The sequence below is a fragment of the Mesorhizobium sp. NPDC059025 genome (genome assembly GCF_042739655.1).
Classification (GTDB): Bacteria; Pseudomonadota; Alphaproteobacteria; order Rhizobiales; family Rhizobiaceae; genus Mesorhizobium.
Genome location: NZ_JBHYIM010000010.1, coordinates 1 through 55,991 on the forward strand (window position 1 = coordinate 1; position 55,991 = coordinate 55,991).

Sequence of the window (55,991 nt, forward strand, 5' to 3'; positions counted from 1 at the left end):
CCGCAGGCGACGCTCGGCATCTCCTACCATGGCCAGGCCGGATCGAAGACCAGCGACCACGGCGTGCGGGCCGATCTCAACGTCAAGTTCTGACGGCAGGACATCATCGCCCGCCCCGGCTCGCCGGGGCGGGCGATGCGAGCGAACGGTTGGGATAACTCCGGAGCGCCTCAGGCTTCGATCACCAACAGGAAACGAAGTTGCCTGAATTTGACGCATCGGATATTCGAATTGCGGGCACCCCGCCCGCAAATCCAATTGGGAGAGGTTCACGGTGACACGCAGCACACTTATCAAGTTCGGCAAGGTGGAGAACGCCGATTCCAGTGACCTGCCGGGCTGGGTGGTGGTCGAAGGAAAGCCGACGATGAAGACCGCCGTCCAGCACACCACCCAGGATGGCAAGGTTCTGTCGGGCACATGGCAAGCGACCCCAGGCACCTATCATGCAACCTACACCGATTATGAATTCGTCCACATGATCGCCGGCCGCATCATCATCACTCCGGACGGCGGCGATCCGGTCGAAGTCGGTCCGGGCGATGCGTTTGTCGTGGAAGCCGACTTCAAGGGGACCTGGAAGATCATCGAGCCGGTGACGAAGCACTTCGTGGTCACCGTCGGATCGTAGTGACGCAAGCCGTCCCGACCCGGACGAGCCGACAGGTTCAATCGTGTGTCATGGCCTGGACCTGATCGTAGGAAACCAGGCTGCCGCCTGCGCCGAAGCTTCCGCGCTGCAACGGATGGAAGGTGCACCAGACAGTGCGGCCGTCACTGCCCTCGGCGCGGAATGCCTCTGTGATCTGGTCCACAAGTTCGACCCGACGCTGGTGGGTCAGGGCTTCCGCGAAGGCCCGCACCTGGACGTCGAAACGTGGGTGGTCGGAAGGTTTTCCCCCGACAAAAACACGGTCCGCCGCGTGCCAGGCAATGACGGCGATGCCGCGTGATCGCGCATTGTCCGGAAGACCCTCGGCGGCAATGGCAGCAGCGGTGATCCTTTCGGAGATGCGTTCCTGCTGCTCTTCGGTAACCGAGCCGGACGGGTGAACGATATCGACGAGCGGCAACGGCTCCTCCTGGAGAGCTGGAGCGAACGGAAACGCTCCAGCGATCCATGCCCCGCGAAGATTACCGCATTCTGTCGTCCCGGCGGCGAGATGAAGGTCTTGCCGGGCCATCCGTCCTGAAACGCAAATTTCAGAAAAATATCAGAATCCGGGCCTTGCCTCGTCGAGACATTAGCCTGAAGAAATATATGGGCCGCTGGTGTAGTAGCTTTTGGCGGTCCGATGTCACATTCCGGCTCCAACGGCCGCCCGCTCAGCCTCGGCTGGGCGGGCTTTTTAGAGCATTTTGTAGCCAAGTGGAATCACTTGGCGTTACAAAAATGCGACGAAAACAAAAACTTAGAGCGTTTCCGCGTTTCCGTGAAAAACGGAAACACTCTGGTGGATGCGGCGCGCGCCTCCTACCCCTGGCTTGCCTCGAACAGCGGACGGTGTTTCGTCAGCGCCTGGCCGGCGAATTCGGTGAAGGCGCTGACGCGGGCGGTGCGGCGCAGGTCCTCATGGGTGAGGATCCACAGCGCCGTTGCCATCTCGGCAACGGGAGAGCCGATGCGCACAAGGCCGGGCGTCCTTTCGCCGAGATAACATGGCAGGCCGACAAGGCCGAGGCCGGCAGCTGCTGCCTCGCGAGCCGCGACCAGCGAGTCGCAACGCAGCACCGAAGCCGCCCCAGGCAGCGTGGCGCGCATCCATCGGGCGACGCTCGAGCCAGCCAGCGCATCGCTGAGGCCGATCCAGCGTTCATCGGTTACCGCCAGATCGTCCCTGGGTTCGAGACCACGTTCCCGGAGGTAGGCGGGCGCGGCGTAGATGGCAAAGGCTATGCCCGAGATACGGCGGCCGACCAGGGTCTCCGGCGGGTCCATGGCCGGGCGCACGGCGACATCGGCGTCACGATGGGTAAGGTTGGCGAAGGCATTGGCCGTGGCCACTTCAAGCAGCACGCCGGGGTGGCGCTGGCGAAAAGCCGCCAGGATCGATGGCAGCACCGACGCCATCAGCGTGTCGGTGGTGGTGATACGCAGGCTGCCTTCGAGGCGCAGGTCCTGTCCGGTCAGGCGGCGCTCGAGCTCGGTGACGGTTTCCGCCATCTGCCTTGACACGGCCAGCAGTTCCTCGCCGCCAGCCGTCAGCGTGTAGCCGGTCGGCAGACGGTCGAACAGGCGCACGCCGAGCTTCTGCTCGAAGGCGCCGACCCGCCGCAGCACGGTGGTGTGGTTGACGCCGAGCGAACGGGCCGCGGCGGCGAGCGAACTCGTCTCCGCCACCGCCAGCACGAAGCGCAGATCTTCCCAGTCGATGCGGTAATTGCTGTGCATGATTGCACGAGCCTAACGCAGGATCGCGCATCAGGCGAGCACCGTTGCAGTGCCCTTGCCCGTGATTTCAAAGCCGGTCGCCAGCCCACACTCCAAATCCAGGTCTTTTCCTGGACGAACCGCGCCGTCATCGATCTATGTGCATTTTTGCAGATCGTGACGGCAAACTGACAGATCGTACTGCAAAGCAGCACAGTCTACCTACAATCCAACGATCGGGACGGGCCGGTCGAAGGAGACTAAGAGATGACCCCCATCCAGCTCTACACCTACCAGACGCCGAACGGCCACAAGGCCTCGATCATGCTCGAGGAAACCGGATTGCCCTACGAGGTCCAGATCGTTGACATCGAGGCTGGCGAGCAGAGAACACCGGAGTTCCTGGCACTCAATCCCAACAACAAGATCCCGGTCATCGTCGACCCGGACAGGGGCCGCACCGTCTTCGAATCCGGCGCGATCCTGCATTATCTGGCCGACCGTTCCGGCGTGCTGGTGCCAGGCTCCGATGCCGAACGCACCGAGGTACAGAGCTGGACCCTGTTCCAGGCCGCGCATGTCGGGCCGACACTCGGCCAGCTCTGGAACTACAAGATCTTCGCACCGGAGAAGATCCCCTATGTCATCGGCCGCTTCGAGGCCGAGGCAAACCGCGTCTTCCGCGTCCTGGAAAGCCAGCTGTCGCGCCACGCCCACATCGTCGGCGACGCCTATGGCATCGCCGATGTGATGACCTGGCCCTGGATCCATGCCGGCCTGACCAAGCTCGGGCTCTCGCTCGACGCCACGCCCAGCCTCGCCCGCTGGTACATGGCAATCGGCGCCCGGCCCGCTGTGCTGCGCGGCCTTGTCGTGCCCCGGCTGCCCAGCCACGCCTGACCCCCAACATCATTCGCATTTTCTGCAAGAAGGAGGCTCCCATGGAGACCCTGTTCGTACCTTTGTCCCTGTTCGCCGGCGGCCTACTCGCCGTCCAGGCCGGCGCCAATGCGCAACTCTCGAAAGCCATCGGCTCGCCTTTCGCAGCGACCACGCTGCAGCTGACCGTCGGCACCGCACTGCTGTTTCTGATTGCCCTGTTCACTGGCACCCTGGCCGCGCTTGGCGCCTTGCCCCGGGCCGAATGGTGGCATCTGGTCGGGGGAACCGCCTCGGCGATCTATGTCGTCTCGACCATCCTGCTGTTTCCCCGCCTCGGCGCCGTCGTCTCGGTCGGGCTGTTCATCGCCGGCCAGATGCTCGCCTCGCTCGCCCTCGACAGCTTCGGCCTGCTCGGCGTGACGCGGACCGGCCTGCACGCCGGAGCCGCCATCGGTACAGTTGTCGTGCTCGCCGGCGTCGCCATGATCGTCTTCGGCCAGGGCGGCAAGGACAATCTGAAAGCCGACAAGCTGGGCTGGATCGCACTGGCGCTGATCGCCGGTGCAGTGCTTCCGGTCCAGGGTGCGGTCAACGCACTGCTGCGGCATGATCTCGGCGGCGCGCCTTTCGCGGTCGGCGCCATCTCGTTCTTCGTCGCCACGCTGGCGATGGCGGCGGTGATGCTGGTGGTGCTGGCTCTGCGCAAGACGCCGAGCCCCAACATCGCCGGCGTGCAGACCATGCCCTGGTGGGGCTGGCTCGGCGGCGTTGCCGGGGCAACCTACGTCACCACCGTGTTCACCGCCATCCCGGTGATCGGCGCGGCCGCCGCAGTCGGCTTCACCGTCGCCGGACAGCAGGTCGCCAGCGTATTCGTCGACCGTTATGGCTGGTTCCGCCTGCCGCAGCGTCCGGTGTCGGGCCTGCGCCTGGCAGGTGTAATCCTGCTCCTCACCGGCGTCGCCGTCATCAAGCTGGCCTGAACCCGATCGGTGATCCGGCTAACCGGCCAGATACAGGCGGATCATCCTGACCAGTTCGTCGCGGATCTGCGTTTCACGCAGCGTGCCGCGACGCGCTGCGTTGTGGATGACGCCGTCGATGGCATCCGACAGCACAAGGCCGACGACGGCTGGATCCCTGTCCTGCGGCCGATAGACCGCCGCTGCCTCCGTGTAGAACGCGAGGTATTGCCGTTCGATCTGGCTGTTCTGGTCGCGATAGGCTTCGAGCCCAGGCGCTTCGTCCAGCAGCACCCGGTGCAGGCCGGGATGGACGCTGTGTGCCTCGACGATGTTGGCCACCAGCGTCCCGGCGAAATCGGCGAGAGGCTGGCGCCGCGCCAGCGCGGTTCTTACTGCGGCGAGGCTGTCATCCAGATGATGGCGGCGGATCGCCCCCACCAGCGAGATCTTGTCGGGGAAATACTGGTAGAGCGAACCGACGCTGACGCCCGCCGCCTCCGCGACCTTGTTGGTGGTGAAACCGGCCCATCCCTGCTCGCTGAGAATGCGAGCCCCGGCCTCGACGATCGCATCGACCGTCGCTCGCGACCGCGCCTGTCGCGGTTCCTTGCGCATCGGTGGCTGCCGCTTTGCAATGCGAGTAGACAATTTCGCGCCCTCGCCAAAATATAGAGACATTACTCACATTTTCGCGGCAGGGACAGGTTTCGGCAATGCAGGAAATGCTTAGCACCCTTTATGGCTACCAGGCCTGGGCAAACAATGAGCTGTTCGACAGGCTGGCGCTGATTGACCCGCAGGCACACGCGGCGGAACTGCATACCGCATTGCGGCTGGTCAGCCACCATCACGTGGTTGCCGAGATCTTCGCCGCGCATCTCAGCGGCACCAAACACCACCACACGTCGGACAACACGGTGGAGACGCCGGCGCTGGATGCGCTGCGTGCAGCGATGGCAGCGACGGACGGATGGTACCAGCAATATGTCCTCGACGTCCCGGACGACCGGCTCGACGAGGCGATCGCCTTCACCTTCACCGATGGCGACAAGGGCACCATGACACGGCATGAAATGCTGCAACACGTCGCCCTGCATTCGGCGATCCATCGCGGCGAGGTCAGCCGTATCCTGGTACAGCTTTCGATCACGCCACCCTGGGACACGCTGGCGGTCTACCTGCATCGGACGCAGCCGGCGCGCCGCGAGCAGGAGTTGCGACCGACCGGGTGAAGCCCGCTTCCCATATGTAGCCCCGGCAGCGGTCAAGCCGGCATACCTTCCAGCCAGCCGGTTCTTGCCAGAACGATCCTGGCCAGTTCAACCGGCGTCCTGCCGTCCGTTGCCACCACGATCAGGCCCTCGGCATTTTCGTCGGCCATGCGCCGTGCCTGCCGCAACGAGCGTTCGGCCTGCGCGTCCGCACCAGGGCCGATCTCGCGCTGCGCCAGCCGGGCGAGCAGCGCCGGCTCGCCCGCGGTGAGGCGCACGACGGTGATCCGGGCATCGGGTATGGCGGCCAGGATCCAGCGCCTGTCGAAGGCAAGGTGCTGCATCACGCCCGACATGATCAGGCGCGTGTGCCCCAGCGCCCGGTAGGTCGACCAGATCGCCGCCAGGTTGATGCTGCTGACGTCGATGGTGCCCGGCCACAGTCGAGCGAGTTCCTCGGTCGTCGGCTTCGGGAACACCCTGTCGAGTTCGTCGGTTTCGACAACCGCATGCGTGATCTGCGCGGCGGCAAGCTCGGCGCTCAGCTCCCAGCAGAGCGTGGATTTGCCGACACCCGCCGGCCCGGTAACCAGCAAAAGCTGCATTCTGCCTCTTTCAATTCCGCGCCGGCCGACCCGCCGACATTGACAATCCTCCAAACCATACCCATAGCTTCAGCCATGAGACAGATGTTTGCCTCCGTCACGACCACGACGACCATCGCTTTGCGGTGGCCGGTCGTCTGATGCGCTGAACAAACAGCTTCTCGACCCCCAGCCCCGCCGGATCGTGCGGGGTTTTTTGTTCCTTTCGCTGTCCGGCATTTTTTCAAGGACAGAACCATGGAACAAGACGATCACCGTATCCTGGCCAACCGGCTCGACCTCTTCCATTTCGAAGAGGACGCCCCCGGCATGGTCTATTGGCACCCGGCGGGCTGGCATCTGTTTCGCCAGCTCGAGGACTATGTCCGAAGTCGCATGCGCCAATCCGGTTATGAGGAGGTGCATTCGCCGCAGCTGCTGCCGCGCAGCCTGTGGGAGCGCTCCGGACATTGGGAGAAGTTCCGCGACAACATGTTCGTGATGCCGCGCGAGGGCGGTCGCGACATGGCGCTGAAGCCGATGAGCTGCCCGTGTCATATCCAGATCTTCAACGCCTCGCTGCGTTCCTGGCGCGACCTGCCGATGCGGCTTTGCGAATTCGGAGCATGCCACCGCGACGAGCCCTCCGGTTCGATGCATGGCCTGATGCGGACACGCGGCTTCGTCCAGGACGATGCGCATGTGCTTTGCCAGTCGGAGCAGGTCGAGGCGGAAGTCGCCCGCTTCGTCGTGCTGCTTTCGTCGATCTATGCCGACCTCGGCTTCGATGACTACGAGGTCGCGCTCTCGTTGCGCCCCGAAAAGCGGGCAGGATCGGAGGCGGACTGGGATGTGGCGGAAGCGCAATTGCTGGCCGCGGCACGGGCTGCCGGTCTCGAGCCCGTCCTGCAGCCCGGTGAAGGCGCGTTCTACGGGCCGAAACTGGAGTTCGCGCTGCGCGACCGGCAGGGGCGCTCGTGGCAGTGCGGCACCATCCAGCTCGACTTCGTGCTGCCGGCGCGGCTCGACGCGTCCTATATCGACGCCGGCGGCAACCGCGCGGTACCGGTGATGCTGCATCATGCCGTGTTCGGCTCGATGGGCCGCATGATCGGCATCCTGCTCGAACATCACCAGGGCAAGCTGCCGTTCTGGCTGGCACCGGTCCAGGTCGCCATCCTGCCCGTGGCCGAAGATCAGCACGGCGCCGCGCGGGACTTCCAGCAGCGTCTCGTCGCGGCCGGGCTGCGGCCGCGGCTTTTCGATCAGGCGGAGACACTGTCGCGGCGCATCGTCAGCAGTCACGAGTTGCTTATCCCGGTCGTCGCGGTTCTCGGCAAGCGAGAGGCGCAGGAAGGGTCCGTCACCCTCAAATCGAGGCAGGGACAATGGACGATTGCTCTGGACGAGGCTGTTGCGCGGCTGCTTGCGGCATCCAGCCAGAAAGCGGAAACGCTGCAGAGCAATTCCAGGAAAAGTGCGTAGCGGTTTTCCGTTCGGAATTGCACAAAAACAAAGAGTTAGAGCGTTTCCGTGAAAAACGGAAACGCTCAAGTGACGCGCCGTCTCTCACTGCAGCGCGTCGAGTGCCTGGCGCTGCCGGTGCATTTCGAGGAACACGCGATAGTCGCGGTCGAACCGGCCGAGTGCGGCCGGATTCGGCCGCCGCTCGCGGCCCGGCTGCCGCATGGCGGCGCAGGCCTCGGCCAGGCTGGGATGAAGTCCGGCCGCCGCCGCCGCCGCCATCGCCGTACCGAGCAGCACGGCATCGCCGCTGTCTGATTCCAGCACCGTGCAGCCGGTGACATCGGCGTAGAGTTCCATCAGCAGCGGGTTGCGGGTGTGGCCGCCGGTGACATGCAGCGTGTCGATGACATAGCCGTTGGCGTTGAGGGCTTCCAGCACATGGCGCACGCCGAGCGCGATGGCGACGGCGGTGCGCCAGTAGAGCCGTGCCAGGCTGTCGAAGGAGGAGTCCAGCGTCAGCCCGCTGATGACACCCAGCGCGTGCGGGTCGGCCAGCGGCGTGCGGTTGCCGTGGAAATCCGGCAGCACATGCAGCCGCGCGGCAAGATCCAGCCCTTCTTCGGCGCGCAGCGTGATGACGCGTTCGACGATGCGGCGGTGGGTGGCGGCATCGGGCTCGCGGCCATGCCAGCGGATGATGTGGTCAAGCAGCGCGCCAGTGGCCGACTGCCCACCTTCGCTCAGCCAGAGACCCGGCAAGGGGGCGCCGAAATAGGGACCCCACATGCCGGCGAAGGCACGCGGCTCTGCCGACATCGCCATGACGCAGCTCGACGTGCCGGCGATCAGCGCCAGATGCCGGTCGACATCACTCAGGCCACCGATGACGCCGAGCGCACCGGCGAAGGCATCGATGAGGCCGGCGCCGACACGGCAGGCCGTGGTAAGGCCGAGCGCGGCGGCAGCCTCTTCAGTCAACGGACCGAGATCGCTGCCGACCGGGCTGGGTCGATCCGGCAGCGAGCCGTGCTCGAAGATGTCGGCCAGGCCCACGGCCTCGAAGAAATCCGGCCGCCAGCCGGTCTGCTCATGGGCAAGGAAGGTCCATTTGGCGGTGAGCGTGCATTGCGAGCGGGCAAACGAACCGCAGGCCCTGTAGGTGAGGAAATCGGCAAGGTCGAAAAGCTGGCCGGTACGCGCCCAGGCGTCCGGCAGATGCCGCTTCACCCACATCAGCTTCGGCGTCGCCATCTCCGGCGACATCACCCCGCCGACATGACCGAGCACGCGGTGGCCGGTGGCCGTGCATTCGTCGGCCTCGGCCAAAGCGCGATGATCCATCCAGACGATGGTGTCCCAGCGCTCGCCGCCCGCCTTTGAAACGCCGACCTGCTCGCCGTTTTTGCCACGAAATACGTTGGAGCAGGTGGCGTCGAAGGAAATGCCGGTGACGTCTTCCGCCGCCACGCCGGCAGCCTCGCGAGCAGTGCGCATCGCCTCGCAGGCGGCAGCCCAGATGTTCTCCGAATCCTGCTCGTAGTGGCCGGCATTGGCCTGGTTCATGGCGATCGGCCGCTCGGCGCGGGCAAGCAGCCGGCCGTTGCGGTCGAACAGGCCGGCGCGCGCGCTGCCGGTACCGACATCGATGGCGGCTAGCACCGGTGCCATCAGTATGGCTTGACCTGTGAAGCGGCCGTCGGGGCCGATGTTCCGGACGACCCGCAGGCCCGTTCCGGCTGTGGCAAGAGGATCGAAAGGGAAGCATCAGGGCGCGGCATGGGGCGCACTCTATATGGGCATTTTGCCCGGCGCTACCGCCTGCATGACGTCGATGGCTGGGGCAGAGCGGAATGCGATTCCGGTGAATTGCTGTTCCGCTCCATGTCTTTGTTTTGTCGCATGATCCCTATCCGAAAACTCTGCAGCTTTTCGGGATCATGTTCAGAGTTTCCCCGCCAGATAACGTGTCAGCGTCTCGCGCGCGCCGACATCCCAGACCGTGTTCAAGGCGTGGGAGAAGGCGACGGCGAAGGCCGGCGAGCGACCGACTTCGCCATAGATGTCCTCCATGGAAAGCCAGGCCGACGGGTCGGTCCTGGCAGCCCGCGCGGTTGCCTGCATGCGGTCCCAGTTGGGATCGTTGGGTTCGATCACCGCGCCGGAATCGGTGGTGCCGAAGCAGTAGCGGCACCAGAAGGCGGATTCGAGCGCCAGGCCCGCGACGCCGGCACCGGCCTTCAATCGATCCGCGATGGTGGGGATGATGAATTTCGGCTGCCGGTTGGAGCCATCGAGGCAAAGCCGGCGCACGGTGTCGCCGATCTTGGGGTTGGCGAAGCGCCGCTCGATCAGCTGGTAGTAGTCCTCGAGGTCGGTATCCGGCACCGGCGGTACGGTCGGGATGATCTCCTCATGTTCGAGCCTGGCGAGGAAGCCGCGCACCAGCGGCTCCTGCATCGCCTCGTGCACGAAATGGATGTCCATCAGCCCGGCGGGATAGGCGATGGTGGCATGACCGCCATTGAGGATGCGGATCTTCATCAGCTCATAGGGCGAAACATCCGGCACGAACTGCACGCCGACCTTTTCGAGCGCTGGGCGGCCTGCCGGGAATTTGTCCTCCAGCACCCATTGCCGGAACGGCTCGCAGAACACCGGCCAGTTGTCGTCGACGCCGAAATCGGTCGCCAGTATGCCATGCTCGCGCTTGGTGGTGGCTGGCGTGATGCGGTCGACCATGCCATTCGGAAAGGCGACATTGCCGGCAACCCATTCGGCGAGGTCGCGATCGAACAGGCGGGCGAGGCCGATGACGCCGTCGGAGGTGACACGGCCATTGTGAGGGATGTTGTCGCAGGACATCACCGTGAAGGGCTGGACGCGTGCGGCACGCCGGCGCACCAGCCCGGCGAGGATCAGGCCGAACACCGTCTTCGGATGGTCCGGATCGTTGGCGTCGGCGACGATGTCGGGGTGTTCCGGATTGAAATAACCCGAGGCGGGGTCGATGAAATAACCGCCTTCGGTGATGGTCAGCGAAACGATGCGGATGGCCGGATCGGCCAGCCTGTCGATGATCGCCGCCGTCTCGCCCGGCACCAGGAAATCGATCATCGCACCGGTTACCCGGGCGGCCATATGGCCGTCGTCCTGCTCGACCACGGTCGTCAGCCAATCCTGCTCGGCCAGCCTGGCGCGACCGGCCTTCTCGCCCTCGAACACGCCGGCGCCGACAAGTGCCCAATCGTGCCCCTCACCCGTGTTGAACAGGTCGTCGAGATAAACGGCCTGATGGGCGCGGTGGAAGTTGCCGACACCGAAATGCAGGATGCCGGCCTTGAGGTTTTCGCGCTTGTAGCCGGGAGCGGCCACCTTCGCGGGCAGCTTGTCCAGATTGGCGAGCGAGAGTTTGGTCGTCATGTCAAAACGCCTTTCGTAGGGCATCTCCGCTTCTCCCCTTGTGGGAGAAGGCAAAATCAACTCATCCACTGGCCGCCGTCGACGTTGTAGGTCTGGGCGACGATGTACTCGGCCTCGCTGCTGGCCAGGAAAACCGCCATGCCGGTCAGGTCCTCGGCGCGGCCCATACGGCCGTACGGCACGCCCTCGCCGACCAGCTTCTTCTTCTCGCCGAGCGGCCGGTTCTCGTATCTGGCGAACAGGGAATCGACATGGTCCCAGTGCTCGCCGTCGACCACGCCCGGCGCGATCGCATTGACGTTGATGCGATGCTTGATCAGATCGAGTCCGGCCGACTGGGTCAGCGAAATGACGGCCGCCTTGGTGGCGCAATAGACCGCGACCAGCGCCTCGCCGCGGCGGCCGGCCTGGCTTGCCATGTTGATGATCCTGCCGCCCTTGCCGCGCGCTATCATCGACTTTGCCGACGCCTGCAGCATGAACAGCGTGCCGGCGACATTGACGGCGAACAGCCGGTCGTAGCTGGCGCGGCTGATCTCGACGATGGGCGCTGCATCGAACAGAGCGGCGTTGTTGATGAGGATGTCGAGCCCGCCCGCCCTCTTCTCGACCGCGCTTATCGCGGCATCGATCGAGGCCTGGTCGGTGACGTCGAGGCGCACGGCATAGGCCGCCGGCCCGATCTCGGCCGCTGTCCTGTCGGCGGCCTCCAGGTTGATGTCGGCGATCGCAACGGTCGCGCCTTCGCGCACATAGGCTTCGGCGAAGGCACGGCCGATGCCGCGCGCCGAGCCGGTGACGATGGCGGATTTGCCTTCAAGACGCTTCATCGGGTTGCACCCTTGCGGAAAGCCACGGTCGTCATAGGTCCTCGTCCTCGTCGGGATCAGGATGACGTCCTGATCCGGCTCCTTGTTGCAGCATGATCTTTTGCGAAAACCGGTTCCCGCTTTTCGGATTCATGCCTGTGGTTCGCCGATCTCGACCGCATGGCGATCGGGATCGTAGAACCGGAACACGCGCTGGCCCCACGCCTGCTCGATGATCGGATGGATGAGGTCGACCTTGCCGTTCAGCCGCGCAAAGCAGGCGTCGATGTCCTCATCCTCGAAATAGAGCAGCAGGTTCGGCTGCCCCGGCGGTTCGGGTCTTGGGGGAGCCGCCACTCCCCATACGGTTTCGATCAATGCCGACGCGTCGTGGATGGCGAAATGCCCGTTGAAGATGACGATCGTGCCGTGGTCGGTCTTGACCGTCAGCCCAAGCAGATCGCGATAAAAAGCCGTCGCGACGCCAATGTCCCTGACGAAGATGATTGGATTGACGAAGCGCACGGCCGTCTCACAGCGCCTTTCCGTCGGTGTCGAAGCGATGCAGCTTGGCCGGGTCCGGCGTCAGGTAGACGATGTCGCCATGGCGAACACCGATCTCGCCGTCGGCACGCACATTGATGGTGCCGACATCGTCGGTGTGGACATGCAGGAAGGTGTCGGAGCCGAGATGTTCGGCGACGCCGACCTTGCCACGCCATTCGCCACTGTTGGAGGCGATCTTGAGATGTTCGGGCCTGATGCCGACGGTTGCGGCATTGTGCCTGGCTGCCGCCGCGCCGGTGACAAGGTTCATTTTCGGCGAGCCGATGAAGCCGGCGACGAACAGGTTCTTCGGGCTGCGATAGAGATCCAGCGGCGAGCCGACCTGCTCGATGTTGCCGGCGTTCAGCACCACGATCTTGTCGGCCATGGTCATGGCCTCGACCTGGTCGTGGGTCACATAGATCATGGTCGTCTTGAGCTGGTTGTGCAGTTCCGAGATCTCGAGGCGCATCGTGCCGCGCAGCGCAGCGTCGAGGTTCGACAACGGCTCGTCGAACAGGAAGGCCGAGGGCTGGCGCACGATGGCGCGGCCGATGGCGACGCGCTGGCGCTGGCCGCCGGAAAGCTGGCCGGGACGGCGTTCGAGATAGTTGGTCAGGTTGAGTACGCGGGCGGCATCGCCGACCTTCTTGTCGATGACCTCCTGGCTTTCGCCGGCCATCTTGAGCGGAAAGGCGATGTTCTTCGCCACCGTCATATGCGGGTAGAGCGCATAGGACTGGAACACCATGGCCAGCTTGCGCTTGGCCGGCGCCTCGTTGGTGACGTCGCGGCCATCGATGGAGATGGTGCCGCCGCTGGTGTCTTCCAGCCCGGCGATGAGGCGAAGCAGCGTGGACTTGCCGCAGCCGGAGGGGCCGACGAACACGACGAACTCGCCATCCTCGATGTCGAGGTCGATGTTGGGAATGATCGACGTCGCCCCGAAGGACTTGGAGACATTCCTGAGAGCGATCTTACCCATTTTGTCCTCCTTGAGCTTCCCGGCGCATCACTTCACGGCGCCGAAGGTCAGGCCGCGCACCAGCTGCTTCTGGCTGAACCAGCCCATGATCAGGATCGGTGCGATGGCCAGCGTCGATGCCGCCGAGAGCTTCGCCCAGAACAGCCCCTGCGGGCTGGAGAAGGACGAGATGAAGGCGGTCAGCGGAGCCGCGTTGGTGGTGGTGAGGCGGATGGTCCAGAACGCCTCGTTCCAGGCCAGGATGATGTTGAGCAGCATGGTGGAGGCAATGCCCGGCACCGCCATCGGCGTCAGCACGTAGAGAATCTCGCCCCACAGCGTGGCGCCGTCCATGCGCGCCGCCTCCAGGATTTCGCCCGGGATCTCGCGGAAATAGGTGTAGAGCATCCAGATGACGATCGGCAGGTTGATCAGCATCAGCATCACCGTCATGCCGATGCGGCTGTCGAGCAAGCCGAGATTGCGGAAGATCAGGTAGATCGGAAACAGCACCGCCACGGCCGGCATCATCTTGGTGGACAGCATCCACATCAGGACGTCCTTGGTGCGCTTGGTGGGCGAGAAGGCCATCGACCAGGCGGCCGGGATCGCGACCACCAGGGCCAGCACCGTCGAGCCCAGCGCCAGGATCACCGAGTTCATGAACGGCTTGAAGTAGTTGTACTGCGACTGGACTTCCGCGTAGCTCTCCAGCGTGCCCGACGGGATCAGGCTGAAGCCCTGGATCGCCTCCTGTTCCGACTTGAAGGAGGTGATGATGGTGTAGAGGATCGGGAAGAAGATCACGAGCGCTACGGCCCAGGCCGCAATCGTTGCGATCGTCTTGTGCCGGTTGGTGACGGCGCGTGCCATTGCAGCCTCCTACTTGTCCAGGTTCTTGCCGACGGCGCGCATGGCGAAGAAGGCAACGATGTTGGCAAGGATGACGGCGATGATGCCGCCGGCGGACGCCTGGCCGATTTTGTATTCGAGCAGGGCCTTCTGGTAGACGAGGAACGGCAGGTTGGTGGACGCGTAGCCCGGCCCGCCATTGGTGGTGACGAGGATCTCGGCATAGACCGAAAGCAGGAAGATCGTCTGGATCAGCACCACCACGGTGATGGCGCGCGAGAGATGCGGCAGCGTCAGGTACCAGAAGCGCGACAGAATGCCGGCGCCGTCCATTTCGGCCGCTTCCTTCTGCTCGCCGTCCAGCGACTGCAGCGAGGTGAGCAGGATCAGCGTGGCGAAAGGCAGCCATTGCCAGGCCACGATGACGATGATCGAGAACAGCGGATATTGCGCGAACCAGTCGATCGGCTGCGCCCCGAAGAACCGGGCGATGTCGGCGAACACGCCGTAGCCCGGATGCATGATCATGTTCTTCCACACCAGGGCTGCCACCGGCGGCATGACGAAGAAGGGCGAGATCACCAGGATGCGCACGAAACCCTGTCCCCACATCGGCTGGTCGAGCAGAAGCGCGAGCAGGATACCGCCGACGATGGTGATGGCGAGCACCGCGACCACCAGGATCAGCGTGTTGAGAATGGCCGTGATGAAGGCCGGGTTGTTGAAGAACAGCGCGTAGTTCGAGAAGCCGACGAAGCCGTCGCGGATCGGGTTCAGCGGGTTGTACTGCTGGAAGGAGAACCACAGCGTGATCGCCAGCGGTACCGCCATCCAGATCAGCAGCAGCAGCACCGAGGGTGCGGCCATGAAACGCGCGAGCGTACGGGTCTGTTTGGTTGCCATGGTCTCCTCCAACCGGTTCCCAAGCGCCGTAGACCGGCTATCGCCGCCGTCATGGCGGGCAGCCAGTCGATAGCCCGGCCGCGCAACGGCCGGGAGAGAGGGAACAGATTACCGCATCTTTTCCAAAAATGACCGCCCGGACCGGGAAGACCCGGGCGGCCAAGGCACCAGGATGTCCTTGGCATCGAAAGATACCTCGAACATCGGGAGGAGCCCTTGGGCGTCAGTGGATGCCCTTGTCGCCGGGCACCCGAAGACTGCCCGTTACTGGATGTAACCGCCTTCGGTCATCGCTGCCTTGGCGGCGTCCTGTGCCTGTTTCAGCGCATCGTCCACCGACATCTGGCCGGCGAGTGCCGCCGAGAAGAGCTGGCCAACCGTGGTGCCGAGACCCTGGAATTCCGGAATCGCCACGAACTGCACGCCGACATAAGGCACCGGCTTGACGGTCGGCTTGGTCGGATCGGCGGAATTGATGGAGTCCAGTGTCATCTTGGCGAAGGGCGCCGCCTTCTCATATTCCGCATTGGCGTAAAGCGAGCTGCGGGTGCCGGGCGGCACGTTGGCCCAGCCTTCCTTCGAAGCCACGAGGTCGAGGTAACCCTTGCCCGTCGCCCAGGCGACGAACTTCTCGGCCGATGCCGCCTTCTGCGTGCCGGCCGGGATGCCGAGCGACCAGGCCCACAGCCAGTTGCCGCGCTTGCCGAGGCCATTGTCGGGTGCCAGCGCATAGCCGACCTTGTCGGCGACCTTCGAATTCTTGGGGTCCGACACGAAGGAGGCGGCCACGGTGGCGTCGATCCACATGCCGCACTTGCCCTGCTGGAACAGCGCCAGGTTCTCGTTGAAGCCGTTGGAGGACGCGCCGTCCGGGCCGTCGGCCTTCATCAGGTCGACATAGAACTGCAGCGTGTTCTTCCATTCCGGCTGGTCGAACTGCGGGTTCCACTTCTCGTCGAACCAGCGTGCGCCGAAGGAGTTCGACATGGCGGTCAGGAAGGCCATGTTCTCGCCCCAGCCGGCCTTGCCGCGCAGGCAGACGCCGTTCACGCCGTTGGCCTTGTCGGTCATCTTGTCGGCGGCTTCCTTGATGAAGGTCCAGGTCGGCGCGTCGGGCATCTTGAGGCCGGCCTTCTCCATCAGGTCCTTGCGGTACATGACGAAAGAGCTCTCGCCGTAGAAGGGCGCTGCATAGAGCTTGCCATCGACCGAAAGGCCGCCGGCGATGGCCGGGATGATGTCCTTCTGGTCGTAGTCGGCGCCGAGATTGTCGAGCGGCAGCAGCCAGTTCTGCTTCGCCCAGATCGGCACTTCATAGGTGCCGATGGTCATCACGTCATACTGGCCGCCCTTGGTGGCGATGTCGGTCGTGACGCGTTCACGCAGCACGTTCTCTTCCAGCGTGACCCAGTTGAGCTGGATGTCGGGGTTCTTCTTGGTGAAGTCCTCCGTCAGTTTCTGCATGCGGATCATGTCGCCATTGTTGACGGTGGCGATGGTGATCGTCTCGGCATGCGCGGCGAACGCAAAAGCGCTGGCCGAACACAGCCCCAGGACGAGGGTGCGCAGGTTCATCGATTTCCTCCCAAATAGCCAAAGTGAGCATTTGCCTTAGCTATGGGCAATTATTCACTCTTCGGGATTTATGTCAAGCCGGAATCCGGCACGTGTGCGAACCCTCCTTCTCCCGTTGCAGGAGAAGGAGGCCGAGCAGCGGTGGCAAAGCCGCCGTTGCAGGCGAGGTCGGATGAGGCATGTTGGACGGAGCGCGGCAGAAGCGAGCTTAATAAGGGGGCTGAAACGTCTCGTTTCTTCCGCCTCGGCGCTGCGCGCCGAGCCACCTTCTCCCACAAGGGGGAAGGGACCAGCGCCTAGGCCGCCGCGGCCAGCAGGCCTTCGGCCGTGCGCTCGTCGGTGATCAGGCCATTGACAAGGCGCCGCGTCACCGCGGCGAGGATGCCGGGCAGCTTGCGTTCGCCCATGGCGAGTGCCACGACCAGCGAACGCTCCCGCGACGGCAGCGGCGCCGAAGCGACGCGGTCATTGGTTATGCCGTCGATCAGGCGGCCGTCGCGATCGAAGGCCCAGCCAACGATCTCACCGACGGCGCCGGCTTTCTGCAGGGCCTTGAGGTCAGCCTCGCTGATGAAGCCGTCTTCCAGCAACGGCGCCTGCGGACCGAGGTCGCCAACGCCGACAAAGGTGATGTCGGCCTGCGCCGCGAGCGCCAGTGTCGGCTGGATAAGCTGCTGGCTGTGCAGCATTTTCCGCTCCTCCGGCGAAGAGGCGATCGCCGGCAGCGGCATCGGGAAGCTGCGCGCCTTGATGGTGTCGGCCATGGTGAAGATGACATTGTAGAAGGCAGCCGAACCGTCCGGCGAGATGTTGCCGGTGAGCGAAACCACCTTGTGCTGCGGGCACTCCATCGGCGGCAGCTGTTCGATCGCCGCCTTCAGCGTGCGGCCGGTGCCGATAGCCATGATCACCGGCTCGGGACGGCGCAGCCACTTCTCGATCTCCACCGCCGCGGCCTGGGCGACGCCGATGGTCGAGGAGGTGGAATCGGGATCGCTCGGCGTCACCTCGACAAGGTCCAGCGCGAAGCGGGATTTCAGCCTGGCGGCAAGGTCGAGGCAGTTGGCGATGGGATGGTCGACCCGGACCTTGATCAGCCCCTCGGACATTGCCAGCGACACCAGACGCTGCGCGGTCTGGCGCGAGATGCCGAGCTTCGTCGCGATCTGGTCCTGCGTGTTGCCGGCGACATAATAGAGCCAGCCGGCGCGCGCGGCATCGTCAAGCCTGGGATTGCTGGTTTCGGACCGGGCACTCATTGCAACCACTCACGGGGCAACCACTCACGGGTCGGCACTTCACAAGAAAACGTCTTGCCTACTGTCGCAGGGTTTTCAAAAATGCGCAATCGCTCACCAGAGATACAATTGTTCGGCAATGATTTCGAATTGACCGCGACTTTGACCGCCGCTCAAAAGGGGGGCGAGCCCTTGCCGGCTCCCCCGGAACATTTTTCTTTCCGCATATCCAGCCCTGCCGTAGCGGAACCCCGAGCTTTTGCCCTCCTCCCGGATGGTTCCTACATTATTTGTAGCTAAAACAAAGCTGCGAGAAACCCGCACTTCCTGATTTCATTTCATTTTTTCGACTTGGCACGCCGCATGCAAGTGCAGTGCAGCATGAACAAGATCGACCTTCTCCCTCTGCCCCCCGTGGAGTGCTTCATCGATTTCGATGGCACGATTTCGCTGGAAGACACGACCGACCTGCTGCTCGCCCAGTTCGCGGAGCCGGCATGGCGTACCGTCGAGGCCGCCTGGGAGCGCGGCGTCATCGGTTCGCGCGAATGCATGTCCAGGCAGGTCGAGCTGTTGCGTGTCGAGCCGGTCATGCTCGACCTGTTCGCCAACTGCCTGCGCATCGACCCCGGCTTCGCGCCTTTCGCGGAGGCACTGCAAGCCAGCGGCGTCAGCGTCACCATCGTCTCCGACGGGCTGGACCGCGTCATTGCCCACGCACTCAAGGGTTATGGCCTGGGCCTGCCGGTCCTCGCCAACGAACTGATGCATGCCGGCGGAGACCGCTGGCAGCTCGGTTGCCCACATGCTTCGACAAGCTGCCGCGCCAGTTCCGCGCACTGCAAATGCGCCAGCTTCGACCGTGCCCCGGACAGCGCGCTGCGCGTGCTGATCGGCGACGGCCGCTCCGATTTCTGCGCCGCTTCCATCGCCGACATGGTTTTCGCGAAAGGCAAGCTTGCCGACCATTGCCGTGCCAACGGCATCACCTACCGCAGCTTCGGCAATTTCACCGACCTGCCGCCGCTTTTCTCCGACTGGCTGTCCAACGCCATGGCCGTCCAGTCCGCCCACCTTCTGTAACAAGGACCTGACCTATGCCCACCAACGCCGCCCTTCGGCTCGACGCCGGCAATGATTCCGGGATCGAGCTCAGCGAGGCAGAGCTGCTCGCACTCGAGGCCGTCTATTGCTCGCATGGCGACACCGTGCACTACACCGACTTCCCGAAGATCTTCGACCGCTGCGAAGGCTCCTACATGTTCGATGCGGCCGGCACGCCGTTCCTCGACCTGCAGATGTGGTACTCGGCGGTCAATTTCGGCTACGCCAACCCGCGCCTCAACAATGCGCTGAAGCGCCAGATCGACAAGCTTCCGCAGGTCGCCAGCCAGTATCTGCACCGCGAGAAGATCGAGCTCGCCGCGCTGATCGCGCGTGATGCCGAGCAGAAATTCGGCCACAAGGGCCGCGTGCATTTCAACGTCGGCGGCGCCCAGGCGATCGAGGACTCGCTGAAGCTGGTGCGCAACGCCTCGAAGGGCAAGAGCCTGATGTTCGCCTTCGAGGGCGGTTATCACGGCCGCACCCTGGGCGCCTCGGCCATCACCTCGTCCTATCGCTATCGCCGCCGCTACGGCCATTTCGGCGAACGCGCGCAGTTCGTGCCCTTCCCCTACCACTTCCGCGCCCCGAAAGGCATGAACAAGGAAGAATACGGCCTGCACTGCGTGCGCCAGTTCGAGCGGCTGTTCGAAAGCGAATATCAGGGCGTGTGGGACCCGAAGGCCGGCGAGGCCGAATATGCGGCCTTCTATGTCGAGCCGCTGCAGGGTACCGGCGGCTACATCGTGCCGCCGATGAACTTCTTCACCGAACTGAAGAAGGTGCTCGACCGCCACAACATCCTGATGGTGGTGGACGAGATCCAGATGGGCTTCTACCGCACCGGCAAGCTGTGGTCGATCGAGCATTTCGGCGTCAATCCCGACGTCGTCGTCTTCGGCAAGGCGCTGACCAACGGCCTCAACCCGCTGTCCGGCGTGTGGGCGCGCGAGGAGTTGATCAACCCTGGCACGTTCCCGCCCGGCTCGACCCACTCGACCTTCAACGCCAATCCGCTCGGCACCGCCGTCGCGCTCGAAGCCATGAAGATGATGGCCGAGGACGACTATGAGACGATGGTGCCGGAAAAGGGCGCCTATTTCCTGCGCGGCCTCGAGGAGTTGAAGCGCCGCCACAAGATCGTTGGCGAAGTCGACGGCCTCGGCCTGGCGCTGCGCATCGAGATCTGCGAGCCGCATGACAGCTATACGCCGTCCAAGGCGCTGGTCGACCGCATGGTGGACGAGTCGCTGAAAGGCGATCTCGTGCACAACGGCCAGACCTACGGCCTCGTGCTCGACATCGGCGGCTACTTCAAGAACGTCATCACGCTGGCGCCGTCGCTGACCATCAGCCACGCCGAGATCGACCTGGCGATCGCGCTGCTCGACCAGCTGTTCACCCGCGTCACCAAAGCCCACGGAAACAAGGGGTGAGCGGATGCGCCTGCGCATCGTCGATCTCGACGGCGCCGTGACGGGACAGGGCTTCCACAGCACCCGGACCGAACCAGCCGACATCGTGCCAGCCGGGGACCTCGCGCCCCGGCTGCGCATCGTTGCGAGCAGGCGTGCGCTGAGCGAACTCGGTGAGCGCGTTGGCCCGTGCACGAACGGCAAGGCAGAGGTGATCTTCTATGGCTCGGGCGACTTCCATCATCTCGCCGACCTGTTCCTTAGTCGTGTCGAAGAACCGGTGACGGTGATCCAGTTCGACAATCATCCCGACTGGGTGACGTTTCCGGCGACGTCCAACTGCGGCGGCTGGGTCAACCGCACGCTGGAGCGGCGCAACGTCGCCCGCGTCGTCACCATAGGCCCGACCAGCACCGACCTGGTGCTGCCGCAGATCAAGTCGGCCAACCTGCGGGCCATCCGCGATGGCCGGCTCGAAATGTATGCCTGGCGTGTCCCGGCGACGCAGCTTTTCGGCAAAGCAGTGGAAAAAGGCGGCGCCAGCAGCTTTGGCGACGGCTTCGCCAAGCGGCTCATCTGGCGCAACCTCGCCGACGAGGACTGGCAGGGCTTCGTCGACGAGCTGATCTCCAGGCTCGGGCCGGAAGCGCTGTGGATCACCTTCGACAAGGACGTGCTGGCCACCAGCGAGGCGGTGACCAACTGGGACCAGGGCGCCATGCGGCTCGACCAGGTGCTGCACGCCATTGAAAAGCTGGCCGCGCACCGGCGCATCCTCGGCATCGATGTCTGCGGCGACTATTCGCCGCCCGAGTTCCGCGACCCCTTCCGCTACACGCTGGCCAGGCTCGACCACCCGCGCCAGCCGAAGTTCGACCGCGCGATGGCTGCGGTCAACAACGCCACCAATGCCCGCATCGCGGCAAGGCTCGAACAGGTGCTGGCATGAGTACCGAACTGATCATCCTGTTCGTGCTGTCGATCGTCTGCGACGTGTTCGGCCAGATCGCCTTCAAATTCGGCGCCGACGCGCTGCCGGAATTTTCCGCCCAGCGCTGGCAGCCTTTCGCACGCGCCCTGTTCGCCGACCGCTGGGTCGGCATCGGGCTCGTCATCTATGTCGCCGAGTTCATCATCTGGGTACGCATCCTGACGCTCGCCCCGCTCGGCATCGCCTTTCCCCTCGCCAGCCTCAACATCCTCGCCATCACGCTCGCCGGGCGCCTGTGGCTGGGTGAAGAGACCGGCCCCTCCCAATGGCTCGGCGCGCTGCTCATCACGGCAGGTGTCATTCTCGTCGCAGGTACGATCTGATGGTTGAAGCACCCACGAAACTGCAGTCCAAGGACCGCACCATTTTCTTCCCACGCGGCGATGTCGGCGTGCTGCTCCTGCACGGGCTCGGGGGTACGCCGATCGAGATGAACAACGTGGCGCGCAATTTCGCCGAGCGTGGCCACACGGTGCTGTGCCCGACACTGGCCGGCCATTGCGGCACCGAGGCGGACCTCGTCGCCACCAACTGGAAGGACTGGTACGCCAGCGCCGAAGACGCGCTGACCACGCTGGAGCAGCGCTGCCGCGTCGTGCTGGTCGGCGGCCTTTCGATGGGCGCGGTGCTGGCAGCCATGCTGGCGGCGCGCCAGCCGCAGCGGGTGCACGGGCTCATCATGTTTGCACCGACGCTCTGGTATGACGGCTGGTCGATCCCCTGGTACCGCTTCCTGCTCAAGCTGTTCATCAACACGCCGAGCGGCCGCAAATACCGCTTCGTCGAACAGGAGCCCTATGGGCTGAAGGACGAGCGTCTGCGCATGGTGCTGGCGCAGTCGATGTTCTCCGGCGATTCCACCGCTGCCGGCCTGGAAGCGACGCCGGCGCTGGCGCTGCGCGAACTGTGGCGGCTGGTCGATGCGCTGAAGCCGGAACTGCCGGAGCTGCGCCAGCCGACGATGGTGGTGCATGCGCGCGAGGATGACATCGCCAGCCTCAGCAACCTTGAATATCTGCAGCGCAACCTCGGCGGCACGGTCGAGTCGCTGGTGCTGGACGACAGCTATCATCTCGTCACGCTCGACCGGCAAAGACGGCTGGTCATCGCCAGAGCCGCGGCCTTCGTCGAGAGCGTCGCCCGATCCTACGAACGCGCAGGGGCGCATGAGCATGAGCGGCTTCAGGTTGTCGCCTGACGCGTTGCGGGTCCAGGAAGGCGACATCGTCGCCGGGCGGGTCCAGGGCGACATCGTCGCTGGCCTGTCCTCGCTCGATCCGGCTTCGTGGCCCGCGACGAGTTGCGACAACGCCGAAGGCATTCACTATCACGCTGCCTGCGAGGTTTCGGCTTCGGCGGACGGCACCGCACCGCTCGCTGTCGCGGTGACCGACGCCCGTGGCCTGGCGATGGCGGCGCCGCTGTTTTCGCTGACCTATCGGCTCGACACCCCGTTCCAGGGTTCGCTCGGCGCCTGGACCGGCCGGCTGGTCGACCAGTTTCCGGGGTTGCTGGCGCTCGGCCTGCTCGGCGTCGGCTCGCCGATGGCCGACCATTGCCATTTCATGCGCCGCGACTGGCTGTCAGCCAGCGAGGGCACCACCACGCATGCCCTGTTGATCGATGCGGTGGAACGCGAAGCCCGCCGGCGCAAGGCAGCCGTCATCGTGTTCAAGGATGTCGCCCCCGAGGACGAGATGCTGGTCGGCAACCTTCTCGCCGCCAAGGGCTTCACGCGGCTGGCCAGCCTGCCGGTGGCGGTGGCCGATGTCGGCGACAATGAGGACGCCTATCTGGCGCGGCTTTCCAACGCGACGCGCAAGGACATAAGGCGCAAGCTGAAAAGCCGCGATGGCATCCACATCGAACGGCGCAACGACATCGCGGGACTCGAAGACCAGATCGCCGCGCTTTATCGCTCGACGCAGGAGAACAGCAAGTTGCGCTACGGCGATTTCGAGGAACTGCCGCGCGGCTATTTCACGGAAGTGGCGCAACGCCTCGGCAAGGATGCAGTGTTCCAGCTCTACTGGGTCGGCGAAAGGTTGGCGGCCTTCAACCTGCTGCTGGTCGGTGCCGACCGCGTGGTCGACAAGTTCCTCGGCATGTCCTATCCGCTGGCCCGCGAGCACAATCTCTATGTGGTGAGCTGGATGGAGAATCTGCGGTTCTGCAGGGAGATCGGAAGGCCGTTGCTGCAGACCGGCCAGACGGCCTATGCCTCCAAGCTGCGCATGGGCAGCCGGCTGGTGCCTTCCGCCATCTATGCCAAGCACACCAACGGGCTCCTGAACCGCGGCCTCGCGGCCATCGCGCCCTGGCTGGCGCTCGATCGCTGGGATCCGGACCTGCGCGAGGCTCGCGCTGGCAGCAGGGCGGGTGAGCAATGACCATGTCGGCCACAACCACGTCCGGCCTGCGCGGCATCATCGCGGGCTTCGTCGTCGTCGACACGGCAACGCAGATCGCCTTCAAGTGGGCGAGCGAGCGCATCGGTGCCGGTTCGCTCGACATGGCCTGGGTGCTGGCGGCGCTGACGACGCCGGCGCTGTGGCTGGCCGTGTTCTTCTATGCCCTTACTTTCGTGCTGTGGATGCTGATACTGGCACGCATGGACCTTGGCCGCGCCTTTCCGCTTTCCGCGCTTACCTACGTCACCGTGCCGGCGGCAGGCATGCTTCTGTTCGGCGAACATCTCTCCTGGCCGCAGACGGCGGGCATCGCGCTCATCATCTCCGGCGTCCTGCTGATCGGCCGAGGAAAACCGGAATGATGCGCCTTCCCTTCCACCGCACCGTGCGACGGACCTTCGCGCAATGGCTGGCCGCAGTCGCGACCAGCGTAGTGCTTGCCGCCAGCGCCGGGGCCGCACCGGCTGGAGACATCGCCACCACCTGGCTCACCCATGACGGCCAGGGCGTCGTCGAAATAGCCCCTTGCGGAGGCAAGCTGTGCGGTCGCATCGTCTGGCTGAAGACGCCGACCGACGACAAGGGTGCTGCGCTGACCGACCAGAACAATCCGAGCCAGAAACTGCGCAAGCGGCCGATCTGCGGCCTTGCCGTGCTGAGCGGACTTGAGCCCGACAGATCGGGCGGCTGGGACGGCGGCAAGATCTACGACCCGCAAGAAGGCGATACCTATGACGCGGCGCTGAAGCTCGCCAGCCCCGACAAGCTGACCGTTACGGGCTATCTCGGCGTCAAGGCACTTGGCCAGACCTTTACCTGGAAACGGTACACCCTGCCGGCCGCCCAGCGTTGCGCCACGGCGGCACAACAATGAGACCCCGACCGCAACAGGAGGCGTCGTGCTCAACGGGCTGACCCTGCGCTGGCGGCTGGTGCTTGCCTTCCTCGCGGTCTCCGTACCGCCGGTGCTGATCGCGTCCTATGTCGCGGCGGTGCTGATCTCGTCCAGCTTCAAGCACAATGTCGAACGCTGGCTCGGGCGCGCCGCCGACTTCCTGGTCAGCGAAACGATGAGCAGCGAGGACGAGGCCGACCGCGCCGCCTCCATCCTCGGCGCTTCGCTGCCGACACATGGCGGCGCGCTGACCGGTGAGGTCAACGAGAACTCCACGTCGCTGCGTGTCTATTCCGACCTGCTGTCGACCGTCGGCTACGACCTCGTGCTGATCTATGACGACAAGGGCAACACGCTCTACCGCTTCGGCAACGCCACGCTCGACATGCCGCTGCCGCGCACGTCGACACGGTCGGTGTTCACGGTGACCAAGGAGGACCGGCCCGGCCTCGTCGTCGGCGCGGCCCGCCTGTTCGAGCGCGACGGGCAGGTGCTGCACGTGCTGGTCGCCAACCAGATCGACGATTCCTTCTTCGCGGCGCCGCGCGCCAAGACGGCGATCATCATCCATGCCTACCGCCTGCAGGGCAACAACATGATCCCGCTGGTGCGCGAAGGGCGTGGCGATCCGCTGACGGTATCCGACGACGTTCTGGCGATCCTGAACCGCGGCGACAGCTACACCGTCGTGCCGGACAAGGGCAGCGGCGGACTGGCCACCGGCTATGGCGCCATCCGTGACGATTCCGGCCGCCTGGTCGGCATCGTCACCTTCGGCCTGGCGGCACGGCGCCCGGTGTTCGAACAGCTGATCGACTGGCGGCTGTTCACCATCCTGGCGCTGATCGCCTCCAGCCTGTCCATCACCGTCGGCATCGTCCTGGCCAGCCGGCTGACCGGACCGCTGCAGAGCCTGAAACGCGGCCTGCGCGAAGTCGCCTCCGGCAACTACCGCCTGCAGCTGCCCGAGCGCGGCGGCCCGGAAATCGCCGAAGTGGCGAGCGGCTTCAACATCATGACGCGCCAGCTCGAACGGCTGCGCCAGATGGAAGGCGAGATGCGCCGACGCGAGCAGTTGGCGGCACTCGGCGAAGCGGCCGCTGTCATCGCGCACGAGATCCGCAACCCGCTCGGCATCATCAAGACGTCGAGCCAGCTGGTTGCGCAGCGCAGCTATCTGGCCCAGCCGGACGAGCGACTGCTGGGTTTCATCCTCGACGAGGTCAACCGCATCGACCGGCTGGTCACCGAGGTGCTCGACTATGTGCGGCCGAACCGGCCGACCATGCGGGTGGTCGCCCTGGACGCGATCGTCAGCAAGGCGATCGACTTCATGGCACCCGAACTCGACAAGCGTGGCATCACCCGCGATATCGCCGTCACGAACGGCCTGATGGTGGAAGCCGATGCAGACCAGATCCACCAGGTCGTCATCAACCTCGTGCTCAACGCCATGGAAGCGATGACCGACGGCGGCAAGCTGACGGTGAAGGCCGAAGCCGACGAAGAGGCCGCGGAAGCCGTGCTGACCATCGCCGATTGCGGCACCGGCATGGAACCGGACGTGGTGCACCGCATGTTCGACCCGTTTTTCACCACCAAGACCAAGGGCACCGGCCTCGGGCTCGCCAAGGTGCTCTCCGTGGTCGAACATCACGGCGGCGCCATCACCTGCACCAGTGCCTTGGAGAGCGGCACCAGCATCGTTATACGTTTGCCGTTGAACCAGAAAAAGAATTCAGATGGCTAGTTCGATCCTGGTCGTTGACGACGAGCCGCGCCTGGCCGAGACGCTGGCACTTGCGCTCGAAGGCGGCGGCCTGACCAGCGACTTCGTGACCAGCGCCGACAGTGCGCTGGAGCGCGTCGAAAATGGTGAATTCGGCCTTGTCATCACCGATCTCCGGATGCCCGGCCGCAATGGCCGCGACCTGCTGCATGAACTGCGCAGCAAGCGCCCCGAGCTGCCCGTGGTGGTGATGACGGCCTATGCCTCGCTGCGCGACGCGGTCGCCCTGGTGAAGGAAGGCGCCTTCGACTACATCTCGAAGCCGTTCGAGATCGACGACGTCATCGCCACCGCCCGGCGGGCCTTGCGGCTGACGCAGGTCGTCAACGAGAACCGCCGCCTGCGCGCCGAGCTGGAGGACAAATACAGCTTCGGCAACCTGATCGGCTCCAGCCCGGCCTTCGGCGAGGTTCTGCGGCAGATCGCGGAAGTCTGCGAAAGCCGTGCCACCGTGCTGATCCAGGGTGAGAGCGGCACGGGCAAGGAACTGGTCGCCCGCGCCATCCATTTCAACAGCCCGCGACGGGACAACCCCTTCATCGCTGTCAACTGTTCGGCGATCCCGGAGAACCTGCTGGAGAGCGAGCTTTTCGGCCATGCCAAAGGCGCCTTCACCGGCGCCGTCGCGGCGCGCGAGGGCCGCTTCGTCACCGCCAATGGCGGCACGCTGTTCCTCGACGAGATCGGCGACCTGCCGGCGTCGCTGCAGCCCAAGCTGCTGCGCGCCCTGCAGGAGCAGAGTTTCGAGCCGGTCGGCTCCGACCGCAGCGTCAAGGTGGACGTGCGCATCATCGCCGCCACCCATCGTGACCTCGAAGCGGCGATGGACGAAGGCGATTTCCGCGAGGATCTCTACTATCGCCTCGCCGTCTATCCGATGCGCGTGCCCGCACTGCGCGAACGCGCCGGCGACGTGCTGCCGATCGCCAGCCATTTCCTAAGTCATTTCGCTGCCGAAATGACCAAGAAGATCTCGGGCTTCGCGCCAGAGGCCGAGGCCGCGCTTTCGGCCTACCAATGGCCTGGAAACATCCGCGAACTGCAGAATGCCATCGAGCGGGCAACCATCGTCGCTTCCCGCAATGTGATCACGCCGCAGGACCTGCCGGGTTATGTCACCCGCGCCAGGCGGCAGGCTGCGACGAGCCCCGCCGTACCGTCCGACCTCGATGGCGAGATGGAACGCATCGAGCGCGACTTCATCCTCGCCGCCCTGCAGGAAAGCGACGGTGTTCAGGTCAAGGCAGCCGAACGGCTGGGTATCGCGGAACGAAGCCTTTGGCATCGGATCAAAAAACTTGGTATCAAGATCGCCAAGACAGCGAAGTGAGGTTGGTTTTGCGTTGGGTTCTGGCTGCTGGCGTTAGCGCGACTTTGCTCGGTTCGGCACAGGCTGCCGACAGCCTCGGCGAAAAGCCGATCGCCTCCAATGACCCCTGGATCATCAGCGTCGGCGGCATGATGACGGTGAGCCCGAAATGGGATGGCTCGTCGCGTTACAGCCTCGGCGGCATGCCTTCGATCTCGTTCCGCCGCGCTTCCGAGCCGGAGACCTTCTCGGCGCCCGACGACAATTTCGACATCACCTTCTTCACCGGCAAGCGTTTCGCCATCGGTCCCGTCGCCAGCCTGCGGCAGGGCCGCTCCAGCGAAGGCGGTCGGCTGGAAGGGCTCGGCACCTACCCCTGGACGGTGGAAGCCGGTGTCTTCGCCGAATTCTGGCCGATCGAGGACCAGTTGCGGCTGCGTGGCGAACTGCGTCACGGCCTGCGCTCCAATGACGGCTTCAGCGCCGACCTCGGGGCGGACTATGTGCAGAACTACGGCCAGCTGACGCTCTCGGGCGGCCCCCGCATGGTGCTGGCCGACGACCATGTCATGAACCTCAAATACGGTATCTCGCAGGAGGCGGCGCTGCGCAACGGCACCGTCGCGGCGTTCGATCCGAAGGGCGGCATCGTCAGTGTCGGCCTGTCGGCGGCGCAGAGCTATGTCTGGTCGAAGGAATGGACGACCACGCTCTACCAGCGCTTCGACTACATGGTCGGCGATGCCGCCGAAAGCCCGATCGTCAAGGATCTCGGCTCCCGCAATCAGTTCACCTTCGGCGTCGGCGCGACCTATTCGTTCACGGCGGAGTAGGCAGGTTCTGCCCGCCCCGGATCTCCAGAGCGGGCTTTGCTCTCGATAACCCCGGTCCTGCTTTAGACCAGTGCCCTCGCCTCGTTCGCCGAGACGGTACGCCCGAGTTTTCCGAACTCATGCAGATCGCCACCGACCTCGATGCGGATCGACTGGTCGATCCCGCCGACACGGACGGGAGCAAACCCACTTGCTGCGATAAGCCTGGCAACGGTTTCGCCGGCGCCGGTATCATCGTTTGCGTAGAACAACACGGCCCGCTCCGGGGTGCGGTTTGCCGCCGCCTCAAGCGACTGCGCGCCGAGGGTACCGAACGCCTTGACCAGCTTCGCCCCGTCAGGCAGCAGGCCGGCGATCAGCTGACCCGAGGACTGGTCTTCGGGAATGGTTTTCCTGAAGCCGCCATTGCCGTCGGGCGCGATCGGGTTCGACGGATCGACCACGATCTTTCCGGTAAACACGGAACCCTTCTCGGCGAGCAATGCCTTGATCGCATCGAAATAGACCGCAAGGACGACCACATCCGCCGACTTGATCGCATCGTCGACCTCCATGGCCTCGACATCGCCGCCCAGCGCACCTGCAAGCATCTGCGCCTTCTTGAATGTCCTGTCCGCGACGATGATCCTTTCTCCGCCGTCCGCCAGTTCCCTGGCAAGGCGGGAACCGATGTTGCCGACACCGATGATTGCTGTGGTCATGATCATTCTCCTGTTCTGAACCAATGAAAGAATGATAGTGCGCGTCCGATTTTTCCATTAGACAGGAAAGCAGGGAAACCTTTTCCCAAAAATGGAAAAATCGTGGTCGACCTCAACACGCTGCTGATGTTTGCCAAGGTGGTTGAAGCCAACAGCTTTTCAGAGGCCGCGCGGCGCCTGCGCATGCCGGTTTCCACGCTCAGCCGGCGCATCGCCGAAATGGAGGATCAGCTCGGCGTTCGATTGCTCGAACGCTCCACGCGCACCTTGCGCCTGACCGATATCGGCGCCGACATCTTCGAACAGGCCCGACGCAGCGCCGAGCTGAACGACGCAGTCGAGGGCATCGTTTCCAGTTCGGCGTCGGAAGTGACGGGCGCGCTGCGTCTGTCATGCCCGCCAAACATCTCCGACACGCTCGTGGTGCCGCTGGTGCAGGAATTCCAGGCGAGATTTCCCGCGGTACGGGTCCAGATTTTCGTGACCCAGCGGGCGGTCGATCATATCGTCGAAGGCATCGACCTTGCCTTCCGCTACGGCCAGTTGAAGGATTCGGCGCTGGTTGGACGCAAGATCCTGCAATATCGGCATCGGCTGGTGGCGAGCCCCGACTATCTTGAGCGCGCCGGGCTGCCCCAGCATCCCCGCGACCTCGCCCGGCATCGGCTGCTGACGTTCTCGTTCGGATCGCTGGAGCGACGCTGGACCTTTGTCCAGCGGGCAGACAGCGAGCAGTTCACGCTGTCTTTTTCGCCGCATCTGGCCATGAACGACTATGCCGGCCTGGCATCGGCGCTGCTATCGGCTGGAGGGATTGGCGACCTGCCTCCCATCGTCAGGCCCGAACTGCTTCGCGACCGGCAACTGGTTGAGGTAATGCCGGAGTGGCACCTTCCCTGTCGCGACCTGACGCTTGTCTACACCAGCAACCGCAACACGTCCCATCCGGTGCGGCTGTTCAAGGAATTCGCCATCGAGATGGCGCCACGACTGTTTCCGGACCTGCCGGTCTGAAGCTCGGAACAGTCCACCTGTTTCCAAGCCGCTCGCCAGCGATTTTGAGCTCACCCACCCTGAGCCAGCCGCGCGAGCTTGCGCGACCTGCAGATGGCGCCATGGTTCTCATCCGCCCATCGGGTCAGGACCTGCAGCGGACCGAGGAAGGAGCGGCCGAGAGCCGTGAGCGCATATTCGACGCGCGGCGGCACCTCGGCGAAGACAGCGCGGCTGATATAGCCGTCTTCCTCGAGGCGCCGCAGCGTGCGCGCCAGCATCTGCCGCGAGATATCGTCGATCTCGCGGCCGAGTTCGTTGAAGCGCATGGTTTTCCTGCCGAGCGCTTCCAGCACCAGCAGGCTCCATTGATCGCCGATGCGGTCGAGCACGTCGCGGATCGGGCAAGGATGATCGAACTCGATTTCCTCGGTTTTCTCAGGATTCATGGCTCTATCTTCCCAGGGTACAGGTCACTGCGCGGTGACCTGTTCGCTTGAAACTGACTTCTTGCGGGGTCTGTGCAGCTCCTGTAGCGCTCCATTGGTCTACAAGATAGACCAATCTTTAGCAGGAGTTGATATGCCGGCATTCCCCAAAATCGCAGCACTTGCCCTGTTCATCGGCACGGCCCTGTCGTCGTCGGCCTTCGCGCAGACACGCGACCTTGCCACCGAGGAAGCCAACCGCAAGCTGGTGGTCGAATTCTACGATCGCGTCTTCAACAGGCATGAGACGGCAGAGGCCGCCGCAGTGGTGGCGGAGTCCTACATCCAGCACAATCCGAACGTGCCGGACGGCAAGGCGCCGTTCGTCTCCTACTTCACCGGCTATTTCAAGGCCAACCCCGAAGCGCGGGCAAAGATCGTGCGCAGCGCCACCGATGGCGACCTCGTCTACCTGCACGTCCATTCGACCGAAAGCGCGAAGGACCGCGGCGTGGCGGTCGTCGACATCTTCCGCGTGAAGGACGGCAAGATCGTCGAGCACTGGGACGTCATCCAGGCCGTTCCGGAAAAGGCGGCCAACCAGAACACGATGTTCTAGGCAATTCCAGGAAAAGTGCGTGGCGCTTTTCCGTCCGAAATTGCGGAAAACAAAACGGCCGACGGCCGCTGCCTTCCGCCTGCATAGGCTGATCAGAGCATATGCCGGTTGGCTGCCCGCGCCACGGCCTGGGCGCGGTTGGCCGCGCCCAGTTTCCTGCGTGCATTGTCGATGTGGAAGCGCACCGTCGCTTCCGTGACGCCGGTCATGTCGGCAATCTCCCGGTCCTTGCGGCCATCCGCCATGTAGGCGAGGCAGTCGCGTTCTCGCGGGGTCAATTCCGGCAGGTCATCCGGCACGCCACCGGCGAACTCCATCAGCCGCTCGGTCAACAGCAGCCCCGCCAATTGCATCGTTCTCGCAACGTCGGTGTTCGGCTCGCGCTCGCCGAGCCCCAGATGCAGCGAGGCGATGACGCCCCTGCCGCCATAGGATGTCGTGCATAAAGCTTCGGCGATTTCAGCCTCGCCCAGCGCATCCCAGTAGCTGCGATAGCGCGGATCACCGTGGCCCGCGAAATCGGAGAAACGATAGCGCGTGCGGTTCTCGCGAATCGCCGCGAGCAGCGGATTGCAGTCGAAACAGACATAGTTGAAAGCGGCACTGCCGGGCCAGCCCTGAGGCGAGATGCGCTTGATGAACCCGCCGGCCGACCAGTGCGCCTGCGAGGTCAGCCGCTCCACGGGTCGCCGGTAGAGCCGGGTCTGGAGATAGGTCGCACCGAAGGCGGAAGCCGCGGTGAAAAACCGGGCACTGGCTTCCTCGGCCGAGGGCGCGCTCAGCGCCCCTTCGGCAAGCGTCATGATCTGCCCGAGCATTGCCGTCGCGCCCCGCTGTCGGATCCCCGGGGCATTGTTGGCATGGCCACCGCGCGTTTTCAACGAAAGCGGCATTTTTCGCGCCGGAAAAGCGCAAAACCTATGACTTTCGAGAGTTGTGCAGTGCGGCAGATCGGCGATCTTCAGCCCATTGAATCGCATGGGGACATGATTGGGCAAGCCCGGCCGCACCGTGCGGCCGGGTGCCTGTTCGTGATGGATCATCGGGCGCATGTGACCACCATGCCGGACAGGCGGGGATCGCAGCGGGATTTGTGGGGCGGACCATCGCATGACGTTGAAAACCGGTGCATTGCGGGCGCCAGGCCGACCAACCTGGGCACACGCGGGATTGCGGAGCGTCGGGTTGGCGGCGCTCGTCCTGTCGAGCTCATCGCTGGCACTCGGCGCTTCACTGACCTGGAACGGTTCGGGCTCGGGCAACTGGTTCATCGGCGGCAACTGGACACCTGCGGCGGTGCCGACCAGTGTCGACACCCTCGTCATCGACAATGCCGGCCCCAACACGGCCACCGTCGGTTCGGCCGGCGCGGCCGCCCGCACGCTGACGATCGGCAGCCTTGCCGGTTCGAGCGGCGCGCTCGTCGTCAACGGCGCCGGCACCCTGGCGGTGGGTTCGAACTATCTCATCGTCGGCGACAACGGCAGTGGAACGCTGACGATATCGGGCGGCGGCAAGGTCACCGGCAGCGGTGTGCTCGCCAACAATCCGTCCTCCAATGGCCAGGTGACCGTCAGCGGCACCGGCTCGCAATGGAGCAACAGCTTCCTGTCGATCGCGGCCGACAATGGCGCGATAGGCCGCTTCCGCGTCGAGGCGGGAGGCAGGCTGCTGTCGAGCGGCAGCGTCATGCTCGCCGAAACCTCAGTCAACGCCGATGGGCAGTTGCTGGTGACGGGAGCCGGTTCGGACTTCACCATGAGCAACGCCGGCGTCGTCCAGTTCCGGGTCGGCGCGGCCGGAAAGGGCGGTTTCCAGCTGCTGGACGGTGCCACCGCTTCCACACGGTACACTTATCTCGGCGGCAGCGCGGGAAGTCTCGGCTCAGCCACCGTCTCTGGTGGCGCGTCCTGGACGACGGGTCCGTTCACCGTCGGGCCACTGGGCCAGGGCGAATTGACCGTCTCCGGCGGCGGCAGGATCACCACCGTCGGCACCGGCAGCACTGCCCGCATCGTCAACGGCAGGGCCACGGTCACAGGCGCCGGTTCGCAATGGAAGATCGACGGCAGCAACTACCTGCCGCTGGGGATCGGTTCGACCAGCCAGACGGCCAGCCTCGATGTCCTGAACGGCGGCGCGGTGCTGATCGACGCCAACGCGCCGAACTTCCTCGCCGCCGATCTGCGGCTGGCTGACGGCGCCGGCCAGAAGGCGGCCATCACCATCGATGGCGCCGGCTCCAGCTTCACCACACCCTATCGGCTCTACAGCGGCAATGGCACCAATTCGACTGCCGCGATCGTCGTCTCCGGCGGCGGCAGGCTCAACACCGGCTACGCCAACATCGCCAGCGCCAGCGATGCCACCCTTGCGACGGCGGACACCGTGACCGTCACCGGCGCCAATTCGCTGTGGGCCATCAGCAACACGCTGGGTTCGGGTCCGACCGACCTGCAGGGTCTCACCATCGGCGGCAACGGCAAGGGTGTGCTGACCATCTCCAACGGGGGGAAAGTCCAGGTCATCGGCGGCAGCGGCGGTGTCGGGATCGGCGGCGTCACCGGATCGGCCGGCACGCTCAACATCGGTGCAGCCGCGGGCTCTCCCGCCGCGGCACCCGGCACGCTGGAAGCGAACCAGGTACTGTTCTCCGGCACCGCCACCGGGCCGCAGGCGATCAACTTCAACCATACCTCCGGCAGCTACGTCTTCGCGCCCAACATCGGCGGCTTCGGCGCGCTCGCCGGTCCCGCCGCGGTGAACATCCTGGCCGGCACCACCATCTTCACCAGCGAGAACGCCTATTCGGCGGTCACCAACATCAGCCCTGGCGCCGTCCTGCAGCTCGGCAATGGCGGCACGACCGGCAGCATCCGTGACGGCATCGTCAACAATGACGGCATGCTGATCATCGACCGTTCGGCCGATATCTTCCCCCGCTATGCCGGCGTCATCTCGGGCACGGGGGCTCTGATCAAGAACGGGACGGGTCTGGTCACGCTCGTCGGCGTCAACACCTACAGCGGCGGCACCACCATCAACGCCGGGGAACTGCGCATCGGCGACGGATTTGCCGGCGACGGCGCCCTCACCGGCAACTATGCCAACCATTCCAGGCTGTCCGTCTATTTCAACGGTACGCCCGGCTATTCCGGCATCATTTCAGGCGAAGGCAGTTTCGAAAAAACCGGCAATGGCTCGCTGACGCTGAACAGCGTCCAGAGCTATACCGGCGGAACGAAGGTCACGTTCGGCACGCTTCTGCTCGGCGGAGCCAATCGGCTGGCGCCCACGGGCGCCCTCGCCCTCAATGGCGGCATCTTCGACCTCAATGGCTACGCACAGACCGTGGGCGACCTTTCCGGCTACGGCCGGCTCGTCATCGGCACCGGCGGCCTGACGGCCGGCGGGGCGGCGGACACCAGCTTCAACGGCGTCATCACCGGCAACGGCACCTTGACCAAGGCGGGCAGCGGCACACTGACACTGGCTCTCAGCGCCTTCTTCCCAACCACCTTCACCGGCACGACCAATGCCAATGCCGGCACGCTCAAGGTGGATGGCGCCATGGCGTCGAGCAGTTTCCAGGTCAATGCCGGCGGCACGCTGACGGGCGGCGGTTCGGTCGGCGCCACCAGCGTCGCCAATGGCGGCACGCTGGCCGGCAAGGCAGGACAGTCGCTGACCCTTGCCTCGCTGACGCTCAATGACGGCTCCAACATCAACGCGGCACTGGGAGCAGCCAACACCATGCCGCTGTTCGACGTCGCCGGTAATTTGACGCTGGACGGCAAGCTGACGGTGAGCGACGCCGGCGGCTTCGGCAACGGCACCTTCCGGATCGCCAACTATGGCGGCACGCTGACCAACAACGGACTGGTGATCGGCAGCGTTCCCGCCGGCTTCAATCCCGGCGACTGGTCGATCCTGGCAGGAAGCGGCACCGTCAGCCTGCTGGTGGCGACCGGCGCTGGCGAGCAATACTGGGACGGCGCCAACATGGCGCCGGGCGGCGTCGCCGACGGGCGCGGCGGCAACGGCACCTGGGATGCCACCTCGACCAACTGGACCAACAGCGCCGGCACCATCAACGCGGCAGCGGCAGGCCAGAAGGCGGTCTTCGCCGGCGTGCCGGGCACGGTAAACGTCGTCGGTGCGCATGGCTTCACCGGGCTGCGCTTCGTCTCGCACCCGAGCGACTGGACCTACACGCTTGCGGCCGGCGCGGGTGGCGGCCTGATCACCAATTCGGCCGGCACCGAGATCATCGTCGCGGCTGATCCCGGGGTTGCCGTGAACGATGCGGTGCTCAATGTCGGCATCTCCGGAACCGGCAGCATCGTCAAGCTCGGCAACGGCACGCTCACGCTCGGCGCCGCCAACAGCTACCAGGGCGGCACTCTTGTCAGGGAAGGCGAGCTGGTGGCAGCGGCGAACGGTGCCCTGGGCGCCGGCGCCGTCTCCGTCTCCGGCGCGCCGGCCGCCACGCAGAAACCCGCCCTGCGTTTTGCCGGTCCGGTCAACGCCAATGGGCTGACGATATCGACGCAGAACGGGGCGGTGGTGTTCGGAGACCGCGCCAGCGCCGGCAGCGCCGCCATCACCAACCAGGGCGACGGCACCACCGTGTTCCTGGCCGGTTCCAATGCGGGTATGGCGACCATCACCAACCAGGCTGGCGGCACCACGGCCTTCCGCGGCGACGTCGCTTCGCCAGGCGCGCGGATCGTCAACCAGGGCGGCGGCAAGATCGACCTTTCGACCTTCGATGCGGCCGGCCTGTGCAATTGCGTTTCGCTTGGCTCCGTCGCCGGCGCCGGTGCCATCTTGCTCGGCGCGCATCAGCTCGAAACCGGCGCGCTCGATCTCGACGAGACGATATCGGGCGTCATTTCCGACGGCGGCGCTGCGGCCAAGGGCAGCTTTGCCAAGACGGGCACGGGCACGCTGGTCCTGTCCGGCGCCAACACCTATCTCGGCGCCACCACCGTCAAGGGCGGCCTGCTGAGGATCGACGGCTCGCTGGGTTCGGCCGATGTGGCGGTGGCGAGCGGCGCAACGCTCGGCGGCATCGGCACGATCGGTACGCAGGCGGGCGGCACGGTGACCATCCAGACCGGCGGCCATCATGCTCCCGGTGCCTCGATCGGCACCCAGACCATCAACGGCAACTACAGGCTTGCCGGCACGCTCGACATCGAAATCGAACCGAGCCGCGCCGACAAGGTGGTGGTGACCGGCGATGTCGACCTCGGCGGCGGCACCCTCGCCTTGCACGAACTGTCGACGACCGGCTGGCAGCCGAGCCAGACCTATACGATCATCGACAACCAGGGCGTCAGCGCCGTGACCGGCCAGTTCGCTTCGATCGCCCATCTCTACGCCTTCCTGACGCCTGCGGTGAGCTACACCGGCGGCGACGGCAACAACGTGGTGCTGACGCTCGACCGCAACCAGGTCGACTTCGCTTCGGTCGCGCGCACCCCCAACCAGAAGGCCGCCGCCGGGGGCATCGAATCGCTGGGCGCCGGCAACAGCGTCTACAATGCCATTGCACCGCTGACAGAGGACGAAGCCCGCCACGCCTTCGACCAGCTTTCGGGCGAGGTGCACGCGGCCACGGCCGGCATGCTGCTCGATGAAAGCCAGTTGCTGCGCGAAGCGGCGCTGGGCCGCGCCGGCACCGCGATGGGTGAAGGAGCACAGCGCGGGTTCTGGATCCAGGGCACCGGACTTTCCCGCTCGCTCGACAATGACGGCAATGCGGCCGACGCCAGTGCCAGGACAGGCGCGATGTTCTCAGGCGTCGACACCGGCGCGGGCGACTGGACGCTCGGCTTTCTCGGCGGCATCAGCGTCTCCTCGCTGAACGTCGGCGACCGCAACGCCTCCGCGGATGTCACCAGCGTGCATCTCGGCGCCTATGCCGGCGGCACCATCGAGACCGTCAGGCTCAAGTTCGGCGCCGGCTACAGCCATCACGACGTCGACACGGAGCGCACGCCGCGGTTCGCCGGCTTCGGCGACCGGCTCACATCCGGTTACGGCGCAAGCACGCTGCAGGTTTTCGGCGAGGTATCGCGGCCGTTCGACGTCGGCGCAGTCAAGGTCGAGCCATTCGCCGGCCTGGCGTATGTGCGGCTCTCGGCCGATGATTTCAGCGAAAGTGGAAGTGCCGCCGCGCTCGGTTCCGGCGGCTATGCCAACGACGCCGGCTTCACCACGCTGGGAGCACGCCTGTCGAGACGGTTCACCACGAGCGGCACGGTGTTCGACCTCAGTGCCTCGCTCGGCTGGCGCCACGCCTTCGCCGACGCGCCGGCCGCGAGCCTCTCCTTCGCCGGCGGCAGTGCCTTCACCGTCCATGGCGTACCGGTGACGCACGATGCGCTGGCGCTGCAGGCCGGTTTCGACGTCAGGCTCGGCGCAACCAGCAGGCTGGGCTTCAGCTATGATGGCCAGTTCGGCTCGGGCGGCACGGAGAACGCGTTCAAGGCGAGTTTCTCGACACGTTTCTGATGCGGGGTGCCACCTAATCAGCCGTGCCCGAGGAAATCCCGCAACAGGCCAGCGGTTGCCTCCGGTCTCTCCTCGGGAAAGAAGTGACCGCCATCGACGGCGTGGCCGGATACATCCCTTGCCCAGCGACGCCAGATGCCGAGCGGCCCGCCGGCTTCTTCGTACCAGCTGGCGAGGCCGCCATGAGCGCTCCACAGCACCAGCAGCGGGCAATCGATCCGGCGTCCGGTCTCGAGATCGGCGCGATCGTGCTCGCGGTCGACGGTGGCGGCGGCACGGTATTCCTCGCAGATCGCATGGATCTGCGCCGGATCGCGCAGTGCGGCGGCATAGGCCTCCCGCACGGCACGCGGAAAGGTCTCGGGCGGCGATCCCCATTCGTCCAGCGCGTTGTCGACGATCGCCTCGGGGGCGGCCGCGATCAGCCGTTCCGGCAGCGGCGCCGGCTGTGCCAGCAGCGAGAACGGCCAGAAAGCCAGGGCAAGGCGCGCATCAGCCCGGTCCCACACCTCGAAGGTCGGGATGACATCGAGCACCGCCAGCCTGGTCACGACATCGGCATGGTCGAGCGCCATGCGGTAGGCGACCCGGCCGCCACGGTCATGCCCCGCGATCGCGAAACGCTCATGCCCCAGCCTTGCCATCGTCTCGATCAATGTCGTCGCCATGGACCGTTTCGACATGGAATCGTGTCCCCGCCCATCGGCAGGCGGGCAATCGCTGGCGCCATAACCCGGCAGGTCGACGGCAACGACCGTGAAGTGCGGCGCCAGCATCGGGCCGATGTCGCGCCACATCAGGCTTGTCTGCGGAAATCCATGCAGCAGGAGCAGCGGCGCCCCCGATCCGGCCTTATGCACGAAGACACCGCCCTGCGCCGTCTCGACCCTGCGGCTCTCGAACCCGATCATCGCCCGCTGTTCCATGGAGACAGAACGCGGCGCGCGTGGATTTCGTTCATCCAATCTTGCCGGCCGCGAGATGCCTAGCCGATGCCGTGTTTCTTCAGAAGCTCCTGCTCGTCGCCGGCGACCCAGCCGAAGACCTTCGGCTCGCCGTCCAGCGTCTGCATCAGGTAATGCACCTCGAAGTCGATCGACAGGTCCGACAGGTCCGACTGGTCCTTTCGGGCGTAGGTTGCCGCCCAGGCGACATGGGCGATGCAATGATGCTCGTCGATGGGGGCGACGCGGATATCGGTTATCCGCATCGCCTTGGTGCCGATCTCCCGGTAATGCGCATAACCATGCGCCAGCGTGCGCTTGAGCTGCTCGTCGTTGCGGCCGGTCATCACCCCACGCGGCGAAGCTGCGATGAATTCCGGGGCATAGAGTGCTGCCAGCTCATCCTCGTCGATGGTGCCGGCAAGCGCCCGGTTGAAGAAGCTTGCATACCGTTCGAAAAACTTCCTGACGCGCGTTTCCATCGTCGGTCTCCCTTTGGAAGCGAAAGGACTGTGGAGCAAACGGGTTCCGTTCCGGCAACGCTGCTGCACTGAAAAGGTCGCCGCCCGTGCCTGGCTTGCTGCCAGCCGGCATACTACTCCCCTGCTCTCGCCATCGCATAGGCATTCCGCTTCGGCGCCGGACGGTCAAGGGAGGATCCGGCGATCGCTGCGAACCAGGCACCCTCGACCATGCGGGCGGCCGCGCGCGCCGATTTCTCGATGCCGTTGAGGCTGCCGATGTTGCGGCTGATCTCGGTGCCATGCGCGTTCATCGCCCAGAACCACAGGCCCTGCTGGGGGCCGGCATCACGCAGGGTGATGCGGCCGACACTGCCGTCATAGCCGTCCGCATCGGCGACGTAGTCGGCCTCGCGATCAGCCTGCCGCCAGTTCAGACGCAGTGAAAAAGCGTCGCTCTCCGCGACCCTCGCAGGTTCGGTCATTGTCGTTCTCCATCGGTTTGATGGCGGCAGATTGCCATCGCGACGGAGAGCCCGTCAAGGATTTTGTTCCTATTTTGTTCTCATGCGAACAGTTGCTGACTCTGAATCGGGAGAGGCGAAACGTCGAAACGCCATCGAACGATCGGCGTCGCTGTCGGTCTCAATCCTCCGCGAAAAACCGCGCAATCCGTGGGGTTTCCATAGGATCTGACACGACCGTGCAGCCTTGCTGCGCAGTGACAAGGCGGTCTGTTGATTTTATTGGGAGGAATGGTGCTGCCAGAGAGGATTGAACTCTCGACCTCTCCCTTACCAAGGGAGTGCTCTACCACTGAGCTACGGCAGCATCTTGAATGCGGCGCCTTCTGCCACAATGAATCGTGAAGCGCAAGTTGCTATAAGAGACCATTTTGAAATTGATCGGGGAAAGCGAAAACGGCAAATCGACAGGGCTGTGCCGGATCGATTTCAAAATGGCCCGCAATAGCATTTTCCGACAGCCTCTCAGACATGGCCGCGCCACAATGTCGGTTATGCATTGTTAAGGACTAAGCGAGACCATGACCGACAAGACCAAGCCGAAATCGCCCAAGCCGGAAACGAGGGCCGACCACCGCAAGGCCAGGCTGGCCGAGGCCCTGCGTGCGAACCTGCAGAAGCGCAAGGCGCAGCTCAGGTCGCGCCGCACCGGCGAGGCCGATACCAGGCCCGACGGGCTTGCCGCAGCGAAGGAACAGAAAAAAGAAGGCTAAGAGAATCAATACTCGGCCATTCTTGCGCCGACTTCTCGAAATCCTATTTCTTGAACCGGACCGACCAATGGTTTAGAGGGCGGCCCAAACACAACCGATTTAAGCCGGCTTCCGGCTGAGGGACACTCTTTCATGGATCGCATCAGGATCGTCGGCGGCCGCGAGCTCGCCGGCACCATCCCAATCTCTGGCGCCAAAAACGCTGCCCTGCCCCTGATGATCGCCGCGATGATGACCGGCGACACGCTGACGCTGGAAAACGTGCCGCATCTGGCCGATGTCGAGCAGCTCATCCGCATCCTCGGCAATCACGGCGTCGACTATTCGGTCAACGGCAAGCGCGACCACCAGAACGGCAATGGCGGCGGCTATTCGCGCACCATCAACTTCACCGCGCGCGACATCGTCGACACCACCGCGCCTTATGAGCTGGTCTCCAAGATGCGCGCGTCGTTCTGGGTGATCGGCCCGCTGCTCGCCCGCATGGGCGAAGCGCGCGTATCGCTGCCCGGCGGCTGCGCCATCGGCACGCGCCCGGTCGATCTCTTCATCGACGGGCTGCAGGCGCTCGGCGCCGATATCGACGTCGACAACGGCTACGTCATTGCCAAGGCCAAGAACCGGCTGAAGGGCAACCGCTATGTCTTCCCGAAGGTCTCCGTCGGCGCCACCCATGTGCTGATGATGGCGGCAGCGCTCGCCCGCGGCGAAACCGTGCTGGAAAACGCCGCCCGCGAGCCGGAAGTCGTCAACCTCGCCGAATGCCTGAACGCCATGGGCGCCAAGATCCATGGCGCCGGAACCTCGACCATCACCATCGACGGCGTCGACCAGTTGCACGGCGCCAACGTACGCGTCATCCCCGACCGCATCGAAACCGGCACCTATGCCATGGCGGTCGCCATGGCCGGCGGCGACGTGCTGTTGAAGGATGCCCAGCCCGACCTGTTGCAGAAGGCGCTCGACGTGATCGCCCAGACCGGTGCCGAGATCACGCCGACCAATGAAGGCATCCGCGTCAAGCGCAACGGCGCCGGCATCTCGCCGGTCGACGTCACCACCGAACCTTTCCCTGGCTTCCCGACCGACCTGCAGGCGCAGTTCATGGGCCTGATGACCAAGGCCAAGGGCAAGTCGCGCATCACCGAGACGATCTTCGAGAACCGCTTCATGCATGTGCAGGAGCTCGCCCGCCTCGGCGCGCACATCACGCTTTCGGGCCAGACGGCGATCGTCGAAGGCGTTTCGAAGCTCAAGGGCGCGCCCGTGATGGCGACCGACCTGCGCGCCTCGGTGTCGCTGGTCATCGCCGGCCTCGCCGCCGAAGGCGAGACCACCGTCAACCGCATCTACCATCTCGACCGCGGTTTCGAGCGCCTGGAAGACAAGCTCTCCGGCTGCGGCGCGGTGATCGAGCGGATCAGCGGCTGAGGAATCAAGGGAGTAGGGCAATAGGGGAGCAAGGCAGTCCTCAGGACACATGCCCCCTACTGCCCTACTGCCCTACTGCCCTACTGCCCTACTGCCCTACTGCCCTATTCCCCCACTGCCTTATTGCCTTACCGCCCTTCCCCGCCTAACAGAGGTAGACAACAAAAAACCTTCGCAGGTGCGGTATCCGCATGGACGCTTTGAAGTTATTGGCGCTGGACGAGCAGGACCTGGGCATCATTTCGGCCCATGTCCAGGATGCCGTCATGAAGGTGGGCGACCTCGAATATCTGCCGACCTGGAAGCGCTTCGTCGTGCCGATGAACCGCTTTGCCTGGGAAGTGCGCTCCGGTTTCTTCCGCAAGCACAATGAGCGCCGGCAAAGCGTACTGCATTTCGAGCGCGTGCTGGCGGTGAAGACCAGCGGCATCGCCCGCGAGAAATCGGAAGAAGTGCTGTCGCTGCTGGCCATCAGCTTCATCCCGATCGCGCCGCCGGCCGGCATCATCGAGCTGATCTTCGCCGGCAACGGCACCATCATGCTGGAAGTCGAATATGTCGAGGCGCGTCTCGCCGACCTCGGCGGTGCCTGGCAGGCCTCCTCGCGCCCGGTTCACAGGGGCTGAGCGATGGCTGTCACGTTGAATTCTGCCGATGCGGATTTCGAAGCCCGCTTCACCGCGTTCCTGGCCACCAAGCGCGAGGTTTCGGCCGACGTGGAAGCGGTGGTGCGCGACATCATCGCCCGGGTCCGCGCGGAAGGCGACAAGGCGCTGGTCGACTACACGCAACGCTTCGACAAGGCCGATCTCGGCACGCTCGGCATTGCCGTTTCCCGCGCCGACATCGATGCGGCCTATGCCGCCGCCGATCCGGAAACGGTGGAAGCCCTGAAATTCGCCCGCGACCGCATCCGCTCGCACCACCAGCGCCAGCTGCCGAAGGATGATCGCTACACCGACCCGCTCGGCGTCGAGCTGGGCTCGCGCTGGACGGCGGTCGAGGCGGTCGGGCTTTATGTGCCGGGCGGCACGGCAAGCTATCCAAGCTCGGTGCTGATGAATGCGGTGCCGGCCAAGGTTGCCGGTGTGGAACGCATCGTCATCGTCGTTCCCGCGTCCGGTGGCGTCATCAGCCCGCTGGTGCTGGTCGCCGCCGATCTCGCCGGCGTCTCCGAAATCTACCGCGTCGGCGGCGCACAGGCTGTGGCCGCCCTTGCCTATGGTACGGAAACCATTCGCCCGGTGGCCAAGATCGTCGGTCCCGGCAATGCCTATGTGGCCGCAGCCAAGCGCCAGGTGTTCGGCACCGTCGGCATCGACATGATCGCCGGCCCGTCCGAGGTGCTGGTGGTGGCCGATGGCAAGAACGATCCCGACTGGATCGCCGCGGACCTTCTGGCACAGGCCGAGCATGACGTCTCGGCGCAGTCGATCCTGATCACCGACGATGCCGCCTTCGCGACGGCTGTGGAAGCAGCCGTGCAGCGCCAGCTCGCCACCTTGCCGCGCGGCGCGATCGCCGCCGAGAGCTGGCGTGACTTTGGCGCCGTCATCCTGGTGGATGAGCTTGAGGACGCGCTGCCGCTGGCCAACCGCATCGCGGCCGAACATGTCGAGCTGGCTCTCGACGCGCCGGAAGCGTTTCTTGCCGGCCTGCGCAATGCCGGCTCGGTTTTCCTCGGCCGCCACACGCCGGAAGCGATCGGCGACTATGTCGCCGGTTCCAACCACGTGCTGCCGACGGCGCGTTCGGCTCGCTTCTCGTCCGGCCTTTCGGTGCTCGATTTCGTCAAGCGCATGTCCGTGCTGAAGCTCGGGCCCGAGCAACTGCGACAGCTGGCGCCCGCGGCCATCGCGCTTGCCAGGGCCGAAGGGCTCGACGCGCATGGGCGCTCCGTTTCCATCCGGCTGAACATGTAGGCGGACATGTCGGGAGCCGGGCCAAACAACGCAAGGCTGATCGACGTCGAGCTCGACGAAACGATCGGTCGCTCGACCCCCGACGTGGAACATGAACGGGCGGTGGCCATCTTCGACCTGATCGAGGAGAACTCGTTCAGCCCGGTCAATGACGACGGCAGCGGCCCCTACAGGCTGAGGCTCTCGCTTGCCGAATCGCGGCTGGTCTTCGCCATCAGCCGCGAGGACGGCGCCGACGTCGTCACCCACATCCTGTCGCTGACGCCGTTCCGCCGCATCGTGAAGGATTACTACCTGATCTGCGAAAGCTACTACGACGCCATCCGTTCCTCGACGCCCAGCCATATCGAGGCGATCGACATGGGCCGGCGTGGGCTGCACAATGAGGGCTCGCAGACGCTGATGGACCGGCTGGCTGGCAAGATCGAAATCGACTTCGACACGGCAAGGCGCCTCTTCACGCTGGTCTGCGTACTGCACTGGCGCGGGTGACCGAAACAGCCTAAGGAACACGCCTGAGCACAAGCCGATTAAGCTTGTTCACAAAGCGGCGATAATCATATAGGTTCCGCGCCAAATTCCGGCCGGCCCGCCGGATATCCATCCAAGCAAAGGTATCGAATGCCGAAGGAAGAAGTCCTCGAGTTTCCGGGTGTGGTGACAGAACTGTTGCCCAATGCGATGTTCCGCGTGAAGCTCGAAAACGAACACGAAATCATTGCCCATACGGCTGGGCGCATGCGCAAGAACCGCATCCGCGTCCTGACGGGCGACAAGGTTCTGGTCGAAATGACGCCCTATGACCTGACCAAGGGCCGCATCACCTATCGCTTCAAGTAAGATTTTCGTAGCGGGCCAGATGCGATGAGCACCATGCACAAGCTCGTGCTTGCCTCGGGATCGCCCCGCCGGATCGAGCTCCTGCAGCAGGCCGGAATCGAGCCCGACCGTATCCTGCCTGCCGATATCGACGAGACGCCGCAGCGCGCCGAGCATCCTCGCTCGCTCGCCAAGCGCCTCTGCCGCGAGAAGGCCGAGAAGGCCTTTGCCTCCATGCAGGGCGACGCCGAAAGCGAACGCGGCTATGTGCTGGCGGCCGACACGGTGGTGGCGGTCGGCCGGCGCATCCTGCCGAAAGCCGAGACCAGCGACGACGCCGCTTTCTGCCTGCAATTGCTGTCGGGCCGTTCGCACCGTGTCTATACCGGAGTGTGTCTGATCACCCCGGACGGCAAGCAGCGGCAGCGGCTGGTGGAAACGCGCGTGCGCTTCAAGCGCCTGCCCCGTACCGAGATCGACCGCTATGTCGCTTCCGGCGAATGGCGCGGCAAGGCCGGCGGCTATGGCGTGCAGGGGCTGGCCGGCGCGTTCGTCGTCAAGATGTCCGGTTCCTATTCCAACATCGTCGGCCTGCCGCTCTACGAAACCACCGCGCTTCTGGCCGGCGAAGGTTTCGACATCCATCGCAGTTGGCCGGAACGCGGACTGTCTTGAAGCATTATTCCGAAGGCCGGCGAAACAGACTGCGCTGACCTTCGAACAGCGATCATGCGACCGATAAGACGATCACGCAGGCAGACTGCGGAAAGCAAACCATGGCAAGCAATGACAGCACCGTGACGCCGCTGCGTCCGAAACGGCCCTGCCCAGAATGCGGGCGGCCGTCGGCGCGCGACACCTATCCGTTCTGTTCGACACGCTGCAAGGACATCGACCTCAACCGCTGGCTGAAGGGTGTCTATGTCATCCCCGGCGACGACGGCGAGGCGGAAGATGCGCTGCCGGTCAACGCTCCGGGCAAGGCGCCCGACGACACGCAGGATTGACGATCCGGAGCGCCGCGAATGCGGGAAAAGCCCGGATTTTTCAGGCGTTTCAACGTCATGGATGTTTTCCCGGCGAAATCGACACGGCAGTGCTGGACAGGCAGGAATCTCATGCTATAACCCCGCTCGCTTTCGGGCTTTGGCCCGGCGAGCAGGCAAGGCCCAGATCATGAATTCCAGATCGCGGCTTTCGCCAAGATGCCCAGGTAGCTCAGTTGGTAGAGCATGCGACTGAAAATCGCAGTGTCGGTGGTTCGATTCCGCCCCTGGGCACCATTTTCCCCTCCCACAGCTTCCCACCACGCCTCACAATTATTATAAATCAACGAGTTAGCCGAGTGCGACTACTCGTGGCGACCCACCGCATGCCATTGCAACGCATCGGTTTGTGGGTAACGATCCGGGTATTACCCATTACCGGGAGGGTCGTTACCCATGTCGCTCTCTGACTTCGCCTGTAAGAACGCCAAGTCTAAAGACAAGCCGTATCGCCTTGCTGATGGCGACGGCCTCTATCTTCTTGTCCAGAAAAGCGGCTCCAAGCTCTGGCAATTGCGATATCGCTACCTGGATAAGGAAAATATCCTCTCTTTTGGAAAATACCCGTTGGTGTCGCTTCTCGATGCAAGAGAGAAGCGAGATGAAGCCAAGAGACTACTTATTGCCGGCATCAATCCTTCCACAAAACGGAAAGAAGAGAAAATCGCCGCCATCACGGAAGCACGCACCACCTTCGGCCTGATCGCCGAGGAATATGTTAGGCGGATGGAGGAACGGAACGCTGCTGCGGCCACCGTCACCAAAACCAAATGGCTGCTCGAAGACTTGGCCAGTTCACTCTCTAAGCGTCCCATTAAAGAAATCACCTCAGCCGAGATTCTCCAACTCCTCCAGAAGATCGAGAAGAGTGGTCGAAGAGAGACGGCGCGGCGTTTACGCGGCGGGATCGGTAGCGTTTTCCGACTGGCGATTGTCACCCTCAGGGCCGAGACCGACCCTACCCTAGCCCTCAAGGGCGCGCTTCAGCCGCCGATAGCCAACGGTCGTGCCGCAATCCTCGATGAAAGGAAATTCGGCCAGTTCCTCATAGCGATCGATGAATACGACGGCTGGCCGACTCTCAAAGCCGCCCTCCAGTTCCTCGCTCTCACCTGTGTCCGTCCTGGCGAGGTACGGGGGGCGATCCGCGACGAGTTTGATCGAGAGAGGGCTGTGTGGCACATCCCGGCCGAACGCATGAAGATGCGTACTCCGCACGATGTACCGCTTTCCAAACAGGCGCTACGCGTCTTGGACGAGGTCTGGCCACTTTCCGAGCACGGGGGCTTAGTTTTTCCTTCGATCCGTTCTACGAAGCGTCCGCTTTCCGACAACGCTATGAATGCCGCGCTGCGGCGTATGGGCTACGGCAAGGATGAAGTGACCGCCCACGGCTTCCGGGTGACCGCCAGCACCATCCTCAACGCTCGCAACTACGACCCCGACGTAATTGAGGCGGTTCTGGCGCATCAGGACAAGAACACCATCCGGCGAACCTACAACCGCGCGACGTATTGGGAGCAGCGGAGGACGCTGATGCAGGAGTGGGGGGATTTGTTAGACGCGCTAAGAGTCGAACCGTTGGTCTTGCGCCCATTCGACCGCGGGACTGCAACTGCCAGGTTGACATGATCGCCTCTGCCGGCGCGAGCCCTCAAGCTCATTGAGAAGATTCGCGTGAGAGATTGCCTATGCCGTCACTGCCGTCATAGGACTGAGTTCACCGCTGGCAACGGTGGTAATGATGTTATAGTCTTCCCGCGTGAAGCTGTTGAATCATGAAGTGATCTGCGGCTTGACCTGCAACTTGTTGCCATTCCCAATATTTCTTGCGGAAAGAGGCGAGCGACGACCAAATCTTCGCAAACTCCAGGTTCCGCTCGCACTGTTCACGATAGAAGATCTGTGCCGCGTCGAAACAGGCCTGGAGAATCTCCGGACTGAATAATCGCAACTGAGCGCCTGCGCCAAGAATACGCTTTAACGCGTCAGGATTTTTCGCATCGTAGCTGTATAAGGAATGAGCGGCGGAAGCTTTAGCAGCTATATCGAAGGCGATTTGGTACGACTGAGGCAATCGTTGGAACTTCTCGCGACTTACAAAGAAGTGTCCCATCATAGCATTTCCGGCGAGTCCAGGATAATAATAGTATGGCGCTATTCTACCAAATCCAAGCTTTTCATCATCATATGGAGAAATCCATTCAACTGCATCAATAGCCCCAGACTCGAGCGCTTGATAAAGCTCAGCCCCGGGTATTTGTACAGGAACTGCTCCTAACCTCTGTAATATTTGACCAGCCAATCCACCGATCCGGATCTTTAAGCCCCTTAGGTCGTCAATTGTAGAGATTTCCTTTCTGAACCATGCCCCCATGCGAGGTCCCGTGTTACCCGCCGGGAACGAAATCAGGCCATATTTTCCGACGTATTCATTATAAAGACCCTGCCCGCCCCCCTCATAAAGCCAAGCATTGAGACCATCAGCGTTGAATCCGAATGGCACACCCGTTCCGAGTGCCCATGTAAGATCCTTCCCTTGATTATAGAATCCCGGCGATTGGCACGCCTCTACAGCGCCATTCTGTACCGCATCAATTGCCTGCAGGGCAGGCACCACTTCACCCGCCGCAAACAGCTGCACGGAGAAATTTCCATCTGTAAGCGCTGATAAGTTCTCGGCGAACACTTTCGCCGCTCCGAACGTGATGTTTAATGATTTTGGAAACGACGAAACGAGCCGCCATTGAATTTTTGGTGCCGCACGAGCGTTGTTTGATGGATAGCTCGCGACTGAAAGTGGCAGGGCTTTCAACAAATCACGGCGCTTCACTGGACATATCCCTGTGCGAACTTCAACGCGCAGAGTTTCAATATGCGCAGTGAGGCAGAAAATCAATCGAACACTATATATCGTTCGATCGATCGCTGGCTCAGTGGATGATATAAGCAGCGCTCAGTTGCGTCGAATCAACGATGAAAAGGACTATCCGCCCTTTGGCCGGCAAGTCTATAAAGAGGTGCCGAGAATGGGATTTCTTGATTTCTTCTACCCTTCGGAAGACAATCTCCTATTACATGGCCGAGTCTATGGTGAAAAAAATCTCGGTCGACCGGTTGTGTGCCTTCCAGGGATCAATCGCAATGTGAGGGATTTCCACGAGTTAGCGCTGTATTTATCGACAGCCCTACGAAATCCACGAAAGGTGATTGCCCTTGACTATCGTGGTCGTGGCAGATCGGCAAACGACGAAAATATAAGTAACTACAATATAACCGTTGAAGCCCGCGATGTCCTCACTGGCTTGGATTTCCTCGGTGTCGAGGAAGCAGCATTTATCGGCACTTCGCGAGGTGGCTTGGTTATACACATTCTTGCGGTATTGAAACCTTCAATTTTGAAAGCAGTCGTTCTCAACGATTCTGGACCGAAGTTCGAGCCCCAAGGGCTCGCAGAAATCAAAACCCGTATCGACCAAGCGCCATGGCCAAAAAGCTTCGCAGAGGCTGTCGAGAAGCAGCAAATGATCAACGCGACGGATTTTCCTTCTTTTGGAAACTCCGACTGGAAGCGCCTAGTCACCTGCATGTATCGAGAAACGGAAGATGGAACGCTCGTTCCTGACTTGGACTTAAAGTTGTTGGCGAGGCTCACCGCCGAAAACGTTAAACCTCTTCCGGATTTGTGGGAACAGTTCCAACTGCTGTCGACCATCCCACTGTTGGTAGTGCGCGGTGAGAATTCACGCTTGATATCCACTGCCATCATGAATGAAATGCACCATCGTCATTCAAGCATGGAAGCGATTACTGTACTGGGGCAAGGCCACCCGCCCCTGCTTGAAACAGGGGATTTGCCAAAGATTATTGCAGATTTTATAGATCGGTCCGAGGCTCGGAAATAGGGATTCGCACCTGATTAGCAGTCGACCGCTACGCCCAAAAATTCCCGATAAGCAGCAACCAAAGCTCTTCGAATATTCGATCTATTTTCTTTTATATATTTCGCTTGATTGAACGAGACAATTCCTCTTTTTGTCGGCTTGGAATCTTTCGCCAAGACATCATTGCGAACAGGGGAAGTAGATGTAATAAGCATACAATTTATTGTAAAAACAAACGCACTTGCTACACTATCTCTGTTAAGCCCAGGTGACGCTCTACACAATTCGTCGACATACAATTTTGAGATGTGGTCATAGTATTTTGAAATATGCTCATACCACTCCGCAGGAGAAGTTGCCAACTGGGTGAGAATTTGGACATACGCGATCTTATTCGCGTCTCCGGACTCCATATAGTCCAAGAGCGGATCCAGATAGGCAAATATTAGATCCGAGTAATCGGGGATACCGGGTCGCTCAACGAGCACATCAAAAGCTTGCTTTCTCAGGATAGCGATATCATTCGCCCTTCTCTCAATGAGGGCCAACATTATCTGATGCTTGCTTCCAAAAGCTCCGAGCAATCCACCACTTGTTAGGGCGGCGCTATCCGCAATTTCGCGAATTCCAGTGCCGTGATAACCATTTTTCGCAAATAGCAACTCAGCAGCATCCAAACAGGCATTGCGCGTTGCTTCCGAACGTTGCGCTTGCGTAAGTCGTGTTCGCATGTTGTTTCTCTCATTCGCTCCGGTCGGGCGCTGTGTCTAACTTATATATCGAACGATAGATATATGCTGTTCGTTCGGTTGACATGTGAGTTCCAATTGTCTATCGACCCGAACAGTCATTTGAATCCCTACGGAGCGGTATCCGTGATCGGGTGTCAAATTCAGGCTCAGCTATCGCGTATCCGTCCGCTTCTTTTTGCGGATTCTGATACAGCTTCGAAGCTTGTTTCGACGCAACCTCCCGATGAAGCCACAGATTCGGCTTTGGCGCTCTTTTATACCTCCAGTCAATCGGGGCGGTATAGCTCGCTACCTCCCCAGGAACATCGTCGGTGGCGGTTTGGCACAACACATGTTGAAGCGAGAAGCACCTTTATAGGCGTCACAGCCACCCGTGGGATCTCTGCGCTCCCGGCAACGAGAAGTGCTTTTCTGCAAGGAGAGAGGAATCCGGCATGTTTCGAGCCTTGGTTGTCGAAGACCAAAACTTGATGCGACTAGCATTGATGGAACAAATTCAAGGATGCATAGAAAATTGCATCGTCCTTGGGGCAGAGACGTTAGAACTCGCTACGCGCGAACTTTCAAAAGACAATTATGACCTTGTTGTAGTTGATCCCGGTTTGCCCGGCATTGACCCGACCGCAGTCAAGGATCGAGTCTCCGTGGTCGATAAAATTATACAGGCATCACCAAGCGCGATTCACGTTGTAGTAACGGGATCAGATTCGGATTCTGAATCGCAAGAATGCCGGCGATTGGGTGCGGCGGGCTATCTTGGAAAGACTGGCCTGGAGCCAGGTGTATTTCGAGAAGTTCTTAAAGACATTTCGACGAAGGGCTTCTCAATCAGGCTTTCCAGAATTGCGATGGCTACCACGGATTATAGATACTCTGGACTAACACCGCGAGAACAACAAATTGTCGACATGATGGTTCGCCGCGAACGAGGCACGAAGAAGAAGACAATCTATGAAATTATGTCAGATCGACTAGGAATTGATGCGGCCACTTCTGAAAAATACTACAAACAAGCAAGAGCTAAGCTTTTACGAATTGGCCATAGACTGCCGAATGGCTTGTAATCGTTGGGACGTTCGAATTGAGGTCGTTAGTGCAATATAAACTCATTGCTTCAGCGTTCGCGGCAACGATCTCGTTTCTCAATATCCAAGCTCGGGCGGCAATCTACGATGCCCCAGACTCGATTACTGTTCAAAATCAGTCAGGCGCTAGGTTGATGGTTTATACGATCGAAGACCTTAAAAAGCAATTCCAGCAACAAACATACAAAACTCGAACACCCTGGACAAAGGAAGACGAAAGAATTGTTTTTCGCGGACCATTTCTGAGAGATGTACTGTCAAAAAGTGGTATCTATAATGGTCTCAACATCCGGATTATTGCGTACGATGACTTTACTTCGGATATCCTCAGTGAAGAGATAGAGCAATACGATCCGATACTAGCCGTCGAGCAGAGCTGTACAGATAGCGATCGTACGAAAGGGAATTGCGACTCCAATCAGGAGTTCCGGTCCATCACCATGCTCGAAAAGGGACCTATTTTTGTAGTCTGGCCCTTTGATCGCCTGCCGCGTGGGTACATTCCCGCGCGAAATTCTATTTGGGTTTTCTTTCCGGTTGTCCTCCGACAGCAGCAATGACGTTAAGAGTTAGCCGTCTCCTTGCCATTCTTCCTTACGTCGGATTGGCCACTGCACTACTGTTTTGCACCTGGGCCTTTCTACAGTCCGAACATTATCGGCGCCAGACTGATGAAATGCTGAGTCAAACCTACGAAATTCAGTGGAGAGCTGCACAAATCCGAGAGCGATTGGTGCGAGCCAATAGTTATATCCGCATTGCAAGCGAGACAGGGAAACTTGATCCCGACGTGCGTAGGCAGATTACCCTTGTGCGTGTTAATCTCGAGCAATTGCTCGCCCTATACTATATTGATCGCTTTCTTTCTAAAAAATATGTCATATCTCTTTTAAAAATAAAAAATGGTATCGAGAAAATATCTGATTCACTGACCACCGGAACATTCGATTTCACTACGACTTCTCTCGATATGAATGATATCGAAAAGAGTATGTACGAAGTGTCCGGCGCAACGGTAAATCATGGTACCGCCCTTCAGGGTACTGCTCAGATTGATAGTGCCGCTTCTCGCAACTTGCTTTTCTTCGCAATTACGCTCGGCCTGGTTGCAGTTTTCTATTTTCTCATGCACCAGCGCTACGCTTTCGTCAGCCGACGTGATCAGCATTTGCGTTCCTTCGCGTCGCTCTTTGCCCATATGACACGCTCGCGCGTCACTGCCCTTCGTCTGTTTTTGGAAACCAGAGGTCCGCATAGTCCGCTTTCCGAGGAGATGCTGACGGCAGCTCAGAGCGCAGCGAATGAACTTGAGGCAATCAATGACGGACTTCTAAGGATCGCCTTTCACACAGCAGATTGGGAATCGAAACCGCTTGGTGAAATCTTGCACGAAGCCGTCCGATTGCGAAAAGGAGCCATCGAGCCATCGATTACTATCGACAAAGCAGTCTTTCCCGTACCGATGCCAACCTTCCAATTTCACCTATTGGTGGATGAACTCCTTCAGAACGCGGAGACTGCCGTCAAGAATAAGACGTTGCCCGAGATAGCCGTGCGGGCAGAGTTCAAAAAGCCGCGATTTTTCGGGCGGTCTGCCATTCTTTTGCAGATCTCCGATAATGGCGTTGGGATGACGCCGGAGGTTTGTGCGAAGGCGACGGCTGCCTTCTTCTCTACAAAAGCCGGAAATCATGTGGGACTAGGTCTCACAGGATGCGCACAAATGGCTGCAACGTTTCGAGGTAAACTAACCATCGTCAGTAGCCCCAATTGCGGCACCGTCATACAAGTCCGCATACCAACTAGACCTCGTTTGGGTTTATGACCCGCATCATCTAAGACGGCTGTCTCATCCAGAACGAGAGCCTCAGCCGAACTACGCTTCGTTACAGCTCTAGAGAAACACCGCGTGCTTCGAAGCTCTGCCCAACTGAAGGAACGGGCACGGCTATCGCTACCGCGGAACCAGCCAGCGAGCGAGATCAGCTTTTTCATAAGGGATGCTATTAAAATGCTTCCCCCAAATTTGATCATGGATGCAGGTATCCGAAAGAAGTTGATCAAAATTGTCATTAACCAAAAAACCACTTGCCGGGGTGTTTACTTCGTCAGAAGTTTTCGGATAATCCTCTCCGGCGAGACAGCTAGTCGACGTCTCAAATAAGCTGCCGCATTGCTGCAACCATGCATTTTCGATCGGGTCCAGCGCAGTTAACGTTCCGCTCTCATTCGCAACCACAAAAGATCTAAGTCCATATTTCTTCAAGTTCCCTTCAAGCAACGGTGCCGTCTTGTCGAAATATGCTACATACAGAGAAGACAGTAAGTCATTCTCATAGCATTCGGAATAAAGACTAGGGACGAGAGATCCGTGGAGTCTGGCACCCACCTCCACCATACGGAGGCCCTTAGGACCGTCGAGAAACTCCATATGCGCAGCACCTTGCCGAATTCCGAGTGCTTTACAACATTGCTTCGCTAGTTCGATAAGGTGGTGGAATTTTGGATGCGAAGGGTTCTCTAAAACCAGGAATCGCTTGACGTTGGGCGCTGACCAATACCCCATGTCGCAAAGCCGAACATAACGGCTGATGGCCGACACAACAAGCTCACCGTTTCTCGCTACAAGGTCAACGACGTACTCGGTGCCTGAAATATACTCCTGGACCAGAAAACGTTCGTTGTGCCGCCACGTGCAATTAAATGCTCCCCAATCTACAAGCTGGATGGCGTTCTCCAGCTCCTCAAAATTGCGGCAAAATCGTAGTCCCTCTCCACCCGCAGCGTCTACGGGTTTGAGGATATAGGGGCCCTCAGGGATTCTTTCGACGATCGACCTGAGATCGTCTCCCTTGCTGATCCCGATAGTTTTGATATGGGGCAGACCGGCTGCAGAGAGCTGCTTCTGCATAGCCTCCTTGTTTCGTCGAAATCTGGTAGTTTCAGGATCGTTACCTGGTAATTGATATCCTGCGCAAATTTGGTCAGCTTCCTCCACGCCAATTTCTCCGCCAGCCATCACAGCGTCGAATGGTTGGGAGGCAGGATCGGGGAGCTCGTCCAAAGACAAGTAAATTTCGGTGTATAGGCTGCGATCAAAGTCACGCTCCCGATTTTTCATATCGGTGGAAAGTTTTCCTACCTTTTCCATGTCGATAAAGGCGAAACATTCAACGCCCCACCGCAATAAAAAGTTGGCCAGGATATTATGATTAACCACTGGATTGACGAGAAGACATCTTGGCATCGTACTACTCCAGATTAACTTGAACTAATTCTGCTTTTTGCACTACGGCGATTGCTGCATGGCAACTATGTGGAGCCAGTACATCTCGAACCCATATATCGCGAGACGGCGATAGCATGTGTACGAGGTTCCAGTGCCCGCTATCTGGCTGAATACGTTGGATTTTGCCAATGTCTGATGAGATCGAACCTCCCATCAGCTTGATGCTAGCCTCTATCCTAGCCCACTGAAGCAAGGGGCTCTGGCCTGAAAATAGAGAGCGCCCGCTGACTTTGTTCACGCGTAAGGACCATTCTGTGCCACGGGTCCGGTTTTCGATATCGACGCCGATATTCCTGCGGGAAACTGCGGCGAGCCCCCAGTCGACGGCATATCCCAAGCTTAGATGCAGGTCGGAGTATCCCCCAGAGAAACACGGCCTCCCAGAGGGACGTGTCGTCACTTCGAGTGTAAGCCCAATTCTTCCTGCCGCCGTGTCTACAAGCTGAGAAAGCGCCCTATAGGCAAGCGTCCGACGTTTTTCCTTTAACGAGCAGAAATTGATTGGTCGACAGTGCGCCACTTCCGGCAGAGCAAAGAAACCGTACCAAATCGGTGATTCCAAGCCACTGGTCAATTTCGCAAACCGAAAGCTGACGGCAAATTGTGGAAGTCGCAAGTCGATACACGAAGGGAAAAAACGCTCTCCAGAATTTCACAAAGATGGCGCACGGAAAATATGCGCTCCTGAACTGATGTAGCGCAATCCCGTGTTGTTAGAGTATCATTTCGGATTACTACACCGCCGATACTGGTCGGCCGACTGACTATCAAATTTTTAGTGAAGAGCGACTTTGGAGAAAGAGAATTGAAATAATTTGCGGGCTCAAAGTCGGCCAAATCGTACCTTCGAAGGTCGAAGTAATAAAGTGGCGTCCAGAACCCATGAACTTGCCGCTCAAGGACCAAAAGCCCGGCGTGAGCTTCCGAGATTCTGAATTTGTGAAAACCTTGTTCCTGCTCTACTCCAGCTCGGATCATAAGCGGACCTAAAGGCCCCCCGATGCCAAAGCCGACATCACAGAGCCAAAGATCGCCATCGAGTTCGGCGAACAATACCATGTGGGCTCGGGGACTTGGTCGCTCGTCCTCTCGTGCAATCTTGGCCATTCCAAACTGGGAGGAAATGTTGAGGGACTGCAGCATTCGTTGCAGCAACGCGTTTTGTTGAGAACACCCGCCGGCTCGACCGCGAACAAGGAATTTTTCGAGTATTGAATCAATGTCTACAGTTGGAGCTGTTCCCAAAAAATAGTCCAGCATCTCGAAAGGAAATGCACGAATATGCCCTTCCATAACTGAGGTTAAGACCTGCAGCTTGCTGTCA

At 62.1% G+C, this 55,991-nt stretch carries 54 protein-coding genes, 2 tRNA genes and 1 pseudogene (1 of these 57 running past the window's edge); 33 read left to right on the forward strand and 24 right to left on the reverse strand.

What is annotated here, in order from left to right:
- Positions 1-274 precede the first annotated feature (274 nt).
- On the forward strand, positions 275-631 hold the full coding sequence (locus ACFWYE_RS22050; RefSeq protein WP_379063007.1) for a cupin domain-containing protein: 357 nt from the start codon (positions 275-277) through the stop codon (positions 629-631).
- Between the two features lie 37 nt (positions 632-668).
- Here ACFWYE_RS22050 and ACFWYE_RS22055 read toward each other — a convergent pair whose 3' ends face one another.
- Positions 669-1,073, reverse strand: coding sequence for a tautomerase family protein (locus tag ACFWYE_RS22055; RefSeq protein WP_379063009.1), 405 nt, complete (start codon positions 1,071-1,073; stop codon positions 669-671).
- A 401-nt stretch (positions 1,074-1,474) separates the two neighbouring features.
- Positions 1,475-2,392 (reverse strand): LysR family transcriptional regulator, encoded by a 918-nt coding sequence (locus ACFWYE_RS22060; protein WP_379063010.1) that lies wholly within the window; start codon positions 2,390-2,392, stop codon positions 1,475-1,477.
- 246 nt (positions 2,393-2,638) lie between these two features.
- On the opposite strand from ACFWYE_RS22060, the gene ACFWYE_RS22065 reads away from it, so the two are divergent.
- Together ACFWYE_RS22065 and ACFWYE_RS22070 are read left to right on the forward strand one after the other, a co-directional pair.
- Entirely contained in the window at positions 2,639-3,271 is a 633-nt protein-coding gene (locus ACFWYE_RS22065) for a glutathione S-transferase family protein (protein ID WP_379114280.1), read from the forward strand.
- A gap of 41 nt (positions 3,272-3,312) precedes the next feature.
- Complete coding sequence (locus ACFWYE_RS22070) at positions 3,313-4,236, forward strand: DMT family transporter (protein ID WP_379114282.1); 924 nt, start codon at positions 3,313-3,315, stop codon at positions 4,234-4,236.
- Between the two features lie 18 nt (positions 4,237-4,254).
- Here ACFWYE_RS22070 and ACFWYE_RS22075 read toward each other — a convergent pair whose 3' ends face one another.
- Positions 4,255-4,833: a TetR/AcrR family transcriptional regulator gene (locus ACFWYE_RS22075; protein WP_379114284.1), complete on the reverse strand. Its 579-nt coding sequence runs from the start codon at positions 4,831-4,833 to the stop codon at positions 4,255-4,257.
- A 98-nt stretch (positions 4,834-4,931) separates the two neighbouring features.
- Between ACFWYE_RS22075 and ACFWYE_RS22080 the strand changes: the two genes are divergently transcribed.
- On the forward strand, positions 4,932-5,450 hold the full coding sequence (locus ACFWYE_RS22080) for a DinB family protein (RefSeq protein WP_379114285.1): 519 nt from the start codon (positions 4,932-4,934) through the stop codon (positions 5,448-5,450).
- 32 nt (positions 5,451-5,482) lie between these two features.
- Here ACFWYE_RS22080 and ACFWYE_RS22085 read toward each other — a convergent pair whose 3' ends face one another.
- Positions 5,483-6,034, reverse strand: coding sequence for an AAA family ATPase (locus ACFWYE_RS22085; protein ID WP_379114286.1), 552 nt, complete (start codon positions 6,032-6,034; stop codon positions 5,483-5,485).
- Positions 6,035-6,268: 234 nt separating this feature from the next.
- On the opposite strand from ACFWYE_RS22085, the pseudogene thrS reads away from it, so the two are divergent.
- Positions 6,269-7,498 (forward strand): annotated as a pseudogene (gene thrS, locus ACFWYE_RS22090) (threonine--tRNA ligase); the annotation flags it as partial.
- A gap of 84 nt (positions 7,499-7,582) precedes the next feature.
- On the opposite strand, the gene ACFWYE_RS22095 reads toward thrS, so the two are convergent.
- From ACFWYE_RS22095 to ACFWYE_RS22135, 9 genes are all read right to left on the reverse strand, one after another.
- Positions 7,583-9,148 carry an FGGY-family carbohydrate kinase gene (locus tag ACFWYE_RS22095; RefSeq protein WP_379114288.1) on the reverse strand — a complete coding sequence of 522 codons (1,566 nt, stop codon included), beginning with the start codon at positions 9,146-9,148 and terminating at the stop codon, positions 7,583-7,585.
- Between the two features lie 273 nt (positions 9,149-9,421).
- Positions 9,422-10,900 (reverse strand): mannitol dehydrogenase family protein, encoded by a 1,479-nt coding sequence (locus ACFWYE_RS22100; RefSeq protein WP_379114290.1) that lies wholly within the window; start codon positions 10,898-10,900, stop codon positions 9,422-9,424.
- Positions 10,901-10,956: 56 nt separating this feature from the next.
- The gene (locus tag ACFWYE_RS22105) at positions 10,957-11,730 is read right to left on the reverse strand and encodes an L-iditol 2-dehydrogenase (RefSeq protein WP_379114292.1); all 774 of its coding nucleotides are present in this window, start codon (positions 11,728-11,730) and stop codon (positions 10,957-10,959) included.
- Between the two features lie 129 nt (positions 11,731-11,859).
- On the reverse strand, positions 11,860-12,234 hold the full coding sequence (locus ACFWYE_RS22110) for a VOC family protein (RefSeq protein WP_379114294.1): 375 nt from the start codon (positions 12,232-12,234) through the stop codon (positions 11,860-11,862).
- Positions 12,235-12,241: 7 nt separating this feature from the next.
- Entirely contained in the window at positions 12,242-13,240 is a 999-nt protein-coding gene (locus tag ACFWYE_RS22115; RefSeq protein WP_379114296.1) for an ABC transporter ATP-binding protein, read from the reverse strand.
- A gap of 27 nt (positions 13,241-13,267) precedes the next feature.
- Positions 13,268-14,092 (reverse strand): carbohydrate ABC transporter permease, encoded by an 825-nt coding sequence (locus ACFWYE_RS22120; RefSeq protein ID WP_144379135.1) that lies wholly within the window; start codon positions 14,090-14,092, stop codon positions 13,268-13,270.
- A gap of 9 nt (positions 14,093-14,101) precedes the next feature.
- The gene (locus ACFWYE_RS22125) at positions 14,102-14,974 is read right to left on the reverse strand and encodes a carbohydrate ABC transporter permease (protein WP_129411320.1); all 873 of its coding nucleotides are present in this window, start codon (positions 14,972-14,974) and stop codon (positions 14,102-14,104) included.
- Positions 14,975-15,238: 264 nt separating this feature from the next.
- On the reverse strand, positions 15,239-16,549 hold the full coding sequence (locus ACFWYE_RS22130; protein ID WP_379114298.1) for an ABC transporter substrate-binding protein: 1,311 nt from the start codon (positions 16,547-16,549) through the stop codon (positions 15,239-15,241).
- Positions 16,550-16,845: 296 nt separating this feature from the next.
- Positions 16,846-17,808 carry a sugar-binding transcriptional regulator gene (locus tag ACFWYE_RS22135; protein ID WP_379114300.1) on the reverse strand — a complete coding sequence of 321 codons (963 nt, stop codon included), beginning with the start codon at positions 17,806-17,808 and terminating at the stop codon, positions 16,846-16,848.
- 360 nt (positions 17,809-18,168) lie between these two features.
- Between ACFWYE_RS22135 and ACFWYE_RS22140 the strand changes: the two genes are divergently transcribed.
- Genes ACFWYE_RS22140 through ACFWYE_RS22190 form a run of 11 tightly spaced genes read left to right on the forward strand, consistent with a single transcriptional unit; the run spans position 18,169 to position 28,534 of the window.
- Positions 18,169-18,870: an HAD-IB family phosphatase gene (locus tag ACFWYE_RS22140; RefSeq protein ID WP_379114302.1), complete on the forward strand. Its 702-nt coding sequence runs from the start codon at positions 18,169-18,171 to the stop codon at positions 18,868-18,870.
- A 14-nt stretch (positions 18,871-18,884) separates the two neighbouring features.
- On the forward strand, positions 18,885-20,327 hold the full coding sequence (locus ACFWYE_RS22145) for an aspartate aminotransferase family protein (protein WP_379114304.1): 1,443 nt from the start codon (positions 18,885-18,887) through the stop codon (positions 20,325-20,327).
- 4 nt (positions 20,328-20,331) lie between these two features.
- Entirely contained in the window at positions 20,332-21,255 is a 924-nt protein-coding gene (locus ACFWYE_RS22150; RefSeq protein WP_379114306.1) for an arginase, read from the forward strand.
- The gene (locus ACFWYE_RS22155; protein WP_129411326.1) at positions 21,252-21,620 is read left to right on the forward strand and encodes an EamA family transporter; all 369 of its coding nucleotides are present in this window, start codon (positions 21,252-21,254) and stop codon (positions 21,618-21,620) included. The genes ACFWYE_RS22150 and ACFWYE_RS22155 overlap by 4 nt, the downstream gene beginning before the upstream one ends.
- Positions 21,620-22,495, forward strand: coding sequence for an alpha/beta hydrolase (locus ACFWYE_RS22160; RefSeq protein WP_379114308.1), 876 nt, complete (start codon positions 21,620-21,622; stop codon positions 22,493-22,495). The genes ACFWYE_RS22155 and ACFWYE_RS22160 overlap by 1 nt, the downstream gene beginning before the upstream one ends.
- A complete protein-coding gene (locus ACFWYE_RS22165) occupies positions 22,470-23,687 on the forward strand; it encodes a GNAT family N-acetyltransferase (protein ID WP_379114310.1) in 1,218 nt (405 codons plus the stop codon). Before ACFWYE_RS22160 ends, ACFWYE_RS22165 begins: the two co-directional genes overlap by 26 nt.
- Positions 23,688-23,689: 2 nt before the next feature.
- Positions 23,690-24,070 (forward strand): EamA family transporter, encoded by a 381-nt coding sequence (locus ACFWYE_RS22170; protein WP_379114312.1) that lies wholly within the window; start codon positions 23,690-23,692, stop codon positions 24,068-24,070.
- Entirely contained in the window at positions 24,067-24,582 is a 516-nt protein-coding gene (locus ACFWYE_RS22175; RefSeq protein WP_379114313.1) for a DUF2147 domain-containing protein, read from the forward strand. The genes ACFWYE_RS22170 and ACFWYE_RS22175 overlap by 4 nt, the downstream gene beginning before the upstream one ends.
- A 25-nt stretch (positions 24,583-24,607) precedes the next feature.
- Entirely contained in the window at positions 24,608-26,353 is a 1,746-nt protein-coding gene (locus ACFWYE_RS22180; RefSeq protein ID WP_379114314.1) for a sensor histidine kinase, read from the forward strand.
- Complete coding sequence (locus ACFWYE_RS22185; protein ID WP_379114316.1) at positions 26,346-27,722, forward strand: sigma-54-dependent transcriptional regulator; 1,377 nt, start codon at positions 26,346-26,348, stop codon at positions 27,720-27,722. The genes ACFWYE_RS22180 and ACFWYE_RS22185 overlap by 8 nt, the downstream gene beginning before the upstream one ends.
- On the forward strand, positions 27,719-28,534 hold the full coding sequence (locus tag ACFWYE_RS22190) for a MipA/OmpV family protein (protein WP_379114318.1): 816 nt from the start codon (positions 27,719-27,721) through the stop codon (positions 28,532-28,534). The genes ACFWYE_RS22185 and ACFWYE_RS22190 overlap by 4 nt, the downstream gene beginning before the upstream one ends.
- A gap of 62 nt (positions 28,535-28,596) precedes the next feature.
- Here ACFWYE_RS22190 and ACFWYE_RS22195 read toward each other — a convergent pair whose 3' ends face one another.
- Positions 28,597-29,235 carry an NADPH-dependent F420 reductase gene (locus ACFWYE_RS22195; protein ID WP_379114320.1) on the reverse strand — a complete coding sequence of 213 codons (639 nt, stop codon included), beginning with the start codon at positions 29,233-29,235 and terminating at the stop codon, positions 28,597-28,599.
- Positions 29,236-29,337: 102 nt separating this feature from the next.
- On the opposite strand from ACFWYE_RS22195, the gene ACFWYE_RS22200 reads away from it, so the two are divergent.
- Complete coding sequence (locus ACFWYE_RS22200; protein ID WP_379114321.1) at positions 29,338-30,249, forward strand: LysR family transcriptional regulator; 912 nt, start codon at positions 29,338-29,340, stop codon at positions 30,247-30,249.
- 50 nt (positions 30,250-30,299) lie between these two features.
- Here the strand turns inward: ACFWYE_RS22200 and ACFWYE_RS22205 are convergent, their stop codons facing one another.
- Entirely contained in the window at positions 30,300-30,677 is a 378-nt protein-coding gene (locus tag ACFWYE_RS22205) for a winged helix-turn-helix transcriptional regulator (protein ID WP_379114323.1), read from the reverse strand.
- Between the two features lie 133 nt (positions 30,678-30,810).
- Here ACFWYE_RS22205 and ACFWYE_RS22210 point away from each other — a divergent pair, with 133 nt between their 5' ends.
- Positions 30,811-31,275, forward strand: coding sequence for a nuclear transport factor 2 family protein (locus tag ACFWYE_RS22210; protein ID WP_379114325.1), 465 nt, complete (start codon positions 30,811-30,813; stop codon positions 31,273-31,275).
- A gap of 92 nt (positions 31,276-31,367) precedes the next feature.
- On the opposite strand, the gene ACFWYE_RS22215 is transcribed toward ACFWYE_RS22210, so the two are convergent.
- Positions 31,368-32,093 (reverse strand): LuxR C-terminal-related transcriptional regulator, encoded by a 726-nt coding sequence (locus tag ACFWYE_RS22215; protein WP_379114327.1) that lies wholly within the window; start codon positions 32,091-32,093, stop codon positions 31,368-31,370.
- 292 nt (positions 32,094-32,385) lie between these two features.
- Between ACFWYE_RS22215 and ACFWYE_RS22220 the strand changes: the two genes are divergently transcribed.
- The gene (locus ACFWYE_RS22220) at positions 32,386-37,797 is read left to right on the forward strand and encodes an autotransporter domain-containing protein (protein ID WP_379114329.1); all 5,412 of its coding nucleotides are present in this window, start codon (positions 32,386-32,388) and stop codon (positions 37,795-37,797) included.
- A 17-nt stretch (positions 37,798-37,814) separates the two neighbouring features.
- Here the strand turns inward: ACFWYE_RS22220 and ACFWYE_RS22225 are convergent, their stop codons facing one another.
- The 4 genes from ACFWYE_RS22225 to ACFWYE_RS22240 all read right to left on the reverse strand — a co-directional run bounded on the left by ACFWYE_RS22225 (position 37,815) and on the right by ACFWYE_RS22240 (position 40,033).
- Complete coding sequence (locus tag ACFWYE_RS22225) at positions 37,815-38,708, reverse strand: alpha/beta fold hydrolase (protein WP_379114331.1); 894 nt, start codon at positions 38,706-38,708, stop codon at positions 37,815-37,817.
- A gap of 74 nt (positions 38,709-38,782) precedes the next feature.
- Positions 38,783-39,223 carry a nuclear transport factor 2 family protein gene (locus tag ACFWYE_RS22230; protein ID WP_379114333.1) on the reverse strand — a complete coding sequence of 147 codons (441 nt, stop codon included), beginning with the start codon at positions 39,221-39,223 and terminating at the stop codon, positions 38,783-38,785.
- 113 nt (positions 39,224-39,336) lie between these two features.
- Positions 39,337-39,687, reverse strand: a complete 351-nt coding sequence (locus ACFWYE_RS22235; RefSeq protein WP_379114335.1) for a hypothetical protein — start codon at positions 39,685-39,687, stop codon at positions 39,337-39,339.
- Between the two features lie 271 nt (positions 39,688-39,958).
- A tRNA-Thr gene (locus ACFWYE_RS22240) sits at positions 39,959-40,033 on the reverse strand.
- A gap of 214 nt (positions 40,034-40,247) precedes the next feature.
- Between ACFWYE_RS22240 and ACFWYE_RS22245 the strand changes: the two genes are divergently transcribed.
- From ACFWYE_RS22245 to ACFWYE_RS22290, 10 genes are all read left to right on the forward strand, one after another.
- Positions 40,248-40,439 (forward strand): hypothetical protein, encoded by a 192-nt coding sequence (locus tag ACFWYE_RS22245; protein WP_379114336.1) that lies wholly within the window; start codon positions 40,248-40,250, stop codon positions 40,437-40,439.
- A 132-nt stretch (positions 40,440-40,571) separates the two neighbouring features.
- Positions 40,572-41,870: a UDP-N-acetylglucosamine 1-carboxyvinyltransferase gene (murA, locus tag ACFWYE_RS22250; RefSeq protein WP_379114338.1), complete on the forward strand. Its 1,299-nt coding sequence runs from the start codon at positions 40,572-40,574 to the stop codon at positions 41,868-41,870.
- A gap of 191 nt (positions 41,871-42,061) precedes the next feature.
- Positions 42,062-42,496: a DUF2948 family protein gene (locus tag ACFWYE_RS22255; RefSeq protein ID WP_144379116.1), complete on the forward strand. Its 435-nt coding sequence runs from the start codon at positions 42,062-42,064 to the stop codon at positions 42,494-42,496.
- A 3-nt stretch (positions 42,497-42,499) separates the two neighbouring features.
- Entirely contained in the window at positions 42,500-43,792 is a 1,293-nt protein-coding gene (gene hisD, locus ACFWYE_RS22260; RefSeq protein WP_379114340.1) for a histidinol dehydrogenase, read from the forward strand.
- 6 nt (positions 43,793-43,798) lie between these two features.
- Complete coding sequence (locus tag ACFWYE_RS22265; protein WP_379063084.1) at positions 43,799-44,284, forward strand: UPF0262 family protein; 486 nt, start codon at positions 43,799-43,801, stop codon at positions 44,282-44,284.
- A 129-nt stretch (positions 44,285-44,413) separates the two neighbouring features.
- Positions 44,414-44,632 (forward strand): translation initiation factor IF-1, encoded by a 219-nt coding sequence (infA, locus tag ACFWYE_RS22270; protein ID WP_006200926.1) that lies wholly within the window; start codon positions 44,414-44,416, stop codon positions 44,630-44,632.
- 24 nt (positions 44,633-44,656) lie between these two features.
- On the forward strand, positions 44,657-45,286 hold the full coding sequence (locus ACFWYE_RS22275) for a Maf-like protein (protein WP_379114341.1): 630 nt from the start codon (positions 44,657-44,659) through the stop codon (positions 45,284-45,286).
- 101 nt (positions 45,287-45,387) lie between these two features.
- Positions 45,388-45,618, forward strand: coding sequence for a DNA gyrase inhibitor YacG (gene yacG, locus ACFWYE_RS22280; RefSeq protein WP_379114342.1), 231 nt, complete (start codon positions 45,388-45,390; stop codon positions 45,616-45,618).
- Positions 45,619-45,818: 200 nt separating this feature from the next.
- Positions 45,819-45,894: transfer RNA gene (locus tag ACFWYE_RS22285), tRNA-Phe, on the forward strand.
- A gap of 159 nt (positions 45,895-46,053) precedes the next feature.
- Positions 46,054-47,289: a tyrosine-type recombinase/integrase gene (locus ACFWYE_RS22290; RefSeq protein WP_379114344.1), complete on the forward strand. Its 1,236-nt coding sequence runs from the start codon at positions 46,054-46,056 to the stop codon at positions 47,287-47,289.
- A 115-nt stretch (positions 47,290-47,404) separates the two neighbouring features.
- Here the strand turns inward: ACFWYE_RS22290 and ACFWYE_RS22295 are convergent, their stop codons facing one another.
- A complete protein-coding gene (locus ACFWYE_RS22295) occupies positions 47,405-48,490 on the reverse strand; it encodes a TRAP transporter substrate-binding protein (RefSeq protein WP_379114345.1) in 1,086 nt (361 codons plus the stop codon).
- Between the two features lie 127 nt (positions 48,491-48,617).
- Between ACFWYE_RS22295 and ACFWYE_RS22300 the strand changes: the two genes are divergently transcribed.
- Positions 48,618-49,562, forward strand: a complete 945-nt coding sequence (locus ACFWYE_RS22300; protein ID WP_379114347.1) for an alpha/beta fold hydrolase — start codon at positions 48,618-48,620, stop codon at positions 49,560-49,562.
- 14 nt (positions 49,563-49,576) lie between these two features.
- On the opposite strand, the gene ACFWYE_RS22305 is transcribed toward ACFWYE_RS22300, so the two are convergent.
- Positions 49,577-50,272 (reverse strand): TetR/AcrR family transcriptional regulator, encoded by a 696-nt coding sequence (locus ACFWYE_RS22305; protein WP_379114349.1) that lies wholly within the window; start codon positions 50,270-50,272, stop codon positions 49,577-49,579.
- 455 nt (positions 50,273-50,727) lie between these two features.
- Here ACFWYE_RS22305 and ACFWYE_RS22310 point away from each other — a divergent pair, with 455 nt between their 5' ends.
- The 3 genes from ACFWYE_RS22310 to ACFWYE_RS22320 all read left to right on the forward strand — a co-directional run bounded on the left by ACFWYE_RS22310 (position 50,728) and on the right by ACFWYE_RS22320 (position 53,203).
- On the forward strand, positions 50,728-51,357 hold the full coding sequence (locus tag ACFWYE_RS22310) for a response regulator (RefSeq protein ID WP_379114350.1): 630 nt from the start codon (positions 50,728-50,730) through the stop codon (positions 51,355-51,357).
- 155 nt (positions 51,358-51,512) lie between these two features.
- Positions 51,513-51,938 (forward strand): hypothetical protein, encoded by a 426-nt coding sequence (locus ACFWYE_RS22315; protein ID WP_379114352.1) that lies wholly within the window; start codon positions 51,513-51,515, stop codon positions 51,936-51,938.
- Positions 51,899-53,203 carry an ATP-binding protein gene (locus ACFWYE_RS22320; protein WP_379114354.1) on the forward strand — a complete coding sequence of 435 codons (1,305 nt, stop codon included), beginning with the start codon at positions 51,899-51,901 and terminating at the stop codon, positions 53,201-53,203. Before ACFWYE_RS22315 ends, ACFWYE_RS22320 begins: the two co-directional genes overlap by 40 nt.
- Before the next feature lie 129 nt (positions 53,204-53,332).
- Here ACFWYE_RS22320 and ACFWYE_RS22325 read toward each other — a convergent pair whose 3' ends face one another.
- Positions 53,333-54,625, reverse strand: a complete 1,293-nt coding sequence (locus tag ACFWYE_RS22325; RefSeq protein WP_379114355.1) for an acetyl-CoA carboxylase biotin carboxylase subunit family protein — start codon at positions 54,623-54,625, stop codon at positions 53,333-53,335.
- Positions 54,626-55,237: 612 nt separating this feature from the next.
- A protein-coding gene (locus tag ACFWYE_RS22330; protein ID WP_379114357.1) for an arylamine N-acetyltransferase crosses the window boundary here: on the reverse strand, positions 55,238-55,991 show its 3' portion. Its footprint extends 92 nt past the window's final position; only the last 754 of its 846 coding nucleotides appear in the window; its start codon lies off the right edge, out of view; it ends in the stop codon at positions 55,238-55,240.

Excerpts from the sequence above, each read along its gene's own strand:
- ACFWYE_RS22060 (WP_379063010.1), bottom strand. The coding sequence starts at position 2,392 with ATGCACAGCAATTACCGCATCGACTGGGAAGATCTGCGCTTCGTGCTG.
- ACFWYE_RS22065 (WP_379114280.1), top strand. The coding sequence starts at position 2,639 with ATGACCCCCATCCAGCTCTACACCTACCAGACGCCGAACGGCCACAAG.
- ACFWYE_RS22070 (WP_379114282.1), top strand. The coding sequence starts at position 3,313 with ATGGAGACCCTGTTCGTACCTTTGTCCCTGTTCGCCGGCGGCCTACTC.
- ACFWYE_RS22075 (WP_379114284.1), bottom strand. The coding sequence starts at position 4,833 with ATGCGCAAGGAACCGCGACAGGCGCGGTCGCGAGCGACGGTCGATGCG.
- ACFWYE_RS22080 (WP_379114285.1), top strand. The coding sequence starts at position 4,932 with ATGCAGGAAATGCTTAGCACCCTTTATGGCTACCAGGCCTGGGCAAAC.
- ACFWYE_RS22085 (WP_379114286.1), bottom strand. The coding sequence starts at position 6,034 with ATGCAGCTTTTGCTGGTTACCGGGCCGGCGGGTGTCGGCAAATCCACG.
- ACFWYE_RS22095 (WP_379114288.1), bottom strand. The coding sequence starts at position 9,148 with ATGGCACCGGTGCTAGCCGCCATCGATGTCGGTACCGGCAGCGCGCGC.
- ACFWYE_RS22100 (WP_379114290.1), bottom strand. The coding sequence starts at position 10,900 with ATGACGACCAAACTCTCGCTCGCCAATCTGGACAAGCTGCCCGCGAAG.
- ACFWYE_RS22105 (WP_379114292.1), bottom strand. The coding sequence starts at position 11,730 with ATGAAGCGTCTTGAAGGCAAATCCGCCATCGTCACCGGCTCGGCGCGC.
- ACFWYE_RS22115 (WP_379114296.1), bottom strand. The coding sequence starts at position 13,240 with ATGGGTAAGATCGCTCTCAGGAATGTCTCCAAGTCCTTCGGGGCGACG.
- ACFWYE_RS22120 (WP_144379135.1), bottom strand. The coding sequence starts at position 14,092 with ATGGCACGCGCCGTCACCAACCGGCACAAGACGATCGCAACGATTGCG.
- ACFWYE_RS22125 (WP_129411320.1), bottom strand. The coding sequence starts at position 14,974 with ATGGCAACCAAACAGACCCGTACGCTCGCGCGTTTCATGGCCGCACCC.
- ACFWYE_RS22130 (WP_379114298.1), bottom strand. The coding sequence starts at position 16,549 with ATGAACCTGCGCACCCTCGTCCTGGGGCTGTGTTCGGCCAGCGCTTTT.
- ACFWYE_RS22135 (WP_379114300.1), bottom strand. The coding sequence starts at position 17,808 with ATGAGTGCCCGGTCCGAAACCAGCAATCCCAGGCTTGACGATGCCGCG.
- ACFWYE_RS22140 (WP_379114302.1), top strand. The coding sequence starts at position 18,169 with ATGAACAAGATCGACCTTCTCCCTCTGCCCCCCGTGGAGTGCTTCATC.
- ACFWYE_RS22145 (WP_379114304.1), top strand. The coding sequence starts at position 18,885 with ATGCCCACCAACGCCGCCCTTCGGCTCGACGCCGGCAATGATTCCGGG.
- ACFWYE_RS22150 (WP_379114306.1), top strand. The coding sequence starts at position 20,332 with ATGCGCCTGCGCATCGTCGATCTCGACGGCGCCGTGACGGGACAGGGC.
- ACFWYE_RS22155 (WP_129411326.1), top strand. The coding sequence starts at position 21,252 with ATGAGTACCGAACTGATCATCCTGTTCGTGCTGTCGATCGTCTGCGAC.
- ACFWYE_RS22160 (WP_379114308.1), top strand. The coding sequence starts at position 21,620 with ATGGTTGAAGCACCCACGAAACTGCAGTCCAAGGACCGCACCATTTTC.
- ACFWYE_RS22165 (WP_379114310.1), top strand. The coding sequence starts at position 22,470 with ATGAGCGGCTTCAGGTTGTCGCCTGACGCGTTGCGGGTCCAGGAAGGC.
- ACFWYE_RS22170 (WP_379114312.1), top strand. The coding sequence starts at position 23,690 with ATGTCGGCCACAACCACGTCCGGCCTGCGCGGCATCATCGCGGGCTTC.
- ACFWYE_RS22175 (WP_379114313.1), top strand. The coding sequence starts at position 24,067 with ATGATGCGCCTTCCCTTCCACCGCACCGTGCGACGGACCTTCGCGCAA.
- ACFWYE_RS22185 (WP_379114316.1), top strand. The coding sequence starts at position 26,346 with ATGGCTAGTTCGATCCTGGTCGTTGACGACGAGCCGCGCCTGGCCGAG.
- ACFWYE_RS22195 (WP_379114320.1), bottom strand. The coding sequence starts at position 29,235 with ATGACCACAGCAATCATCGGTGTCGGCAACATCGGTTCCCGCCTTGCC.
- ACFWYE_RS22205 (WP_379114323.1), bottom strand. The coding sequence starts at position 30,677 with ATGAATCCTGAGAAAACCGAGGAAATCGAGTTCGATCATCCTTGCCCG.
- ACFWYE_RS22210 (WP_379114325.1), top strand. The coding sequence starts at position 30,811 with ATGCCGGCATTCCCCAAAATCGCAGCACTTGCCCTGTTCATCGGCACG.
- ACFWYE_RS22215 (WP_379114327.1), bottom strand. The coding sequence starts at position 32,093 with ATGCTCGGGCAGATCATGACGCTTGCCGAAGGGGCGCTGAGCGCGCCC.
- ACFWYE_RS22220 (WP_379114329.1), top strand. The coding sequence starts at position 32,386 with ATGACGTTGAAAACCGGTGCATTGCGGGCGCCAGGCCGACCAACCTGG.
- ACFWYE_RS22225 (WP_379114331.1), bottom strand. The coding sequence starts at position 38,708 with ATGATCGGGTTCGAGAGCCGCAGGGTCGAGACGGCGCAGGGCGGTGTC.
- ACFWYE_RS22230 (WP_379114333.1), bottom strand. The coding sequence starts at position 39,223 with ATGGAAACGCGCGTCAGGAAGTTTTTCGAACGGTATGCAAGCTTCTTC.
- ACFWYE_RS22235 (WP_379114335.1), bottom strand. The coding sequence starts at position 39,687 with ATGACCGAACCTGCGAGGGTCGCGGAGAGCGACGCTTTTTCACTGCGT.
- ACFWYE_RS22245 (WP_379114336.1), top strand. The coding sequence starts at position 40,248 with ATGACCGACAAGACCAAGCCGAAATCGCCCAAGCCGGAAACGAGGGCC.
- murA (WP_379114338.1), top strand. The coding sequence starts at position 40,572 with ATGGATCGCATCAGGATCGTCGGCGGCCGCGAGCTCGCCGGCACCATC.
- ACFWYE_RS22255 (WP_144379116.1), top strand. The coding sequence starts at position 42,062 with ATGGACGCTTTGAAGTTATTGGCGCTGGACGAGCAGGACCTGGGCATC.
- hisD (WP_379114340.1), top strand. The coding sequence starts at position 42,500 with ATGGCTGTCACGTTGAATTCTGCCGATGCGGATTTCGAAGCCCGCTTC.
- ACFWYE_RS22265 (WP_379063084.1), top strand. The coding sequence starts at position 43,799 with ATGTCGGGAGCCGGGCCAAACAACGCAAGGCTGATCGACGTCGAGCTC.
- infA (WP_006200926.1), top strand. The coding sequence starts at position 44,414 with ATGCCGAAGGAAGAAGTCCTCGAGTTTCCGGGTGTGGTGACAGAACTG.
- ACFWYE_RS22275 (WP_379114341.1), top strand. The coding sequence starts at position 44,657 with ATGAGCACCATGCACAAGCTCGTGCTTGCCTCGGGATCGCCCCGCCGG.
- yacG (WP_379114342.1), top strand. The coding sequence starts at position 45,388 with ATGGCAAGCAATGACAGCACCGTGACGCCGCTGCGTCCGAAACGGCCC.
- ACFWYE_RS22290 (WP_379114344.1), top strand. The coding sequence starts at position 46,054 with ATGTCGCTCTCTGACTTCGCCTGTAAGAACGCCAAGTCTAAAGACAAG.
- ACFWYE_RS22305 (WP_379114349.1), bottom strand. The coding sequence starts at position 50,272 with ATGCGAACACGACTTACGCAAGCGCAACGTTCGGAAGCAACGCGCAAT.
- ACFWYE_RS22310 (WP_379114350.1), top strand. The coding sequence starts at position 50,728 with ATGTTTCGAGCCTTGGTTGTCGAAGACCAAAACTTGATGCGACTAGCA.
- ACFWYE_RS22315 (WP_379114352.1), top strand. The coding sequence starts at position 51,513 with ATGGTTTATACGATCGAAGACCTTAAAAAGCAATTCCAGCAACAAACA.
- ACFWYE_RS22325 (WP_379114355.1), bottom strand. The coding sequence starts at position 54,625 with ATGCCAAGATGTCTTCTCGTCAATCCAGTGGTTAATCATAATATCCTG.